Genomic DNA, 56589 nt, shown 5'->3' with positions numbered 1-56589 from the left:
AAGGTTGGGCATGATGATCGCGCGCGCAAAATGGCGGGCAGATTCAGCGGCCACGGCGCGCAGCATTGCGCCATCGCGCAGGTGCAGGTGCCAATCATCGGGTGTCTTGATGGTAAGCGTATCTGTCATGCCAGCCGACTAGCACGCAGGCCGCGTCAAAGCTAGCCTTCGACGCTTTCGGCGACGCCCTGACGTGCCTGCCGCAGCGCCTTGAGCTTGCGCCGATAACGTGGCGCTCCAAACGATTCGACAATGTAATTACAAACCGCTTCCGCCATTGCTGGACGATCCTGCGCCTCGATAACGCTGAACAGCTTTTTGCAGTAAAGAACATGCTCGCGCCGTTTGCGATACAACTCGGCGAACAACCTGTCGTCCAGCGTGCCCTCGGCAGCATGGGTGACGAGTGTTTCAAGCACACCCATCTGGTTCAGGTGAGACTGCATCCCGCCACCAAGATACCGTGCGCGGAACCGCTTTGTGCCAGCACGTTCGAAGAGGGCTGCATGCATAGCACCGAGCCGATCATCGGGATCATACATCACGTAAGCCGCCTTTGCGGCCTCAAGCATGTCGGGCGCATAGCCGTAGCGGTCCGTGAAATTGGTCTTGCGCATATGAACAAACCGGTCGTCCCATTCCGTCATACGCGGATCAAGCGTCGCCTGCGGCTCGAGCGCGATCACAGTTGCACCGGGTGCAGCCACCGAAAACGCGCAGGCGGCATAGCCACAGGGGCCCGCGCCGAAAAAGATCACGCGGTCGAAATCTTCGAAAAAACCGTCATCGGTCAACTGATCGAAAAAGCCATACACCTCGCCCGCGCGGAACCATGTGTCTCGGTTGCAGATCACCGTCAGGCAGGACCAATCCTGCGCTTTGGCCAAATCAAACCCGATCGGACGTGCATCTTCGGACAGAGCTTGGATTGCGGGCAGGGATTCGAAGCTAACCAAAAGCGTATCGCCTTTTTCAATAAAGGCGGCATTGTGATGGTTGCCCAAAGGTTCAAAGAACCCACAGGCATCCCCAAGCTCCTGCATCTCCTCCAGCCATTGCGCCGGACTTAGGTCGCTTAAAGTGAGTGTATATGGCTCGAGTCCGTCCTGCATGGTCAGCGTGTCCTCATTGTTTCATGCCTGTTGACAGGTCTTATTGGGTGCAAGGCGTATCGGAGGATCTTGGCAGAATTGAGCCAAAATACTGGGGAGTCTATGAAGTTTCCACGTCCGGCTTTGGCGCGCGTTGCGCAAACTGTGTGAGCTGTGCTGCAGCAGAAGTTGGAAGCGGGTGCGAAGGTGATGTCATCATCAGCCTCCCGAACAGGTCGCGATAGGTGTTGTCTTGCAACAGAACCTCAAATCGCGCTTTGCGCCATGAAACCGCTTCCCGGTGAAGGCCCGCCAAATCAGGATCGTCGGCCAAGGCCTGTCGGATCGGCGACGCCCGGTCCCAAAGCTGTATCGCCGAGCGGTCTTCGTCCGTATTGAGATTGCGCTCCACCCAGTAATCTAAACCCAGCCGATCCGCGCTGTGTACCGCACGGCCGCGGTCGGATTTCAGCACGTAGCTTTCCATCGCGCCAAGCGGATAATGGTTCAACTGCACCAGCCCATGCTGCGGCACCCGGTAGTCGGAAAAGATGCGGCCCGTGGTCATCTCTGGCGGCAAGACACGGCCCTCGCCATCGTACCAACGCGCCTCTGAAAGCCGATCCTCAACCGGGTTGCGTGGCCGGTGCACACCAAGGTCACGATAGGTTTTATCGTTTCTATACAGCGTTTTGAACATCGCCGCGCGCCAGGGCCACGGCATTCGGTGTGGTGCTGCGCGGCTGAATTGTAACGGCAGGGGCGTGTCCTCATAGGCCACCACACCGGCATTGCCAAAATTGCGCCAAGTCAACGTGATTGCTGTCGCATCCGGCAATGCGCCGATCAGCTCTGGCAAGGTCCGGTCGCCGACATGAACATTCACAAACTCGTCGATATCCAACGTCAGCAGCCAGTCTGCGCGCTGCACCGCGTCGGTCTTTTTAGCCAGTTTCAGACCGCTGAACTGTATCCCGCCTTTGCCGTAGGGGGCTGCGTTTCGGATGTGGGTCAACCAACCCATCGTCTCAAGCCGGTCGAGCATTATGTCCGTGCCATCGTCACAATCGTTCGACACAACGACAAAATCGGTAACGCCCACACTGTGGTGCCAGGCAAGCCAATCCAGCAAGAACGCCGCCTCGTTGCGGACACACAGAACAGCGGTCAGGATCACGCGAATAGGGCCTTGTGCACTTTGAAATTTACCAGACGAACTCTGTCAGGTCGGGCAGGGGGCGTCAATTCGAGGCCACCGCTTGCGACCTTGGCGCTATTGACCTTTGGGGCACGCACAGGGCAGCAAGGCCAGTGACAGAGGAGCGCCCCATGCAGACACCCGAAAGTATCGACGCCGTTCAATCCATGCTTGCCGACACAGGCTATGTCTGTGGACGGGCGCTTGCCACGGTTGTGTTTTTGTCGCTGAAACTGGGCCGCCCACTGTTCCTTGAGGGCGAGGCGGGTGTTGGAAAAACTGAAATTGCCAAAGCTCTGGCCGCTTCTTTGGGGCGCAAACTGATCCGGCTACAGTGTTACGAAGGTCTTGATGCCTCAAGTGCGGTCTACGAATGGAACTTTCCGGCGCAGATGATTGCCATCCGCACAGCCGAAGCGTCGGGCAATGCCGACCGCGAGATGTTGCAACGCGAACTTTTCAGCGCGGACTTCCTTGTGGAACGTCCGCTGCTTGAGGCAATGCGCCCCGATGAAAACGGCCCCCCCGTGCTATTGATCGATGAACTGGACCGTACGGACGAACCGTTCGAGGCGTTCTTGCTGGAAGCGTTGTCCGACTTTCAGGTCACGATCCCAGAGCTGGGGACAATCAAGGCGCCAGAGCCCCCCATTGTCATTCTGACCTCCAATCGCACCCGTGAAGTGCATGACGCCCTGAAACGCCGCTGTCTTTATCATTGGGTCGATTACCCGGATTTTGATCGTGAACTCGACATTCTGAACGCGCGTGCTCCTGAAGCGTCCGCCACTTTGAGCCGCGAAATCGTGGCCTTTGTGCAGCGACTGCGCACCGAGGATATCTTTAAGAAGCCGGGCGTGGCCGAAACCATCGATTGGGCAAAATGCCTGTTGGCGCTCGATGTGATCGACCTGTCGCCAGAGGTGATCTCGGACACGTTGGGCGCAGTTCTGAAGTATCAGGATGACATTCAGAAACTGCAAGGCTCCGAGGCCAAACGCCTGCTCGACGAAGCCAAGGCTTCGCTCGAACCCGCATGAATCTTCTTTGTTTTAGATATATCCCGGGGGTCCGGGGGCAGCGCCCCCGGTCGGCCATGTAATGGCCGAATACATCCCTCTCGAGCTGCCAGATAACCCCCGTCTTGCGCAGAATGTTATCCATTTCGCACGCGCCTTGCGCCGTGCAGGACTGCCCATTGGCCCGGGCCGCGTGATTGACGCCATACGCGCTGTCGAGGCAGCAGGGTTCACCGAACGGATGGATTTCTTCTGGACGCTGCACGCTTGCTTTGTGAACCGTCCCGAACACCGTGTGATCTTTGCGCAGGTCTTTCGTCTCTACTGGCGCGACCCGCGTTACCTTGAACACATGATGTCCTTCATGTTGCCCGCCATACGCGGCGTGCAGGAAGAAAAGGCCGCAGCATCTGGCGAAAAGCGCGCAGCACAGGCGTTGCTGGATGATCTGGTGCCCGAGGTGCCCGAGAACGAGCAATCCGAAGAAGGCACCGAAATCGAGATTAACTCGACCCTCACCATGAGTGCCGAGGAAAAACTGCGCACACTGGATTTCGAACAGATGAGCACCGCCGAAGTGGCCGAGGCCAAGCGCATGCTGGCGCGGCTTTCGCTACCGGTGAAACCGATCCCGTCGCGGCGTGGCAAAGCGTCGGTATTGGGCAGACAAGCGGACTACCGGCGCACGCTGATGAAATCCATGCGGCAGGGCGGCGAGATCCGCTCGATTGCGCGCAAAACGCCGCGTCCGCGCTGGCCCAATCTTGTTGTGCTTTGCGATATCTCTGGTTCGATGAGCCAGTATTCCCGCATGGTGCTGCATTTCCTGCACGCCGTGGCAAATGAAAAAGGCGCGGGCTGGGCCAAGGTTCACGCCTTTACGTTTGGAACCCGTCTGACGAACATTACCCGGCATCTGGCAACCCGCGATGTGGATGCGGCGCTCAAAGCGGCTGGCGCAGAGGCGCAGGATTGGGAAGGCGGCACACGGATTGGCCAGTGCTTGCACGACTTCAACCGCGATTGGTCACGGCGTGTCATGGGGCAGGGTGCCGTTGTGCTCTTGATCACGGACGGTCTGGATCGCGACGATGCGGGCGCGCTGGAAAAGGAAATGGAGCGGTTGCATCTGTCGTCACGCCGTCTGATCTGGCTCAATCCGCTGCTGCGCTGGGACGGGTTTGCGCCCAAGGCAACCGGTATTCGTGCAATGCTGCCCCATGTCGACAGCTTCCGTGCCGGGCATTCGATCCAATCGCTCGAAGAATTGGCGATTGCCATTTCGCGCCCTGACGACCCGGGTGAAAAGGCGCGATTGATGGGGATGCTTTGAGGCAGAAGGCGGCTTTCCGTTGACGGAAAGCCCACACGTGTAGACGCGTGTGTCGCTTAGCCCACCTGCTGGTGGACTTCGATCACATTGCCTTCGGGGTCTTGAAAGAACACCTGATGCCATTCCTTGGCAAACGCAGTGCCATAGTCTGAATACGGGATACCCTGTTCGTCGAGAATGGCCAAAAACGCATCCAGATCATCAGTTCGAAACGCGATATGGCCCCGGTCCACCGGATTGATAACGTGACCGTTCTTGAAAGCGACTGTCAAATCCCGTTCGGCAAGGTGCATTTGCATTTGACCGTCGGTGGCAAAGCGGATTTTGCCATCAAATCCGTGATCTCCGGTCGCCTCGGTGCGTGGGAAATTCTCTTGCGGGACATCGCCCAAACCCAGAACGCGGGTGTAGAAGTCGTGCATCTTGTCCACGTCTTTCGACACGTAATTCACGTGATGAAATTCGAGCTTCATAACCCCTCCAACCGCGCGCTTACGTCAGCCAAAATGATCGGCGAATGCCCCGCTGTGCACCGCTTGTAGATCCGCCAAAGACGCATCCGATCCGCCAATCTTGACCGTGTCGCCAGTAAAGCGACCCACGGTTGTGATCGGCACACCGGCTTGGCCTGCAGCAATCATAAGACCCTCGGCCTGATCAAAGTTGCAAGCTACCAGATAACGCCCCTGATCTTCACCAAACAGCATCGCCTGATCACTCTCGTCGATCACCAAGCCCACATCCGACCCGCTGGCCATTTCGAAGGCCGCCAGCGCGAGGCCGCCATCGCTGAGGTCGGTGCAAGCCTTGATCAGGTCACGGTTGTCGCGGATGAAATCGCCGTTGCGACGTTCTGCGATCAGATCGACTGCCGGCGCATCGCCGTCTTCGCGGTTGAATATTTCGTAGAGCAGCGCGGACTGACCCAGATGGCCCTGTGTGTCACCAATGACCAATGCGACATGCCCGTCGCGGGCACGGCCCAGGATTGGTTCTTCGCCCGCTTCAATGATCCCAACAGCGCCGATTGTCGGCGTTGGCAGGATGCCTTGACCGTCGGTCTCATTATAAAGCGACACGTTGCCGGACACGATGGGCATATCCAGTGCCTCGCAAGCGCGACCAATACCTTGCAGCGCGCCCACGAACTGGCCCATGATCTCCGGCTTCTCAGGGTTGCCGAAATTCAGGTTGTCTGTGGTCGCCAGCGGCTTGGCGCCAACTGCACACAGATTGCGGAACGCTTCGGCCACGGCCTGTTTGCCACCTTCGACAGGGTTCGCCTTGACGTAGCGTGGTGTGACGTCAGACGTGAAGGCCAACATCTTTTCCGTGCCATGCACGCGGATCACGCCCGCGCCCCATCCCGGGCCTTCGACCGTGTCGGCCATGACCATCGTGTCATATTGTTCAAACACCCAGTTGCGGGCGCAATAGTTCGGGCTGCCCAAAAGCGCTTTGAGCGCGTCGATCGGATCAACCGCGGGCACGTCTTCCAAAGGCGCGGGCGCTTCAGAGGGCACCCAAGGACGGTCGTATTCGGGCGCTGAGGACGACAGGCGCGACAGTGGCAAGTCGGCTTTGGTTTCGCCATTGTGCACGATCAGAAAGCGATCTTCGGAAATGGTTTCACCGACAATGGCGAAATCCAGATCCCATTTGTCGAACACGGCCCGCGCCTCGGTTTCTTTCGACGGGTCAAGAACCATCAACATGCGTTCCTGGCTTTCTGACAGCATCATCTCGTAGGCCGTCATATTCGCTTCGCGCTGCGGTACCTTTTCCAGATCGAGCCGGATGCCCAGTTTGCCCTTATCGCCCATCTCAACGGCCGAACAGGTGAGGCCAGCAGCACCCATGTCCTGAATGGAAATCACGGCACCTGTCTGCATCAGCTCGAGCGTGGCTTCCATCAGCCGCTTTTCGGTGAAAGGGTCACCGACCTGAACCGTGGGACGTTTGTCTTCGATGGTATCGTCGAATTCGGCTGACGCCATTGTCGCACCGCCAACCCCATCACGGCCTGTCTTTGCGCCAAGATAGACCACAGGGCGACCGACGCCGCTGGCGGCCGAATAGAAAATCTTGTCGGTATCCGCGAGACCGGCTGCAAAGGCATTGACCAGGCAGTTGCCATTGTAGGCTGGGTGGAACCGCACTTCGCCACCGACGGTCGGAACGCCAAAGCAATTTCCATAGCCGCCAATGCCCTCGACCACACCGTGGACCAGCTGCCGCGTCTTGGGGTGATCTTTTTCACCAAAGCTCAGCGCGTTCATCGCCGCAATAGGCCGCGCGCCCATCGTAAAGACATCGCGCAGGATGCCTCCCACGCCTGTTGCGGCGCCTTGATAGGGCTCGATATAGCTCGGGTGGTTGTGGCTCTCCATTTTGAAGACCACCGCCTGACCATCGCCGATATCAACGACACCAGCGTTTTCGCCGGGGCCACAAATCACTTGGGGGCCGGAAGTGGGCAGGGTGCGCAGCCATTTCTTGGAGGACTTGTATGAACAGTGTTCATTCCACATGGCCGAAAAGATGCCCAGTTCGGTGAACGTGGGTTCGCGGTTCATGATCCGCAGGATCTCGGCGTATTCGTCGGCATTGATGCCGTGAGCAGAGATGATCTCTTCGGTGATGGCTGGGTCTTGCATCCGGATGTCCCCGTGGGTTGCGCAGATGGCGGCGGTTTAGGCCAAAGCGCGAAGGGTGAAAAGGCCCTGCAGGGTTTTCAAAGAGGGTGTGATCCTCTGACACTCTGGGGGCGCTGGATGGCGAACGGTGGGTGTGCATGACAAATGCACTGGAAGCACCGCCCGGTTCTGGAGAAAAAAAGGCCGAGCGATGAGCTCGGCCGAAGTCCAACAGGGAGGTATGAAATGATGCCCAAATGAGCGGTTCATCTCATATGTGCTAAATATGTCAGCGATCTGTTACATGGCAATAGGCATAGCCCATTACATATGTCATTCCCGTTATGCGTGAGGCGCATGGGTCACACATTCGTCGCCTATCCGCCTTCGAGCGCCTTGCGGGTTTGGCGGTGCGTAAAAATCTCTTCCTGCACGAAATCGCGGAACGCCGCGATGCGTTTCGATTGCCTCAGCTCTTCAGGGTAGGCAAGGAAAACAGGCACTTCCACGGATTCAATGTCGACAAGCACGCGTTTGACTGTTGGGAAGTCCTCGATGATGTAATCCGGCAGAACTCCGATCCCAAGGCCAGACAGTACACTTTGAAGCACCCCGAAGTAGTTGTTCACTGTCAGAGTCGACTTGATGTCATAAGTCAGCAATTGCTGCACCAGCATCATGCCTGCACTCACCTGTGCCGCGCGTGGATTCTGACAGATCAACCTGTGATTTGCGATATCCTCAATCGTTTCCGGCGTGCCGTTCTGAGCAAGGTATTCCGGAGATGCATAAAGCCGCATCCGGATCGCCATCAGCCTTTTGCGGATCAGGTCCGCCTGACTGGGTTCTTTCATGCGCACCGCCACGTCAGCTTCGCGCATGGGCAAGTCCAAAACCCGCTCTTCCAGCATGAGATCGATATTGAGGTCCGGATATTTCTCGTAAAGCTTGGGCAAACGTGGCGCGAGCCACAGCGATCCAAAGCCAATCGTTGTGGTCACGCGCAATTCGCCGAACACTTCTTCTTCGCTGTCGCGAATGCGTGCGGTGGCCGCGTCGATGCGTTTGTTCATTGACCGTGTGGCATCGAACAGCAATTCGCCCTGCTCGGTCAGAATCAGCCCACGGGCATGGCGGTGGAAGAGAACAGTATTAAGTGATTCCTCAAGCGCTCGTATTTGTCGCGACACAGCAGACTGCGACAGGTGAAGTGCATCCCCGGCATGCGTCAGGCTGCCCGCATCAGCAACTGCGTGAAATATTCTGAGTTTGTCCCAGTCCATACCGAATACTTTCAATCGTTACAGGCGGTTTACATGACACAAAGACATATATGAACGACAACTTCACCGATCACTGAAAATTCGAAAGAATTTTGTGGTAAGGTCAGTAATTGTGACCTAAATTTGTGCTAAACTACGGGCACATTTCACGCGAGGAGTCGTCAAATGACCAAAGCCCAAATTACATTGAATGATCGCTTCGACCTCGAAAAGTCGCCCGTCCTTCTGAATGGCACGCAGGCTTTGGTGCGTTTGATGCTAATGCAGAAGGCGCGCGATACGGCAGCAGGGCTGAACACTGCGGGCTATGTTACGGGGTATCGCGGATCGCCGCTTGGTGCGGTCGATATGCAGATGCAGCGCGCTGAACGTTTCCTCAAAGCTGCGGATGTCAGCTTCAAGGAAGGGCTGAATGAAGACCTTGCCGTAACCGCGCTTTGGGGCGCACAGCAAGCTGAATTACGGGGCGAAGGCTCGCATGATGGTGTCTTTGGCCTTTGGTACGGTAAGGGGCCAGGCGTTGACCGCTCCGGCGATGCGATGAAACACGCTAATATGGCGGGCACGTCGCCAAATGGCGGTGTGCTTATGGCGATGGGCGATGACCATACCGGTGAATCCTCGACCGTTTTGCACCAATCCGAATGGGCGATGATCGACGCCTATATGCCCGTGGTGTCGCCCGCAGGCGTTCAGGAAATTCTCGACTACGGTCTCTATGGTTTTGCGCTGTCGCGGTTCTCCGGGCTTTGGGTTGGTCTCAAGACGATGAAGGACACGGTTGAGGTAACGTCGGTTGTCGATGGTCGCCCGGACCGGATGTCATTTGTGATGCCTCCTTTCGACATGCCCGCCGGCGGGTTGAACATCCGTTTGGCCGACACGCCACACGATCAAGAGGCCCGGATGATCGACCACAAACGGTTCGCAGCCGAGGCGTTCTCTCATGCCAACAAGATCGACAAGCGTGTGTGGGGCAAACCCGGCGCTAAGATCGGCTTTGTTTCGGCGGGTAAGAACTGGCTGGATCTGGTGCACGCCCTGTCGCTCTTGGGCATAGACGAATCCGAGGCAGAACGGCTTGGCATTACGACCTACAAGGTTGGCCAAACATGGCCCTTGGACATGCGCGGCTTCAGCAACTGGGCCGAAGGGTTGGACCTGATTGTCGTGGTCGAAGAAAAGCGCAAGCTGATCGAAGTGCAGATCAAGGAGGCCATCTTTGACGACCGTCGCGGTCGCCGGGTCTGGGGGTGGCACAAAGGGGGTGGCGCAGGATCAATGCATGGACCGGAACTCTTCCCGACCCGTGGCGCGCTTGACCCGATCCTGATCGCCGAGAAACTAGGCGAAATTCTGATCGATGAAGGCCGCACGACAGATCGCATCAAGGCCGGGATGCAAGCCATTGATGAAGCCAAGAAAGCTGACAACGCGGAAGAGATCGCAGCACGTTTGCCGTATTTCTGTTCGGGCTGTCCGCATAACAGCTCGACCAAGGTGCCCGAGGGCAGTCGCGCCTATGCCGGGATCGGCTGTCATTATATGGTGCAATGGATGGACCGTGAAACCTTGGGCTTTACCCATATGGGGGCTGAAGGTGCGAACTGGATCGGGGAATCGTTGTTTTCGAAAACCCCTCATGTTTTTCAAAACATAGGCGATGGAACCTACAACCACTCAGGTGTGCAAGCGATCCGTGCGGCCATCGCATCCGGCACAACCATGACCTACAAAATCCTCTACAACGACGCCGTCGCTATGACCGGAGGGCAAAAGAATGACGGTGGATTGTCCCCGCAACAAATCGCGGCAGAGCTACGCGCGATGGGGGTAAAACATCTGGCGGTTGTCTATGACGAAAAAGAGGATGTTGACCTCAAGACTTTCCCGCAAGGCATTGATTTTGCAGAACGCGCGGATTTGCAAACTGTACAAGAGAAGTTTGCAAAGACCGAAGGCGTCAGTGCCATCGTATATGTTCAGACCTGTGCCGCCGAAAAGCGCCGCCGCCGCAAGCGCGGCCAGTTTCCAGATCCGGACAAGCGCGTGTTTATCAACACCGATGTCTGCGAGGGCTGCGGTGATTGCGGTGTGCAGTCAAACTGCGTGTCCATCGTGCCAACGGAGACCGAACTGGGCCGCAAACGGGCCATCGACCAGTCATCCTGCAACAAGGATTTCTCGTGTCTCAAAGGGTTTTGCCCGTCTTTCGTAACCTTGGAAGGCGCGCAGGTGAAAAAGGCAGCCACAGCTGATGTGACCCTGCCAGACATGCCCAATCCAGATTTACCGCCCATCAACGGGACGTGGAATATGGTCGTGACAGGCGTTGGTGGAACCGGCGTCGTGACGATTGGCGCTGTACTTGCGCAGGCGGCGCAGATTGATGGCAAGGGCGCCGGTATGATGGAGATGGCCGGCCTCGCGCAAAAGGGTGGTGCGGTACATATCCATCTGCGGTTAGCCAACAAACCTGCCGATATCAGCGCCATTCGCGTCGCGTCCGGAGAGGCGGATGTTTTGATCGGTGGGGATCTTGTGGTCAGCGCTGGCGCGAAAACTCTGGGCCTGATGCGCACTGGACGCACTGGGGCGGTGGTGAATAGCCACGAAATCATTACGGGGGATTTTACCCGCGACACCGAATTCGCACTACCAACCGATCGGCTGAAAGTCTCGCTTCAAGCGCGGCTGCAGGACAAATTGGATCTTTTCGATGCGTCCGATCTGGCCAAAGCTACACTAGGGGATTCAATTTTTTCCAACATGATGATCCTTGGTGCGGCGTGGCAGCGTGGTTTTGTGCCACTGACAAAGAACGCGATTCTGCAGGCTATCGACTTGAACGGGGCAGCGGCAGAAAAGAACATCGGTGCGTTTGAAATCGGCCGCTGGGCGGTTCTGCATCCCGAGGACGCGGCAAAGATTGCAGAACCAAAGGTTATCGCGCTGCCGAGAACGCTGGATGAAAAGATCGCTTATAGATTTGACCATTTGGTAAAATATCAAAGCAAGCGCTATGCGAAACGGTTCAAAAAACTTGTTGATCAGGTAGATGATCCCCGCCTGAAAGAGGCTGTGGCAAAGGGGTATCACAAGCTGTTGGCCTACAAGGACGAATACGAGGTCGCACGTTTGCATCTTGAGACCCGCACCAAAGCGCAGGATCAGTTCGGTGGCGATTTTAAAATGTCATTTCATCTGGCCCCACCCATGCTGAGCAAAACAGGGCCGGATGGGCGGCCTGTAAAAAAGCAATATGGCGAAGGCATGCTTAAAGGATTCGGCCTTTTGGCGAAGTTGAAGATCCTGCGCGGTACGCCGTTCGACCCGTTTGGCCGGACTGAGGAACGCCGCATGGAGCGGGGCTTGATCAAGCAATATGAGACCGACATGCGCGAGTGGTTGCTGAAAGCCACACCTGACAAAATGGCTCCAATGGTGGCGCTGGCGGAATTGCCATTGCAAATCCGTGGCTTTGGACCGGTCAAACACGCGAACGCTGCAAAGGCAGAAAAACGCCGCGAGGAATTATTGGCAGCTTTGCGGGCCGGCGGTGCTGGGATGAAACAGGCCGCAGAATGATGCGTCATATGGACGTTAAGGAACTGTTACATCTATGCGGATATATCGGCTCGCGCTAGCACGGCGCGATCCTGCAATTCCGGAGGTCCATCGGTGACGTCTTCCGCCGCTCGTGATATTTCTTACGCCCATTCCGCCCGATCAAAACCGGGGCGCGCGATGATCCGTTTGATCGAAAACGCCACAGGCCGACTGAACCTGATTAAACGTGCCGCAGGCTACCAGGACGAGGTCGCAAAGGGCCGCGATTTCTGGGAGGTGATGATTGACCGCTATGGTCTTGGACTTGATGTGGTGGGCGGTTCCCTGGGAAATATCCCCAAAACTGGCCCGTTAATCGTGATTGCCAATCGCCCTTATGGCATTCTGGATGGGCTGATCCTTGGTCATATCCTTTCGGTCACACGCGGCGATTTTCGCATTCTGGCACATAGGGTTTTCCGCAAGGCGCAAGAACTCGACAAGGTCATTTTGCCGGTGAATTTCGACGAGACCAAAGCGGCCATTGCCCAAAACCTCGAAACCCGCAAAACCTCGCTGGGGTATCTGGCGCAGGGCGGCTGCATCGGAGTGTTTCCTGGTGGTACGGTGTCCACAGCAGCCACGCCCTTTGCCAAACCGATGGACCCGGGTTGGCGCAGTTTTACAGCGCGGATGATTGCCAAATCGAACGCGACAGTGGTTCCGATTTATTTCGATGGACATACCAGCCGTTTGTTTCAAATGGCTAGCCATATGCACCATACGCTTCGTATGGGATTGTTGATCAAAGAGTTCCATAAACGGGTCGATACACCTGTGCGCCTGGTGATTGGAAATCCCATTCCCGCGGAGGAAATAGCGGTTCGCAAAAAAGACACGCGAGAGCTGATGGATTTTTTGCGCAAAGCCACGTATGAGCTGTCTCCAACGCCGTTCCCGTCTTACGACTACGGCTTTGAGTTTGAAGACCGGCATCGGGTACGCGGCTGAACGCCATCCCGTTCCGATTGCGCGAGGGCGACATGGCGGTAGGCGTATTTGATAGCGGACTGGGTGGGCTGACGGTGCTGGACGCGGTGTCCAAGCGGCTGCCTGATGTGCCTTTCGTTTATCTTGGCGACAACAAACACGCGCCATACGGCGTGCGCGACGCGGATGATGTTTATACCTTGACCTGTGCTGCGACTGAGCGGCTCTGGGATGCTGGCTGTGATCTCGTCATTCTGGCGTGCAACACAGCGTCCGCGGCGGCCCTGCGGCGGATGCAAGAAAGCTGGATACCACGCGACAAACGCGTGCTCGGCGTGTTCGTACCCTTGATTGAGGCACTGACAGAACGTCAATGGGGGGACAATTCCCCACCGCGAGAAGTGGCCGTGCAGCATGTGGCGCTTTTCGCGACTCCGGCCACGGTCAGCAGCCGTGCGTTTCAGCGGGAACTCGCATTCCGCGCCATCGGTGTGGATGTCGAGGCGCAGGCCTGCGGGGGTCTGGTCGACGCCATCGAAGAAGGCGACATGATTTTGGCAGAAGCATTGGTGCGGTCTCATGTCGATGCGCTCAAGCGTAAAATGCCGACACCGCAAGCGGCCATTCTTGGCTGCACGCATTACCCGTTGATGCAGAATGTGTTCCAAGACGCGTTGGGTCAAGCCGTGGCTGTGTATAGCCAGGCCGACCTCGTGGCTGAATCATTGGCAGATTACCTTGATCGACATCCTGATATGCGCGGGGCAGGGGATGCATCGATGTTCCTGACCACGGGCGATCCAAAACGTGTGTCTGATCATGCCACACAATTCCTGCGACGACGGATCTCGTTCGAGGCTGCCTAAGCCTGACGATCCTTTGTTTTTTGTCCATTCGTCACGGGGGAGAAACCCAATGACCTGTAAAATCGCGATTATCGGCGCCAGCGGCTATACCGGAGCCGAACTGATGCGCCTCATCGCCACCCATCCCGAGATGGAGATTTCAGCGCTCGCTGCAAACTCCAAGGCCGGCCAAACCATTGCGCAGGTCTTTCCGTTTCTGCGCCATCTGGACCTGCCGCAGCTTGTGACTTGGGAAGAGATCGACTTTTCCAACGTCGATCTGTGCTTTTGCGCGCTGCCGCACAAGACCAGCCAGGAAGTGATCTCAAAGCTGCCGACGCACCTAAAGATCGTGGATCTCTCGGCGGATTTCCGTCTGAGTGATCCGGCTGCATACGAAAAGTGGTACGGCAACCCACATTCCGCAGTCGACATGCAGAAAGAGGCGGTCTACGGCCTGACCGAGTTCTACCGCCATGCCATTAAGGACGCGCGTCTGGTTGCCGGAACGGGCTGCAACGCGGCGACGGGGCAGTATATCTTGCGGCCCCTGATCTCAGACCGGGTGATCGGTTTAAGGGACATCATTCTTGATCTGAAATGCGCCGTATCAGGTGCGGGGCGGTCTCTGAAAGAGAACCTGCTGCATGCTGAAATGTCTGAAGGTGCAAACGCCTATGCTGTTGGCGGCACGCATCGTCACCTTGGAGAATTTGATCAGGAATTCACTGCATTGGCGGGCGAAGAGGTGCGTATTCAATTCACGCCGCATCTGATCCCGGCCAATCGCGGTATCCTTGGGACCTGTTATGTCAGTGGTGACGCGCAGGCGGTCTATGGCGCTTTGGCCCGTGCCTATGCAGACGAGCCTTTCATTGAGGTTCTGCCCTTTGGCGAAACGCCATCAACGCATCATGTGCGCGGGTCGAATTTTTGCCATATCGGCGTGACCGGAGACCGCATAGACGGGCGTGCCATTGTCGTGGCGGCTCTTGATAACCTGACAAAGGGATCTTCGGGGCAGGCGATGCAGAACGCCAACCTGATGCTTGGTTTGCCGGAAGTGACCGGTCTCATGCTGGCACCGTGTTTTCCATGATCCAAACGGTCCTGTGTCCCGGATTTTTCGTACGAAAAATCTCAGATGCCGACCATTAAGGTAAAATGAAATCAGACTGCGGCAAATTGAACTGCCGTGGTTTGCGCACCGCCATTCTGTGTCTATATAAGATTGGATTTAGTCGGGGAGGTTACCGTGGCTTTGAAATCGCTGAAGAAACAACGCCGGATACAGGTGATTGCCCTTGCGACGGTCGCCTTGGTCCTATCAACCGCGTTGATCGGTTATGGCATGCGCGATGGGATCAACTTTTTCCGCTCGCCCAGCCAAGTGATGGCAGAACCGCCAGCTCCGAATGAGACCTTCCGCATTGGCGGTCTGGTCGAAGAAGGCTCCATTGTGCGCGGGCAGGGATCGACAGTATCGTTCAGCGTGACGGATGGCGGTGCAACCGTTCCGGTGACCTATTCGGGTGTGCTGCCGGACCTCTTTTCAGAAAACGAAGGGATGGTCGGCACAGGGCGGTACATCAATGGTGTGTTTGAAGCGTCTGAAATCCTTGCCAAACACGACGAAGAATACATGCCTGCCGAAGTGGTCGATGCGCTGAAAGAACAGGGAATTTACAAAGATCCGAACGCGGGCAGCTAATCCGCGACCTGTTCTTCTTCTTTTTCCAAATATGCAAAAAGCCGGACGCGCAACGTCCGGCTTTTTGGATCTTCCGAAGGAAAATTCGAAATCGTTAGCCACGCAAGATAGAGCGACCCGCGTATTCGGCGGTTTCGGCCAACATTTCCTCGATGCGGATCAATTGGTTGTACTTGGCCAACCGGTCCGACCGCGCCAATGACCCGGTTTTGATTTGACCACAATTGGTGGCTACGGCGAGGTCTGCAATCGTGGTGTCCTCAGTCTCACCCGATCGGTGCGACATCACGTTGGTATACCGCGCCCGGTGCGCCAGATCGACGGCTTTGAGCGTTTCGGTCAGCGTGCCGATCTGGTTCACCTTGACCAACATGGAATTGGCGCAACCGCGCGCAATGCCATCGGCCAGACGCGCCGGGTTTGTCACGAACAGGTCGTCACCCACCAGTTGGACCTTGTCGCCCAGCACTTCGGTCAGCATCGCCCAACCATCCCAGTCATCTTCGGACATGCCGTCTTCGATGGACAGGATGGGGTAGTCGTCCACAAGTGCTTGCAAATAGGCGACGTTTTCGTCCGAGGTCAGCGTCTTACCTTCACCTGCATAGACGTAGTTGCCGTCTTTGTAATACTCGGTCGCCGCGCAATCGAGGGCGAGCATGATGTCGTCGCCCGGAGTGTAGCCAGCTTTTTCGATGGATTTCAAAATGAAATCGAGCGCTTCGCGGGTTGATCCGAGTTCGGGCGCAAAGCCGCCCTCATCGCCCAGACCCGTAGACAGGCCCTTGGCTGACAGTTCTTTCTTCAGCGTGTGGAATACTTCGGACCCCATCCTTACGGCATCGCGGATGTTCTCCGCAGCCACGGGCATGATCATGAATTCCTGAATGTCGATCGGGTTGTCGGCATGTTCGCCACCATTGATGATGTTCATCATTGGTACGGGAAGGATGCGCGCTGAGGTGCCGCCAACATATCGGAAGAGTGGCTGTGCGGTGAAATCAGCAGCCGCTCTGGCCACTGCAAGGCTGACGCCAAGAATGGCATTTGCACCAAGTCGGCCTTTGTTGTCGGTGCCGTCCAGTTCAATCATGGCCATGTCGATGCCAACCTGTTCGGTGGCGTCGAGGCCGACAATCTCGTCCGCGATTTCGCCATTCACGGCAGCAACGGCCTCCAGCACGCCCTTGCCCATATAGCGGTTCTTGTCGCCGTCGCGCTTTTCCACGGCTTCATAAGCGCCGGTGGATGCACCCGAAGGTACTGCGGCGCGGCCAATGGTGCCGTCTTCTAGGGTGACGTCGACTTCGACGGTCGGGTTGCCCCGGCTGTCGAGGATTTCGCGTGCGTGGATGTCGATGATGGTGCTCATTGCGCTTTGGTCCTGATGCAGCTGCATTCATGCGGCGGTATAGCAGGGCCGGACATAAAGTAAACTGCGCCCGGTAGCGCTAACGGGAAGCTTTTTGGCGCAGACGATCCTGCTCCATTGCCAGCTTGCGTTCGCGATAGAGAGCGTAAAGCCCTGCGGCAAGAATGATAGCTGCCCCGACGAGGGTCAGTGTGTCGGGGCGTTCTCCGAAAATCAGGATGCCAAGGCTCATGGTAAAGACCAGCCGCGTATAGCGGAACGGGGACACGATGGCCGCAGGGGCCATGCGCATGGCTTGGGTTACCGCGTAATAGCCCAATGCTGTCACCACGACCCCGGCGCTCATATGCCATACGGTCATGCCGGTCAGCGGCGCGGGTGCGTCGAACAGAAAGATCAGAACCAGTCCGATTGGGATGGTTGCTGAAAACCCCCATGTCGCCAATGAGATCGACGGGATGTGCGATGGGGCCAACCGAGTGATTAAATCGCGCAGGCCAAGACCACACACACCCATAACGGCAAACAAGGCGGCGGGTTCAAAGCCATCGGCACCCGGGCGGATCACAAGCAACATGCCAACGATTCCTGCGAAGATCGCAAGCCAACGACGTAGGCCAACAGGTTCTTTCAGGAATACTGCTGCCCCCAATGTCACCACCAGCGGGGCCATTTGCATGATCGCTGCAAATAGTGAGAGTGGGATCACACCAATTGACATGACAAGTCCGATCCCACCAAAAATCTCAAGCCCACTGCGTGCAAGCACCCAAGGGTGCAGCGCATCACGGCTGATCAGTTCGGCACCCTGAAATTTTGCAATCACGATAAAACACAAAGTGCCGCCTGTGCTGAGAAAGAACATCACATGGCCGGGCGATAGGACGCGCGATGAGAGCTTGATGAACATGTCGCTCAGCGCCAATAGCGCCATTGCGAGGATCATCAGAAGAATGGCGCGCACGATCTGCATGCTGTGGAGCTACGCCTCTTTTCGGGCAGAGACCAGACCTGTTGGCATTGCGCAGCAGGGGCAGTTTCACTTCTTGATTGGCACGCCGTATAGTTCGAGCTTGTGCCCTTTGAGCCGGTAACCCAGCTTAGCCGCGATCTTTTCCTGTAGCGCCTCGATCTCGGGATCGACGAATTCGATTACCTTGCCTGTTTGCAGGTCGATGAGGTGGTCATGATGATCCCGTTCGGCATCTTCATACCGCGCGCGGCCATCGCCGAAATCGACTTTTTCAAGGATTCCTGCCTCTTCGAAAAGTTTTACTGTTCGGTACACGGTCGCGATCGAAATGTTCGGATCTCGGTCCGAGGCACGGGCGTAAAGCTCTTCGACATCGGGGTGGTCGTCGGCGTCTTCCAGCACCTGTGCAATTGTCCGGCGCTGTTCTGTGAGGCGCAGGCCCTGCGCTTCACATCGGGAAATGATCGTATCGGACATCGCGGGGCCTCTTGTCGTGGTGCCGAGGTGTGTATCCAACTGCGCGCGCCAACGCCATAAGACGCTGACGGATTTTTCACGTGCGACGGCGCAGGTGCCAGAGATAGGTGGCAAGGGTCGTCACTACAATTGCACCTCCGGCCAGCATGGTAGACGTTGGCGCCTCGCCGATCCCGACCCAGACCCAAAGCGGGCCCAGCACGGTTTCAAGAAGCAGCACCAAGCTAACATTGACCGATGCGGTGTGACGTGACGCTTCGGACATCAAATAGAAGGATAGGGGCAGCACGACAAAGCTTGCAATACCGATCGCCCACGTGGTGCCTGTGGCCATCTCCTGCGGTGATGTGAGTGCAAATGCCGTGATGCCCGCGAGCGCCGACCCGGTGCCAACCGCTGTGAGCAGTGGCATATCCGGGTTATGCCGCAGCAGAGTGAAGCTGAGCGCAAGACTGAGCGCAACGCCCAATCCGCACAGCACGCCAATCAGCGCTGTGGCGGTGAAGGCCACATCGCTTTTGCCTGACATCGCAAGCATAATGCCGACGCTGACGACGGCGATGGTGACCCAAGTCGCTGGCCGAGTAGGTTGGCCGTACATCATTCGCGATAGGATCGCGGCCCAGATTGGGACAGTGGCAACAGAGATCAGAACCAGTGCAACCGGCGCGAGTGAAATGGCTGGTGCAAAAAGCGATGCGTTGGCCCATTGCGCCAAAACGAGTGCTGCACCCACGCTGGAGGCCAATCGCGGAAACAGACGCAATTGGCCCGTAAGTGCGGCGGCGACGAGGAACAAACTGCCCATTGCCAGTCCGCGCCATGCGACAAGCGGAGCTGCGTCCAGCCCGGATATACGGATAAGCAAAGCGTCCGGTGTCAGGATCAAGACACCGAAACAGGCCAGCAGAATGCCCTTCATAAATGTGCGTCAGATCAGCTGTAGAGCGGCTGAACCCCCATCTGCATATGCAGCCCGTTTACCGTGGGCTGGTCCAGCTCCATCGCGCGAGCAAGGGCGTCAAGATATTGCGCTTCGGGTTGAGTATCGAGCCGGATCGCCATCAGCGACGCAGAATAGACCTGCGTGCGCAGAGGCGCAGGTGTGTCTGCGGCCAGAGCAGCAACATCAACTGGTGCTGCCAACTGTTCCTGAACATACGCGATATCTTCGGCATCCGCGTCATCGCCAACGGTGTCTATGATCTTGGCGCGTTCGGCGTCGTCGATGCCGCCGTCGCATTTTGCGGCCTGGATCATCGCGCGCAGCATCAGGGCTGCGGTCTCTTCTGCCTCGGGGGCGGCTGCGCCCGAGTTGGCGAATTGGTCGAGCATGCCGCCCATGTTCTTGCCACCCATTGCTGCCATGCCACCGGCTGCGGCCAGAATACCGGCAAGCCCAGCACCACCTCCGCCGCCAAGCTGTGACAGCAATCCACCTTTGTCGCCGCTGTCCTGACTACCAGCTGCGCCACCCATCATAGACGACAGATCAAGTCCGCCGGATTGCAGTTTGTCCATCATACCGGCCAAAGGGTTTTCGCCACCGCCGCCCATCATCTTGCCCAACTGGGCTTGGATTTGCGCCATCGGGTTGTCCCCTTCGACCTGTGCGCCGCCCATCAAACCGCCAAGGCCTTTGCCGCCTGCAAGTTGATCAACTCCACGTGCTGTCGCGTATCCGATGGCCACTTTGGCCAGTGTTCCCATGAGACTCATATCACCACTCCGACTATTGGTTGGAGCCACGATGACAGATTCGCGAGCGGGTGGCGAGGTTTACACCTGTCGGGGCGCTGTCAGGTGCCGCAGAAGGTGGCCTGTACCACCTCGTTCGGACGCGGTGGATGTTGCAGGTCAGCAAGCGCTGGGTTGGGCGTGAACGGCGCGGAGTAGGCGCTGTTCAGCCGGTGAAAGAGGCTATCATCCCCTAAAACGGCGGCTTGGATCATTTCTTCGATACGATGGTTGCGTGGGATCAGGACGGGGTTCGCCGTACTCATCACGGCTTGCGAGCCGTCTTCGCTGTCGATTCGTGCTTTCCAGCCTTCGCTCCATTGGTCAAAGCCGGTGGGGTCGTCGAACTGATCGCGGGCGGTGTCGTCGACAAGACCCCGGAACGTGTTGGTGAAATCGGCATCCGATACCTGCATCAGGGTCAAAAGATCGGTGACAAGCCGTGCGTCGTCGGGCGTAGGGTTGGCGATACCGATCTTGGCGGCAAACCGAGTAAGCCATTCGGCGCGGATCATGTCTGGCATGGTGTGGATTTGTGCTGTGAAGGGTTCGACGGACGCTTCGGGGTCTGGCATCAGCGACAGCAATGCGGTGGCAAGTTGTGCCATGTTCCACACGATGATGTCGGCTTGGGCAGCGTAGCTGTAGCGCCCGTAGCGGTCGATCGAGGAATAGACGGTTTCCGGGTGATAGCTGTCCATAAATGCGCAGGGACCATAGTCGATGGTTTCGCCGGAGATGCTGCAATTGTCGGTGTTCATCACACCGTGGATGAAGCCAAAGCTCATCCAATGGGCTATCAGCGCGGCTTGCTTGCGCATCACGGCATTTAGGAAACTGGCGGGATCGGCGGCGTCGGGATAATGGCGCGCGACCGCGTAGTCGAACAGCGTCTGCAAGGCTTTGGTGTCGCCACGGGCGGAAAATACCTGAAACGTACCGACACGAAGATGACTTTGCGCCACGCGGGTCAAGACTGCACCCGGCAGGGGTTGTTCACGGACAACCCGTTCGCCGGTGCGGGCAGCGGCCAAGGCACGGGTTGTGGGTACGCCAAGCGCGTGCATTGCTTCGCTGACCACGTATTCGCGAAGCACTGGACCCAACCACGCGCGCCCATCGCCCATACGGGAAAACGGTGTGCGGCCTGATCCTTTGAGTTGGATATCGCGGCGGATGCCATCGGCCCCGACGGTTTCGCCCAAAAGCACCGCACGGCCATCGCCAAGCTGAGGATTGTATTGACCGAACTGGTGCCCTGCATATAGCTGCGCCAAAGGTGACGCGCCTTGGGGCACTGTGTTTCCTGCAAACACCTCCGCCACGTCCGGATCATCCAACCCGTCGATACCCAATTCACGGGCAAGTGGTGTGTTGATCGCAATGAGGGAGGGGGCCTTGACTGGCTCGGGGCTGACCCGTGCGTAAAAGCTGTCGGGCAGGGTAGCGTAGCTGTTGTCGAATGGTATTTGCAATGTCATGCCAAGCATATAGGGCCGCGCGCGCCTCACCACCAGTGGGTTGTCTTTGTCAGATCGGCGCTAGGGTCATTTGTGAGGATAACAAAGGAGTAATCCCGCATGGCTGCATCAGATACATACGGAATGTCGCTCAAAGATCGTCCCGAGTTTTCGTCCAAGCCGAAACCCTTGTGTTTTCCGCCGACCGCCAAAGTGTCGGAAGCGGTGGCCGAGATGAGTGCAAAGAATTTCGGGTCAGTCGTCATCGTCGACGACGATCAAAAGGTCATAGGCATCGCCACCGAACGCGATGTGATGAAAAAGCTGGTGGCAGCGAACAAAGACCCGCAGACCACCACATTGGCCGATATCATGACCAAAGACCCACGTCTTGCACGGGAAACCGACGATGTCGTCGATTGGCTGCGCATCATGTCGAACGAACGATTCCGTCGTTTGCCCGTGGTCGATGAAGAAGGCCGCATCCAAGTGATTTTCACCCAAGGTGATTTCGTCAGCTACACGTGGCCCGACCTGATCTATCAGGCCAAGGAGTTGGCAAAGGCCAGTGTTGGACGCAATTATCCCGTGTGGCTCATTGGCGGTGGCATCATGCTATACTCGTTGTTGATGATCATCGTTGTGTCATCCATCGGCTGACAGGACGTAAAAAAATCATAACTCTCGGGACATATACGCATAGCCTTCGCGGGTGACGAACTTGGCGCGTTGGTAAAACCGCTTCAAAGTTTCATCGCTTTGATTGGCTTCGAGGTGCAGGGCACGGATACCGCCGTCGCGTAGCGCCTTGGCAAGACCGTTTAGCGCTTCCGACCCCATGCCGCGCTTGCGCACGGCGTTACGGACGAACAATTCATCCACAATGGCGTCCATGCCGCCGTACTCGACTGACCAGCCGAAGGACACAACGACATATCCGACCGGTGCGCGTCGTGGGCCGATAAGCCAAATTGCGCCGTGCGGGCAGCCCTCAAGCAGAGGCAGAATGGCGTCGTGTTGATGGTCGGGCGATGTGCCGAACCCCTGGTGTTCGTGGAACGATGCCACCAACGGCAGGAGCTTTGGCAAATCCTCGGGCGTGGCCAAGTGCAAAGATCTCATAACCGGGCCAGTCTTTCGGTGAGAAGCGCAAAGAAACCGTCGGCGTCGATGTCGCCCATGAAAGTCGCATTGGCCGGCCGGTTGGTGACACCCCACCAATCGGCAACAGTCATGCCCAATGTCAGGTCGGACCCGGTTTCGATCTCGACATTGATGTGCCGCCCAGTGAACAGGTCTGGCTTGATTAGGTATGCTGTGACGCAAGGATCATGTAACGGTGCACCGGCGCTGCCGTATTTTTCCTTGTCGAAGCGTTCGAAAAAATCGGTCATGTCGGCGACGGCGATTCCAACCGGCGTGCCCAAAGTGCGGAATGCAGCATTGCGGTTGGAGGTGACCAGCGCCTTGTGTGTGACATCAAGCGGCATGACAGTGATGGGCGCGCCGCATTCAAAGACCACTTTGGCGGCCTCGGGATCGACGTAAATGTTGAACTCTGCAGCAGGGGTGATGTTGCCAACCTCGAAATACGCGCCGCCCATTAGAACGATTTCCTGAATACGCTCGGCAATGTCAGGCGCACGTTGCAACGCCACTGCGATATTGGTGAGTGGCCCAAGCGGACAAAGGGTAACCGACTTCGCAGGTTCATTTCGCAAGGTGTCGATGATGAAATCGACGGCGTGTTGATCCTGAAGCGGCATAGCCGGTTCGGGCAGGGTTGGTCCATCAAGCCCGGTTTTGCCGTGGACATGTTCAGCAGTGACGAGTTTTCGGGCAATCGGCGTGTCGCATCCGGCAAAGACGCGGGTCTCGGGTTTGCCCGCCAGTTCACAAATGATGCGTGCGTTCTTTTCTGTAAGCGGCAAAGGAACGTTGCCCGCCACTGCGGTAATGCCCAGAACATCAAGATCGTCTGGCGATGCGAGGGCCAATAGGATCGCAACCGCGTCGTCCTGACCAGGATCGGTATCGATGATAATTTTACGGGGTGCCATCCAAGACTCCTTGTTAGGCGCGGTGGTGACACGCAGGTGTCGGAGGATCAAGCATGTTGATAGGGGCGGGCGGGGCTTTGCCTGTTCTTTTTGCAAGGCGATTGCAGCCGAACATCGGGATGTTAGACTGCAGCTATTCGTTGCGAAATTAGTTTACATCTATCTCGTTAGCGCTAACAAGACGCATAACGAAGCAGAATCGGAAGGACAGCGCCATGGTGTCTCGCGTTATTCCCGTTGATCCCTTTGACCTTGTGATCTTTGGCGGCACGGGCGATTTGGCCCGACGCAAGATCCTTCCAGGCTTGTTCCGACGCTTTTGCGCGGGTCAGATGCCCGAAGGGTCACAGATCATTGGCGCGGCTCGATCCGAAATGGATGATGCCGAATATCGGGCAATGGTTTCTGACGCGGTTGCCGAGTTCGGGACGGATGGACATTGCGAAGCTGGCACGCTTGAGGCGTTTCTGGATGTTGTGTCTTACGTGACAACCGATGCCAAGGGCGATGGTGGATGGGTCGAACTTAACGGTAAGATGCGCGAAGGCCGCGTGCGGGCGTTCTACTTTTCTGTCGGCCCATCGCTTTTTGGCGATTTGGCAGAGCGGCTGCACCGATTTGGCTTGGCCACGCCCGACAGCCGGATAGTTGTTGAAAAACCATTTGGCCATGATCTCGAGACCGCGAAAGCCCTGAACGCCACACTGGCGCAGCATTTTGACGAAACTCAAATTTACCGGATCGACCATTATCTTGGTAAGGAAACGGTGCAAAATCTGATGGCGGTTCGGTTCGGCAATATGTTGTTCGAACCATTGTGGAATGCGCAATATGTCGATCACATCCAGATCACTGTCGCCGAAACTGTGGGTGTTGGTGGCCGTGGTGGCTACTACGACAAGTCTGGCGCGATGCGGGACATGGTGCAGAACCACCTCATGCAGTTGTTGTGCCTCATTGCGATGGAACCGCCAGCAAAGTTCGAGCCGGATTCGGTGCGTGACGAAAAGCTAAAGGTTATTCGAGCGCTTGAGCCTGTGGACTGGCATCACATTGTGCGTGGTCAATATGATACAGATGCCAACGGTCCAAGCTATCGCGAGGATGTGGAAGACCCGAAATCGCGCACGGAAAGCTTTATCGCCATGAAGTGTCATATCTCGAATTGGCGCTGGGCGGGCACGCCGTTTTATCTGCGCACCGGTAAGCGGCTCAAAGCGCGGACTTCGGAAATCGCAGTGGTGTTCAAAGACGCGCCGCATTCGATCTTTGGGGCTGATGCAGGACGTCACCGCAACGTGCTGGCGATCCGTTTGCAGCCGAATGAAGGCATGACTCTCGATGTGACAATCAAGGAACCCGGTCCGGGGGGAATGCGTCTGATGGATGTGCCGCTGGATATGAGCTTTGCCGAAGCGCTGGGCCCGGATGCCGAAGAAGCGCCGGACGCTTATGAGCGCCTGATCATGGACGTGATCCGGGGCAACCAGACATTGTTTATGCGCGGTGACGAGGTCGAGGCGGCATGGGCGTGGACCGATCCCTTGATCGAAGGCTGGCAAGCGCGCAATGACGTGCCCAAACTATATGACCCGGGCAGCTCTGGCCCCGAGGATTCGCTGATGCTGATGCACCGTGACGGTCGCAAATGGCGCGAGGTGAAACCATGACATATGACCTACAAACCTATCCTGACCGCGAAATGCTTGCGATGGATCTGGCCAACAAACTGGCGGGTGATCTGCGCACCATCCTGACCCACGAGGACCGCGTCGTGCTGGCAGTACCCGGCGGAACGTCGCCGGGGCCGGTGTTCGACGATTTGTGTGCTGCCAATCTGGACTGGAGCCGGGTTGACGTGATGCTTACTGATGAACGTTGGGTGCCCGAAGACAGCGACCGCTCTAACACGCGGCTGATCCGCGAACGTCTGCTTGTTGAACGCGCATCTGCCGCGCGATTGTTGCCGCTGTATGTTCCGGCACATGAACCAGAAGACGTGTTGGGCGAATTGGAATCGCAGATTGCCGACGAACTGCCCTTGGCCGTGGTTCTTTTGGGCATGGGCACTGATATGCACACCGCGTCGATCTTTCCGGGTGCGGATCAATTGGACAAAGCGCTTGATCCACATGCGCCGATCCTTGTTCCGATGCGCGCGCCCGGCGCACCTGAGCCACGGATCACGCTAAGCGCGCGGGTGTTGAACGACGCGCTGCGCAAACATGTGCTGATCTTTGGCCAAGACAAACGCGATGCGCTTGAAGCAGCCAAAGGCAAGATGCCCGAAGACGCGCCGATCAATGCCGTTCTGGATGGTGCAACAGTTCATTGGGCGGAGTAAGAACAATGTGGGACCTTTTAAAAAACGCCGCTGAGGCGGGCAGGGATCGTTCTATTCTCGGGCTGTTGGAAGACGACCCGAACCGTGCTGATGCATTTAGTGTGGCGGCGTTGGACCTGCTTTTTGACTATTCGAAAACCCAAATCGACGCGCGCACGCGCGATGTTCTGATCGACTTGGCCAAAGCTGCCGATGTTGAGGTGCGCCGCGATGCTATGTTCGCGGGTGCAAAGATCAACGACACTGAGGGGCGCGCTGTCCTGCACACTGCTGTGCGGAACCTTGATGGCGAAGCGATTGTGGTGGATGGGCAAAACGTCATGCCCGGTGTCTTGGACGCCCTTGCGCGTATGGAGGCGGTTGCCCTTGAGGTCCGTAATGCCGGCTTTACCGATGTGGTGAATATTGGCATTGGCGGATCAGACCTCGGGCCCGCAATGGCCTATCTGGCGCTGTCACCGTATTGTGATGGTCCGCGCTGCCATTTCGTTTCGAACGTGGATGCGGCTGATATTGCGGACACGCTGCGGAGCTGCGATCCGGAAAAGACGTTGTTCATCGTCGCCTCTAAAACCTTTACCACGATCGAAACGATGACGAACGCCCGTACTGCGCGCGCATGGTTGCAGGATCACGGCGTCAGCACCAATGGCCGCTTTATCGCCTTGTCCTCCAACGCCGAAGCTGCGGCAGAGTGGGGTATCCCCTCAGAACGTGTGCTTGGGTTCGAGGACTGGGTGGGTGGGCGTTATTCGATGTGGGGGCCGATTGGCCTATCGTTGATGATCGCCATCGGACCGAACGGGTTCAAGGCGTTCCTCCGAGGCGGTCAAGCAATGGACAGGCATTTTCGATCCGCCGCCCTACACGAGAACATGCCCGTGCTATTGGCGCTGGTCGGCATCTGGCACAATCAGGGTTTAGGCCATGCCACCCGCGCGGTGCTGCCGTATGATAACCGCCTGTCGCGGCTGCCAGCGTATCTCCAGCAGCTTGAGATGGAGAGCAACGGCAAGTCCGTGGCAATGGATGGATCGAACTTGTCAGTCAACTCCGGACCAGTGGTATGGGGTGAACCGGGCACCAATGGTCAACATGCCTTCTACCAGTTGATCCATCAGGGAACGCGGGTGATCCCTTGTGAATTCATGGTTGCGGCAGAAGGGCACGAGCCTGACTTGCGTCATCATCATGAGTTGCTCATCGCCAATTGTTTGGCCCAATCCGAAGCGCTTATGCGCGGGCGGTCACTTGACGAGGCACGCAGGATCATGGCCGCGAAAGGGTTGACCGGTGATGAATTGGAGCGCCAAGCGCGGCATCGGGTCTTCCCGGGCAACCGTCCGTCGACCACGCTTATGATGCCGAAGCTGACGCCAGAGGTGCTGGGCCAGATCATTGCACTATACGAGCACCGGGTGTTCGTTGAGGGCGTGATCCTCGGGATCAATTCGTTTGACCAATGGGGTGTCGAGCTAGGCAAAGAACTGGCGACGTCCCTAGGGCCGTTGGTTAGTGGCGATGCACATGCTGAGGATAAAGACGTAAGCACCCAAGCGCTTTTGGGATATGTGAAGCGATATTCGTAAGCGCGGGAAGGTTTTCAAAAACCATTCTAACGCGGTTTGGAAACGAATTGGTAAAGCGCGAGCTTATGCGAGCTATCAAGGCGTGTCGATGCGCCTTGCCACGCTGTCAACATCATGGAAATAATCAAGAATGTGCGCAGAAATTGGCATGCGACCGCTGCCATCTGGTTGTAAAAGCACGATCACACAGGTGAAGGCGGCCCGCTTGGTGCCTCCCGCCCAGATCTCTTGATGCATGGTGAAACTGGTATTACGGTAAGCGACCGCCTTTGACAGGATGACATAATCCTCATCGGCTCGCATTTCTTGCAGCCAGTCGATCTCGCCCCGGCGGATGACAATTCGCGGCTCGACCGCGTTGTCCTCATAGGTCGAGATACCGACATGCTTGAAATACGCCACTCGCGCGCTTTCGAACCAGATCAGGTAGGCCACGTTGTTGACGTGGTTGAGCGGATCAAGCTCGGCAAAGCGTACCCGGTCTGCGATGGCCATCGGCCATGGATCGGGAACGCCAAAGGCGCGTTGCTGGTCGGGTGATAGAGGTGTGAGATAGGGCAGGTCGATCATGCTAAGCCCATGTCAACCAGCACGTGGAATGTCAAACCCCGGCGGGGCAAGGGTGAAGCCTTCAAACTGAAAAGCCGGACTGACGGTGCAGCCGACCAATGTCCAGCCGCCGGTGCTGTGCGCAGCTTGCCAATGGTTCACCGGGACGATGATCTGCGGTGTCTGACCGGCAAACAGGTTCGGCCCCAGAACATGGTCGTACGCGGGTCCGGCATCCGATGTTGACAGCGACAGAATGAGTGGCGAACCCGCGTAATAATGCCAGATCTCGGTTGCATCGACCTTGTGCCAATGGCTGCTTTCGCCGTCTGCCAGAAGGAAATAAATGCAGGTGCCCGACGGGCGGCCATCTTCATCGGCAATCCATGTTTGCCGGTAGTGACCGCCTTCGGGATGAGGGGTCAAGTCTAGGTGCCGGATGATACCCTCGGCTGTTTTATGATCAATGTCAGTGGGTTGTGATGTATTCATGATGCTGCGCGCGCCGTCTTGTGACTTCGTTAACCATAGCTTTGCAATCTTTGCCGGATAGAGCAATCGGGGTGCGCAAATGAATTCGCAAACGCAAGATGTGCGCACCATTGCGCAAGAGATTGTGGCACGTGAAGGTGGATACGTGAACGATCCCGACGATCCAGGCGGGTCCACTAAACACGGTGTTACGATCCATACGATGCGGCTTCTTGGGCTTGATTTGACCGGGGATGGGCAAGTGACGACTGCCGATGTCAGGCGTTTGAGCCGGGATCAGGCAATTGCAATTTTCATCGAACACTATTTTACGCAACCGCGTATCATGGAGCTGCCAGTGCCATTACAGCCTACGGTCTTCGACATGTATGTGAATGCGGGGGCCAATGCAGTTAAGATCCTGCAACGGCTTTTGTCCAAAATGGGATTTGTTGTGGCTGTAGACGGTGTGATCGGCCCAAAGACTATCGCGGCCACGGCCCGGGCGCATGCCCTGGCCCCCGACCACCTCGTCGATGCCTACGGGATTGAACGGCGCAATTATTATTTCGATCTGGCCGACCGACGCCCAGCTAGCCGCAAATACGCGAAGACGCGCAAGGGTGGCAAAGGCGGCTGGATCACCCGCGCCGAAGCCTTCATCGCTGGGCGATATCACCTATCGGCTGAGGCATTTCAGCAAAGGATTGCAGCATGGGGTTGATTGAACAGGTGTTTTCCTTGGTCTTCGGATCAGGGCGCAACGTGCTCAAAGACACAGTCGAGGTGTTTCGGCCCAACGCAGAGGCCGATGCAAAGCGCAACCATGATCAATTCGATGCGTCACTGAACCAGTTCGCAGCTGAATTCTACGCACCCCAGCGTGGCTGGTTCGACCGGCTGATGGATGCGCTCAACCGGGTGCCGCGCCCGGCAATGGCGCTGGGGACTTTGGGGCTTTTCATAGCAGCAATGGTGGATCCGGTCTGGTTTTCCGCGCGTATGGCTGGCATCGCGTTGGTGTCCGAACCTTTGTGGTGGTTGCTGGGCGCGATCGTAAGTTTTTATTTCGGCGCGCGGCATCAGGCAAAAGGGCAGGAATTTCAACGCGATATCGTGTCTCGAATGTCGCCTGCGCCGCCGGAGATTTCGCAAGTGCCCGATGCTCCGGCGAATGCAAAGGGCACACCCAGCCAGTTCAACAATGCTGCTTTGGAGGACTGGCAAAGGCTGCGGCGCGGCAGTTAACCCGAATGGTTGCGACAATGTGAACCGCGCGAAAGGCCGAAACGGATTGGCCGCGGCGCGCGCTGCGCCTATACTCTGGCACATGGTTACAGAACTCGGTCACTTCGCCCTCATCCTCGCGTTTCTCGTCGCGATCGTGCAATCCATTGTCCCACTGGTGGGCGCGCATAAACGATGGCCTGGGTGGATGGCAGTCGCTGAGCCGGCGGCAACGGTGCAATTCCTGCTGACGGCATTTGCCTTTGCAGCACTCACTTATGCTTTTGTGACCTCTGATTTCTCGCTCAGGTTGGTGTGGCTCAACAGCCATTCGGCCAAACCGATGCTCTACAAGATTAGTGGTGTCTGGGGAAACCACGAGGGTTCGATGCTCCTTTGGGTGCTAATCCTTACCCTGTTCGGCGCGATGGCCGCATGGTTTGGTAAAGGCCTTCCGCCCACCTTGCGTGCACGCGTTTTGGCGGTGCAATCAGCTGTTGCTGTTGCTTTTTTCGCCTTTATCATCTTTACATCTAACCCGTTCCTGCGCCTTGCAGTGCCGCCCTTTGACGGGCAGGATCTCAACCCGCTCTTGCAAGATCCCGGCTTGGCGTTCCATCCACCTTTCCTCTATCTCGGTTACGTGGGCCTGAGCATCTGCTTCAGCTTTGCGGTCGCCGCCCTGATTGAAGGCCGCGTCGATGCTGCATGGGGTCGTTGGGTGCGTCCTTGGACCCTCGCTGCTTGGGTCTTTCTGACCATTGGTATCGCGCTTGGGTCTTGGTGGGCCTACTATGAGCTTGGCTGGGGCGGCTTCTGGTTCTGGGACCCGGTCGAGAACGCGTCGTTTATGCCGTGGTTGCTGGCAGCTGCGTTGCTGCACTCGGCGATCGTGGTTGAAAAACGCGAGGCTTTGAAAAGTTGGACTATCCTGTTGGCCATCCTCGCCTTCGGCTTCTCACTCATTGGAACGTTCATTGTCCGCTCTGGTCTTTTGACCTCGGTTCATGCGTTCGCCAATGATCCCGAACGGGGCGTGTTCATCTTGATGATCATGGTATTCTTCACCGGTGGGGCACTGACCTTGTTTGCGGCACGCGCCAGCACAATGGAAGCCAAGGGCGTCTTTGGTGTTGCCAGTCGCGAAAGCGCGCTGGTTGCAAACAATGTCATCCTAGCAGTTAGCTGTTTCGTAGTCTTCGTGGGCACCCTCTGGCCAGTCGTGGCCGAGATGTTCTTTGACACCAAACTCAGCGTTGGCGCGCCGTTCTTCAATATGGCGTTTACACCTTTCATGGTGGTGCTTGGTCTGCTTCTGCCCTTGGGATCGATGCTAAGCTGGAAGCGGGCCAAGGTAGGCCGTTCGCTCAAGCAGTTGCTTCCGGCGTTTATTCTGGGTGTGCTTCTGCTTGGTCTTTTCTGGACGATGCAAACAGGGAAAAGCCTGTTGGGGCCGGTTGGTGTTTTCCTTGCCGTCTGGGTCATTTCTGGCGCGGTTGTTGATCTTATCAACCGCACTGGCAAATCGCGCGACCTGTCACGATTGTTCCGCCTGCCGCGTTCCGATTGGGGTAAGGCGACGGCGCATATCGGCTTTGGTATAACAATGGTCGGCATCGCGGGTCTGATGGCGTGGCAAGAGGAAGACATCCGCGTCGCACAGATTGATGAGCCGTTCCAAGTGGGTAATTTCGAACTTGAACTGGCGGCTGTCAATCAGGTGCGTGGTCCGAACTACTTTTCGACCATGGGCGATGTGATTGTCCGGCAGGATGGTGAACAGATTGCCCTTCTGAATCCGGAAAAGCGAAACTATCCAGTGGCGCAAATGCCAACAACCGAGGCCGCCATCGATTACCGGTTTCTGCGCGACATCTACGTTGTGATTGGTGATGAACAGGACAACGGCGGCTGGGTGATGCGCACATATATCAAACCGCTGGCGAACTGGATTTGGGGTGGTGCAATTCTCATGGCGCTGGGTGGGCTGTTGTCCTTGTCAGATCGTCGCTACCGCGTTGCGGCAGGCGCGCGTCGGCAGGCGGCCCCACATCAGGGGGTTCCAGCAGAATGAATGCCTTCCGGACTCTCTGGCGCAGCTCCAAGCTATTGGCCCTGGTCCTGTGCCTATTTTTGGCAGCACCACTCGCGATGCCGGCCTATGCGGTTCAGCCTGACGAGGTGCTTGACGATCCAGTGCTTGAGGATCGTGCGCGTGAATTGTCCAAAGGCCTTCGTTGCGTCGTATGCCAGAACGAAAGCATCGACGAATCCAACGCAGACCTTGCACGTGAGTTACGGCTTGTGGTGCGCGAACGCTTGGTCGAGGGTGATAGCAACGAAGAAGTCTTGGATTACCTTGTTGCCCGCTACGGTGAGTTTGTTCTGCTTAAGCCGCGCACTGATGGCTGGAACATGATCCTGTGGCTGTCAGGCCCGGCGCTTTTCCTGCTCGCTTTGGGCGTGGGTGTTGCCTATGTTCGCGGTCGGTCCACTGCGACAACCCCAACCGAAGCCGGGCTTTCCGCCGATGAAGAGGCGCGACTAAAGGAAATTCTGAAAGATAGCTGAGCGTAGGTGTCAGTGACGCCGCGTTGACCTTTGCCAAACCGGTGTATCCCGTGTTTGATGAGGCCAACATCTTTCAGGAGTGCCCGGCGCATGAACTACGACACCATCACCTTTGACATCACTGACGACATCGCAACGGTCACCTTGAACCGTCCAGACGTGATGAACGCGCTCAACACACAGATGCGGGCCGAAATCACGGATGCCGTGCTCGAGGGCGGGAAATCGGCGCGTGTTGTGGTGCTGACTGGTGCGGGCAGGTCGTTCTGTTCGGGTCAGGACTTGGGCGATCGGGCCAACGCGGCGAACCTCGATCTCGAACGCACGCTGCGTGACGAATACGTGCCGATGCTGCGTGCAATTTATGATTGCCCGGTGCCGACCATCACCGCGGTAAACGGCGCCGCTGCGGGGGCAGGGGCCAACCTCGCGTTGGCAGCGGACGTGGTCATCGCAACCGAATCCGCGTTCTTTCTGCAGGCTTTCACGCGGATCGGACTGATCCCGGACGCGGGCGGCACATATTACCTGCCACGCCAGATGGGGCTGGCCAAGGCAATGGGCGCGGCTTTGTTCGCAGACAAGATCACAGCTCGACAAGCCGATGATTGGGGAATGATCTGGGAAGCCGTGTCAGATGCCAGCTTTGCGGATCATTGGAAATCCCGTGCGATGCATCTCGCCAAAGGGCCAACTGCGGCTTACCAGCGCGTGAAACAATCCATTCGTGGGTCGTTTGATAATGACCTCGAAGATCAATTGGCACTTGAGGCCAAACTTCAGGGTCAATGCGGTAAAACACGTGATTTCAAAGAAGGCGTGGTTGCGTTTCTCGAAAAGCGTCCGGCGCAGTACGAAGGACGCTGACCTAGGCTGCGCGGGTGTCCGGCTTAAGCGTGAAGTAGACGCTATCGGTCCACACCCCATCGACACAATAGGTGTTCTTTGCTTCGCCGGTCTGTACAAAACCGGCAGCGCGCAATGTGGCGACAGAGGCTGCGTTCATAGGATCGGCATCTGCCGTCAATTGCAGATATCGCAGGTCTTCAAAGAAATAAGGGATCAGCGCGCCAAGTGCTTCGGACATCAGCCCTTGTTGCCAGTGATCAGAACGCAACAGAAACCCAATCTCATCGCCCATATGCACGCCTGCACAGCCGACAGCACGCCCACCACATTCGATTACAAAGTAGGTCACCACCGGGTCTGACGACGCGATTAATCGGGTTAGGTTTCGGCGTGTTTGGGCGACGTCGTCATGTGGCGGTGTTGACCAATACCGCATCACCTGCGGGTCGCTGTATACGGCATGCAGATCATCGAGATCCTCGACCCGGGCCTTCCGCAACACCAACCGTTTTGTCACCAATTGAGCCATATGTAAAAAGGCCGCCCGAAGGCGACCTTTCCTTGAGTCTTAGCGTTTCTCGATATCGACGTAATCTCGCGCTGTATCACCCTGATACAGCTGGCGAGGGCGACCAATTTTCATCTGCGGATCAGCCAGCTGTTCTTTCCACTGGGAAATCCAGCCAACGGTCCGGCTCAATGCAAAGATGGGTGTGAACATGGATGTCGGAAAACCCATGGCTTCAAGAATGATGCCGGAATAGAAATCCACGTTCGGGAACAGCTTTTTTTCCGCGAAATAGGGATCGGCAAGAGCAGCCTTTTCCAGTTCCTTAGCGGTCGCAAGGATCGGATTATTTTCAACGCCCAGCAGGTCCAGCACTTCGTCTGCGGACTGTTTCATCACGGTCGCGCGGGGGTCAAAGTTTTTATACACGCGATGACCAAAGCCCATAAGGCGGAACGGATCATTCTTGTCCTTGGCGCGGGCGATGTATTCTGGAATGCGATCGGGTGTGCCGATCTCCTTGAGCATCTCGAGGCACGCCTGGTTCGCACCACCATGCGCCGGGCCCCAGAGGCAGGCGATACCGGCGGCAATACAAGCGAACGGGTTGGCACCTGACGAAGATGCCAAACGTACGGTCGATGTTGACGCGTTCTGTTCGTGATCGGCATGTAGGGTAAAAATACGGTCCATCGCGCGCGCAAGGATCGGATCAACCTGGTATTCTTCGGCTGGGACAGCAAAGCACATGTGCAGGAAGTTCGCTGCGTAATCGAGATCGTTACGCGGATAGACGAAGGGCTGCCCGACCGAATACTTATAGGCCATCGCCGCAATAGTTGGCACCTTGGCGATCAAGCGATGTGTTGCGATCTCGCGCTCGCGCTCATTGGTGATGTCGGTGCTGTCGTGGTAGAAGGCCGCCATCGCGCCAACCGCGCCCACCATGATCGCCATCGGATGCGCGTCGCGGCGGAAGCCGCGGAAGAAGTTATGCATCTGTTCGTGGATCATCGTGTGCTGTGTGATCGTTCTTTCGAAACGCTCAAGCTCTGCTGCCTCGGGCAGGTAGCCGTAGAGCAGAAGGAAACACACTTCCAGGTAATGCGATTTTTCCGCGAGCTGATCGATCGGATATCCACGGTGCAACAATTCGCCCTTGTCACCATCGATAAAGGTGATGGTGCTGTCGCAGGCGGCGGTCGACGTAAAACCGGGGTCGTAAGTGAACACGCCCGCCTGGGCATAGAGTTTGCGAATGTCGATCACGTCAGGCCCGGCAGTGGGCGTGTAGATCGGCAAATCATAGGTATTGTCACCAATGGTCAATGTCGCGTTCTTAGAGGTGTCAGACATTCGTGGTCCCTTCGTCTCAACGCCCTGAACGAAGGTCCAGAGCCAGCTATTGCAAGCCTTAGGAGGCGACACCGGAATGGCGTCAGTCGTTTCCTGCGGCGGCTGCTTCTGTCAGGCGGGCAACGGTTTCATCGCGCCCCAGAACCAGCATCATATCGAACACACTCGGCGTCACGGCCCGGCCTGCAAGCGCTGCCCGCATCGGGCCCGCCAGTTTGCCGAATTTGGTCCCTTGCTCTTCCGCAAATTGGGATGTGACGGCTTCAAGCTCGTCGCGCGTCCAGCTAGCATTTTGCAAGTGCGGCGTCAACGATTTCAGTATACCACGGGATACCGCATCCAGGTGTTTGGCCGCTTTCTCATCCGGGTCAATTGGGCGGCTTGCCATAACAAATTGTCCCTTTTCAATGAGTTCTGGGAAGGTGCGCGCGCGCTCCTTGAGGCAATACATCGCACGGCCCATCCCGTCAGCTTGCGTTTCCGTAAGGGCAGAGTGTCCAGCCGCACTCAGATATGCCTGTAATTCATGCAGCAGTGCAGCATCCTCTGCCACGGCAATGTGCTGACCGCTCAGATTGTCGAGTTTCTTGAAATCGAACCGCGCCGGTGACTTGCCAATGCCGTTCAGGTCAAACCACTCTTTTGCCTGTTCATCGGTAAAGAATTCGTCATCACCGTGGCTCCACCCCAGTCGTGCAAGGTAATTCCGCATGCCCGCCGCCGGATATCCCATAACCTGGTATTCATCGACTCCCAGCGCCCCATGGCGTTTCGACAGTTTCTTGCCATCAGGCCCATGGATCAGCGGAATATGCGCCCAGACCGGCACATCCCAGCCCATGGCGGTGTAGATGCCCATCTGCCGCGCGGCATTGTTGAGGTGGTCATCCCCCCGGATCACATGGGTCACGCCCATATCATGGTCATCGACTACAACAGCCAGCATATACACCGGTGTGCCGTCCGAGCGTAACAGAACCATGTCATCCAACTGATCGTTGCGGATGGTCACTTTGCCCTGCACCTCATCATGGATCACCGTGGTGCCCTCTTGCGCCGTTCGGAGGCGGACAACGAACGGGGTGTCAGGATGTGTGCTTGGCGCAGCATCGCGCCACGGGCTCTGGAACAGGGTTGATTTCCCCTCGGAGCGGGCGGCCTCACGAAATGTCTCAATCTCTTCTTGGGTCGAAAAGCACTTATATGCAGCGCCTTTGGCCAAAAGCTCATGCGCCACTTCGGCATGGCGGTCCGCTCCAGCCGCTTGGCTTACCACCTCGCCGTCATGGTCAAGACCCAGCCATTCCATTCCCTTGAGAATCGCCGCTGTCGCTTCTGGGGTGGACCGTGCGCGGTCTGTGTCTTCGATCCGGAGCAAGAATTTCCCGCCACGGCCTCGCGCATAAAGCCAATTGAACAGCGCCGTGCGCGCCCCGCCGATATGCAGGTAGCCGGTAGGTGAGGGGGCGAAACGGGTGACGATCTGGCCGGACATTGGGCGCATTTACCTTTCGATAACTGTCTAGGGAGTAACTTAGGGCTCTCTTAACCAGCACCATCCACGGGGGCAAGTATGGCGCGGGTCTGGTCGGTGGTCCCGAACATGTTCTTGGCACAGCGCGGAACACTTTTTCCATTTGTGCCGGTGTTCCTAGGGATCGGCATTGGCATCTATTTCATGCTGCGGTCTGAACCCGCGTGGGACGCGTTGGCAGGCTGCGCTGGGATGGGTCTTTTGCTGCTCTTTTGGCACTTGCGCAGCATCTCCGCCTTTGCACCGCTGATCTGTGCTGTGGCGATGGTGGCCCTGGGGCTGGCCCTTGCCGGGACACGGGCACATTTGGTGGCCGGACCAGTGATCGACTGGCGCTATTACGGTCCCGTGACGGGCAGGGTCGTCGCCATTGACCGCTCGGCCTCTGACGCGCTGCGCATCACGTTGGATCGCGTATGGCTCACCAATGTGCCATTACACGAAACGCCGACCCGCGTGCGACTATCACTACACATCAAAACTCGAAGTCTGACGCCAAAGCCGGGCATGACCATCATGACCACCGCCCATCTAGGCCCGCCGGGTGGCGCGGTAGAACCTGGAGGATTCGATTTCCGCCGCCACGCATGGTTCCTGCGCCTGGGCGCCGTTGGCTATACACGTGTGCCGCTGGTTCTGTGGGAAAAGGCGGGGCATGATCGCTTTGTTTTTCAAACCCGCATGGCGATCTCGGCCCGCGTTCAAGCCGCGCTGCCCGGCGATACTGGAGCCTTTGCGACCGCGATCATCACCGGTGACCGAAGTGCTATCCCGCAGCCCATTTTGCAAGCCTTGCGCGATACGAACCTTGCGCATCTGCTCGCAATTTCTGGCCTGCATATGGGGCTGGTCAGCGCGTTTGTCTTTGCCAGTCTACGCCTTGGTCTGTTGCTCACCCCGGTCGGTCTGCGCTGGCCAATCAAGAAAATAGCCGCCGGTAGCGCGTTGATCGTCGCGGCCATTTACCTTGCTCTGTCAGGGGGAAACGTTGCCACCGAACGCGCCTTTGTCATGGTGGCGGTGATGTTGATGGCGGTCATGGTCGACCGTCGTGCGATATCGTTGCGCGCCGTCGCATTAGCCGCCCTGATTGTGTTGGTGTTGCGACCCGAGGCACTGATGGGGCCGGGTTTCCAGATGTCCTTTGCTGCCACCACTGCCTTGGTCGCAATCTTCAGTGCCCTACGCGACAGCCCCCATGATCTGCCGCGCTATCGCATCTTGCGCGGGGTGGCTTCCGTGGTTCTTTCTTCCGCTGTCGCCGGGGCCGCCACCGCGCCCTTTGCCATGGCGCACTTCAACCAAATCGCCCAATTCGGCCTGATCGCGAACCTTGCCACAGTGCCGTTGATGGGCCTTCTGGTCATCCCAGCAGCCGTGTTGGGCATCCTGCTTATGCCCTTCGGCTTAGAAGCCGTAGGACTGACACTTATGGGCTTTGGGCTTGATTGGATTTTGGTGGTCGCGCAATCCATGGCCGACTGGTCAGCTGCGGTGCGCCCCGTGATGACGCCAGCCCCGGTCGTTCTTCCGCTTATCGCGCTTGGATGTCTCTTTATTGTACTATGGCAGGGCGCACTCCGATGGCTTGGCCTTGCGCCAGTTTTGATCGCAGTGGTGCTGTGGTCCATGGCCGAACGTCCGTCTATTCTCGTGGCCGAAGGCGGTGTCTTAGTCGGCGTAATGACCGATCAGGGGCGGGCCGTTTCGCGTGCCAAAGGGTCTGGATTTGTCGCAGGGGTCTGGCTTGAAAACGACGGGCAGGGTTTGGATCAACCCTCAGCCGCTGCATTGTGGGACGCCAATCCTAGCCCAATTCGCCACATCCACGGCAAACGGAACGCTGCCGCTTTTGAGGGTTGCACCAAAGGCGCGCTTGTCATCGCAGATACAGAATTGCCAGACAGCCTGAATGCTGAAAACTGCACAGTGCTTGATGCTGCTGCTCTCAAAGGTTGGGGGAGCTTGGCTGTCACGCAGGGAGAAACTGGAACTTGGCACATAGAAAAGGCGCGCGACCGGTCCGGCGCGCGCCTTTGGAACAACAAATCCGTCCGTACGGCTCAGTAAGTGCGGATCAAACCGACCAGACGACCCTGCACCTTGACCGCTCCGACAGGCAGGATGCGCGGTTCATAGGCCGGGTTAGCGGCTTCCAGTATGATGCTCTCGCCCTTACGCTTGTAGCGCTTGAGCGTTGCTTCATATCCTTCGACCTGTGCCACAACGATATCTCCATTGTCAGCCGAAGCAGTCTCTCGGATCACCACGACATCGCCGTCATTGATCCCGGCTTCGATCATCGAATCGCCTTTGACTTCAAGCGCATAGTGCTTGCCACTACCAGATAACATGGCACCCGGAACCGCAATGGTAGGTGGCACATCATTGATTGATTCAATCGGAACACCTGCCGCGATGCGCCCCATCAAGGGGAGATCCAGTGCATCAACTGTTTCAATTGGCATTGCATTGGCGGGCGCTGGCATATCAGGCAAATCGCCATCTATCACCTGCGGGGTAAAACCGGGTTGCTTGGCGGCCAAGGTGTCGGGCAGTTTCACGATCTCAATCGCGCGCGCCCGATGGGCCAAGCGCCGAATGAACCCACGTTCCTCCAAGGCAGTGATCAGGCGGTGAATTCCTGATTTGGACCGCAGATCCAATGCCTCTTTCATTTCGTCAAAGCTTGGCGGCACACCATCCCGTGCCACGCGTTTGCTGATGAAGTCCAGCAGGTCGAGTTGTTTCTTGGTCAGCATTTTATGCCTCCGCTCGCATGATCCTCACCGTTTGTTCTACTGTTGTTCTTGTTTTGTGTCAAGAATCAGTGATCGCCAGCGAATATTCAACGAATGGGCATGTACTCTACGATGTCACCAGCCGGGCGCGGGCCATCTTTGGGAGGTCGAACAATCAGTGCGTCGGCTTCGCCCAGAATGCTCAGCAATGAGCTATCCTGTGAACCGAATGCCACGAGATCACCGCCCTTGAACCGGGCACGCATGTAATGTTCGCGGGGTCCATTGGCTGGCAGGTCCTGTGCCAAGGGGGCCGTTTTGCGCGGCGCGGGCGTTGCAGGCAGCCCCAGCATCGCGCGGACAACAGGGGCGACAAAGACATGCCCGCAGACCATCGCCGACACGGGATTGCCCGGCAGGCCAATCATCATCGCCTTGCCAAAACGCCCTGCCATCAACGGCTTGCCGGGGCGCATGGCGACTTTGTAAAAACTTTGTTCAAATCCAAGCTGCGGCGCCAGATTTGCCACAACATCATGGTCCCCAACTGACGCACCGCCAATCGTCACGATCAGATCGGCTCCGCGCGCCAGATCAAACGCAGTGCGCAATGACGCTTCATTGTCGCGCGCAATCGGCAACAAACGTGGCTCTGCCCCCAAATCGCGCATCAGCGCGTGCAGGCCCATTGTGTTCGACGCGATGATCTGGTCGGGGCCGGGGGTCTCGCCCGGCATGACCAGTTCGTCCCCAGTCGAAATCAGCGCAACGATCGGGCGTCGCGAAACAGGCACGTCGCCAATGTTCATTGATGCAATCAGCGCAATGTCATTGGGCCCGATCACGCGGCCGGCACTGACAGTATCCCCAACACGAAAATCGCCACCAGCCGTGCGAATATGAGTATTGGCCTCTGGGGTGTCTCCGATAGTGATCCAATCACCGTCGCGGATGACATCCTCTTGAATAACAACGGCTTTCGCTCCATCGGGGATTGGCGCCCCGGTGAAAATCCGAACCGCTTCTCCATTTTTTACCGTTTGGTCAAATCTATGTCCGGCCGCGGCTTCACCGATCACATGCAACCGTAGGCCAGGTGCAACGTGGGTCACCGCGTACCCATCCATCGCAGACCCATCGAACGGCGGTTGGTTGCGTGTCGCGGCAACATCTCGGGCCAATACCAGCCCATGCGCCTGCAAGAGCGGCACGGTTTCCAGCCCGAGCGGACGCGCAAGGGTAAAGAGCTGATCGAGCGCCTCTGAGACCGAGATCATTCCGCCTCGTACCGCCCTGATTTCCCGCCATCTTTCAGCATGACGCGGATGCCGGTGATCTCCATCGACTTATCAACCGCCTTGGCCATGTCGTAGACGGTGAGGGCGGCTGTCGACACAGCTGTCAATGCCTCCATCTCGACGCCCGTCTGGCCCGTTGTCTTGACTGTCGCCTCGATCCGCAGGCCGGGCAGATCGGGTTCAGGTGTTAACTCGACAGCAACCTTTGTCACTGGCAGCGGATGACAGAGCGGGATCAATTCGGGTGTCTTTTTGGCGCCCATGATGCCAGCAAGCCGCGCTACACCGATCACGTCACCTTTTTTGGCGCGACCTTCGGTGATAATATCAAATGTCTCTTGTGCCATCTTGATGTGGCCCTCGGCCACGGCGATACGCGACGTGACGGCCTTGTCGGACACATCCACCATATGCGCGTCGCCTTTGGCGTCGAAATGGGACAGCCCGCTCATGCCGCCACCGGATCGGCCAATAGCGCACTGGTGGCCGCGGTCACGTCGGCCTGCCGCATCAGGCTTTCGCCAATCAGGAAACTGCGTGCGCCAAAACTGGCCATTTCAGCAAGGTCTTTTGGCGTGAAAAGCCCAGATTCGGAGATGAGCATTCGATCCTTCGGGACATGGTTGGAAAGTTCACGTGTTGTCTCAAGAGTTGTTTCAAACGTCTTGAGATTGCGATTGTTTACGCCAATCAATGGTGACTTCAATTCAAGTGCCCGGTCCAACTCTTCGCGGTCGTGCACCTCGATCAGTGCATCCATGCCCCACGCAAAAGCGGCGTCTTCCAATTCGGCGGCCTGTGCGTCTGAAACGCTTGCCATGATGATCAGAATACAATCGGCATTCAGGCTGCGCGCCTCTGCGATTTGGTAGGTGTCGTACATAAAATCCTTGCGCAGCGCGGGCAGAGATGTCGCCTGCCGTGCCGCCACCAGATACGACTTGTCTCCCTGAAAGCTCGGCGTGTCCGTCAACACCGACAAACAGGTCGCGCCGCCCGCCTCATAAGCCTGTGCCAAACTGGCCGGCTCGAAATCGGCGCGGATCAATCCCTTGGAAGGCGACGCTTTTTTGACCTCGGCAATCAAGCCATATCCGCCGGTTTGTGCTGTCCGAAGGGCGGAGCCAAACGGGCGGATTGGATCTGCGGCATGCGCTGCCGCCTCAACATCAGCCAATGGCACGCGCGCTTTGTCAGCGGCCACTTCCTCAAGCTTATAAGCTTTGATCTTGTCAAGAATGGTTGCACTCATGGGCTTGTCCAATTGATCGGGGCATGCCCTTGCTCTTTAAGCCACGCATTCACCGTCGAAAAGGGGCGCGAGCCGAAAAACCCACGCCGCGCGGATAGAGGTGAGGGATGGGCGCTTTGCACAACCAGATGCCCGTTCCCCTCAAGCCGCGGGGCATGGCTACGCGCGTCATTGCCCCAAAGCACAAAAGCACGGGGCCGGTCCGACAGCGCATCCAAGACCTGAGGCACAAGCTTTTGCCAACCCAGCCGGCGATGGCCGCGCGCCTCTCCAGCCGGAACGGTCAATACATCGTTCAATAGCAGAACGCCCTGATCCGCCCAAAATCGCAGGTCTCCAGTCGGAGGTGTGCTGCCAAGATCAGCATCCATCTCTTTAAAAATATTGCCCAAAGAGCGCGGTAAAGGACGAACGTCATGCTCTACGGAAAATGCAAAGCCATGCGCGTGACCAGGTGTTGGATAAGGGTCTTGGCCAAGAATGACGACGCGAACTTGATCCGGCGCACATGATTCAAGGGCTGCAAAAATCTGATCTGAAGGAGGCAAAACGCGGCGCGCTTCATCGGCAAGGGCCGCACGAATAGTGGGAAAGTCGTCAGCGAAAAAGGGCAAATGAGACCATGCAAGCGGTGGCGTCAGCATTTGCGCGTATTCCCGTCTTCTCTGATTCAAAAATATCTCGGGGTCTGGGGCAGCGCCCCAGGTTTTTCCGGTGACGGAAAAACGCCGATGCGTCGACGCATCGGCAACCGCCCAAACGTCTAATGTCACGCCGACTGGGTTACCCGCGCAAGCGCCTCGACCCGCGCCTTTGCGGCACCACTGTCAATGCTATCGGCAGCCATTTCAGCGCCGGTTGCAAGATCATCAACCTTGTCCGCCACCACAAGGGCAGCAGCGGCATTCAGCAAGACCGCATCACGATAGGCATTTTTGGCACCGTCTAGAAGGGCGCGGAAGGCCTGCGCATTCTCGGCGGGAGTGCCTCCCATGATCTCGCGGAAGGGGTGGACTGGCAGGCCCGCATCCTCGGGATGCACTTCGCGGCCTCTGATTTTTCCACCGTCCAGAACCGCAACCTGAGTTGGCTCTGAAATCGAAATCTCATCGGTGCCGTCGCCGCCATGCACCAGCCACGCCTTCTCGGACCCCAATTCCTTAAGCGTTTCTGCCATGGGAAAAATCAGATCAATGGCGAAAGCGCCGGTCAGTTGACGTGTGACACCCGCCGGGTTGGTCAGCGGGCCGAGGATGTTGAAGATTGTCTTTGAGCCCAGCTCTTGTCGTACAGGCATCACGTGCTTCATCGCGGGATGATGCATCGGCGCCATCATAAATCCGATCCCGGCCTCAATCAGTGCGCGTTCCACGATCTCTGGGCCGACCATTACGTTGATGCCCATCTCGGTCAGCGCATCTGCTGCACCAGATTTAGACGACAGGTTGCGGTTGCCATGTTTGGCGACAGGCACACCTGCGCCGGCCACGACAAATGCAGTCGCGGTTGAGATGTTGAGCGTTCCCATGCCGTCACCACCTGTGCCGACGATGTCTATTGCGCCGTCCGGGGCCTTAACTGGTGTGCATTTTGCCCGCATCACAGCTGCGGCCGCGGCGTATTCCGACACCGCTTCGCCACGGGCGCGCAGCGCCATCAGGAAGCCGCCGATTTGGGCTGGGGTCGCTTCGCCGTCAAAGAGAATCTCAAAGGCTTGTTCGGCCTGCGAACGGCTCAGCGGGCCTTCCGAGGCGGCATAGATCAGGGGCTTCATCGCGTCGCTCATGCGGGTACCTTCTTATCGCTCACAAAGTTCTGCAGAAGAGCGTGGCCATGTTCCGACGCGATGCTTTCGGGATGGAACTGCACGCCATGCATTGGCAATTCGCGGTGGCTAAGACCCATCACGGTGCCATCATCCAGCCATGCGGTCACCTCAAGGCAGTCTGGTATGGTGTCTTTGTCTACCACCAGAGAATGATATCGCGTCGCTTCAAACGGTGATGGCAGACCAGCGAACACGCCTTTGCCGGAGTGGTGCATCGCGCCCATCTTGCCGTGTACGATTTCGGAATGCCGCACAACGGTGCCGCCAAAGGCTTGTCCCAGGGTTTGGTGCCCAAGGCACACACCCATCAGAGGGGTTTTGGTTTCAGCCGCGGCCAGTGTAAGCGCAAGGCATATCCCCGCCTGATCCGGGTCGCAGGGCCCAGGTGAAAGCAAGATGCCCGCCGGGTTCATACCAATCGCGTCCTGCACCGTTAGCGCATCGTTGCGCACAACCTTCACATCGGTGCCCAGTTCTCCCAAATAGTGCACGAGGTTGTAGGTGAAACTGTCGTAATTGTCGATGAGCAGCAGCATAGGCGTTTCTTCTATCTCGGGGCTGGCGGGGCAGGGGGCAATCGCGGTATACATGCGCAGGCAGACCAAGGCGCGTCAAGGGCGCGGGTGGGTCAACCGGCACAACCGAGATGCCGGAGGCGCGTGAGAAGGCAAGGCGAGGGCAAAGAGCATGGCAAGAGGGTTTTTGTCTGGGGCCATCTGGGGCACGGTGCTGTCCGTTGGCAGTTTGGGTGCCGTGTCGGTGCTGAACCCGGCTTCCGACCAGATTGGGCAATCGATTCCAGAACATATGAGTGTGGCTGATCCTGTACAGGGCGACACTTCGGTCGAGCCAGATGTGTCGATGCCAGACGTCGAGACAGCGGCAACTGAGCCAGAGAACACTCCGGCGCAGGATACCTCTGAGCCTGAAATCGCTGAGGCGGAAACGGCCTCCGAGATCATGATGGACGACAATGCAGAAAGCGCAGTGCCAGCAGCGCCAGAGGCGGACTCACCGATTGAAATGGACGCCGGTGATGCCGAGGTAACGATAGAGCCCACCGATGCAACACCAGAGCCGACCATGGAAGCGGGCGATGAACCCGGTCGCAAGCCTGCGGATGTGACCGCGGTTGCGCCAGAGAATGATGCGCCGGAACTCGCGACACCAGATGAAGATGCAGAAACCACGCCTGACAACACAGCTGCCGCACCTATTCCGGCGCCCGAGACGGGTGAGGAAGTTGCCGCTCTGACTGTGCCTGCGACGCCTGAAACGGTCCAACCACAGGTTTACGCGCCGGATGACGTCACACCTGAAGCACCTGCCGCCCCGACGCTCGATGTGCCGGAGAGCGAAACGGGGTTGAACGTTTCAACAGAACCAGCGCAACCGCCTGTTCCACCCGCTCCTTCGGCCGAAACGGCACTGGTTCCTGATCCGATAGCAGAGGCTACACCGTCCGATCCGGTCAGTGACGCAAGCACGACGGCTGAAAACATGGCTGAGGATACGACCGTTGCAGAAGAAGACGCAGATGAAGCCGACCGTCCTCAGGTGCGCCGTCTTGTTCCAGATGCGCCTGAGGCTGACACCGAAGCCGAGACCGACACAACCGCAGCGTTGCGCCCCTCCATCGGTCGTCCCGCAGCGTCTTTGACCGACCGCGCTCCCGGCAATTCGGCGCGCATTCCGTCGATTGGTGCGGGTGCATCGAATGATGAGTCGCCTGAAACGGATGACGCGATGACGCTCGACCAGAGTGTTCCGCCACTGCAGCGCTTTGCCGCCTCGATCGACAGCGATCCCGCGTTGCCACAGATGTCTATCGTGATGATTGATGATGGCACTGGGCCATTGGGACCGGACACGCTTGAGGGTTTCCCTTTCCCGGTAACATTTGCCCTCGACCCGGGCCAGCCAGGTGCGACCGAGCGTATGGCCGCATACCGTACACTTGGATACGAAGTGGCCGCGTTGGTCGATCTGCCTGACGCCGCGCAGCCTACGGATGTGGAGCAAATCTTGGGCGGGGCGCTTGCAATGCTTCCCGAAACCGTCGCCTTGATCGAAGCGCCGGGTTCCGGGTTGCAAGCGGCCCGCGCAGTAATCGAACAAGCCGCTAGCTTTGCGGCTGACAGCGGTCATGGCCTAGTGTTTCTTCCGAACGGGTTGAATACCGCACAGGCCATTGCGCAGCGGGAAGACGTGCCGACGGTCAGTATCCTGCGTGATTTTGATGGCGACGGTCAGGATGCCAGAACAAAACGGCGCTTCCTCGACGGCGCGGCCTTCCGGGCGCGTCAGGATGGAAGCGTTGTGATGTTGGGTCGCCTGACACCGGATACCTTGTCGGCCTTGGTCCTGTGGAGTCTTCAGGACCGCGCGTCGAGCGTGTCTATGGTCCCGGTGTCGTCTATCTTGTTGAGCCAGTCGAATTAGGGCGCAAACGCATCGATTCGTCCGTCAGTGCCCGCCGACGGAAACCAAGTCTTAGATCGCCGCCCAACTTTTAAGATGCTGCGCCAGATCGCCGTAGCCCGTGTACCGTCGCTCGAACGTCAGCCCCAAACGATCCGCACAGTCTTTGGCGATCTTTGTGAGTTGGGGATCGTCGGTCTGCGCCTGATAGACAAGCGTTTCATAGTGACCAAAATACATGTCCCGGAGGTCTGGGTGCCGATCAAGGCCCAGAGGCTTCCAGACAAAGGCATCGAACTGGCGAACCAGAAAATCAGTTAGATAGAACGCTGTGATTTCATCCCGTGCTTCGAACGCGGCGTTGCCTTCGAAAAAGCTATAGCAATGCGGCCCCGCTATCATATTGACGCCCAACTCTGCGCAGACCGCTTCAAGCTGTCCACCTGTTCCACAGTCTCCATAGGCGACGAAGACATCGTGATACTCGGATCGATGCTTTTGAACCAAATCCTGCACTGCAGGCACGATCTTTTCAGGATGGTTGTGATAGATTGCGGGTAAACAGGTGAGATCCAGATGGTTCCAGCCATGAGCGTCGCGCAACGCCAAAATTTCGCGGGCGAGCGCGCCGCAAGCAACGATTAGCACACGGCCATCGCCGCGCGCTGCCAATCCCGCATCTGTAAGCGTTATATCGTCAGGCAGGCTCGTCATCGCCGGGCACATGGGACAGACCCCACCGTGCTAGCAGAACCACAGCGATCAGGGCTGGCAACACCTTGAGAATGCCAAACTGGGCCAAGGCCCATACGGTCAGCCCGGACGCCGCAATCACGGCCAAGATCATCGAAGCGAATGTCGTCACTGGCATGTTGATCTCCTTGTCCTGAAAATATGGGACAGTTTGATCCATAAGAAAAGGCCTCGCCGTGGAGCGAGGCCGAAAAAGCGTCATTTTGCGCCATATTACCCGGCGGCAAGCTGATTGTGCTTGCGACCGACAAAGGTTTTCGCAGTTTCAACCGCCACAGCGGCATCCCGGCAGTAGGCGTCAGCCCCGATGGCCTTGCCGAATTCTTCATTCAGCGGAGCACCACCGACGAGCACGATATAGTCGTCGCGGATGCCTTTCTCGACCATCGTATCGATCACCACCTTCATGTAGGGCATTGTCGTGGTCAGAAGGGCGGACATGCCAAGAATATCGGGATCTTCCGCAGCGATTGCATCAAGATAGGCGTCGACTGCGTTGTTGATGCCCAGATCGACCACCTCAAAGCCGGCACCTTCCATCATCATTGACACAAGGTTTTTGCCGATGTCGTGAATGTCGCCTTTGACCGTACCAATCACCATCTTGCCCACGCGCGGTGCGCCGGTTTCGGCCAAGAGCGGTTTAAGAATGGCCATGCCACCCTTCATCGCGTTGGCCGCCAAGAGCACCTCAGGCACAAAGAGGATACCATCGCGGAAGTCGTTGCCGACGATGGTCATGCCGCCCACGAGAGCTTTGGTCAGGATGTCATACGGCTGCCAGCCGCGTTCCAGCAGGATATTGACCGATTCCTCGATCTCTTCCTTGAGACCGTCGTAGAGATCGTCGAACATCTGTTCGACAAGTTCTTCGTCGTTCAGGTCCGCGAGGATGATATCGTCTTCTTCGTCAGCCATGTCTTTCACTCCAGACGCCGGCGTCGCCACCGGTGATTGTTTTATCGACTATTCGTCGTTTTACGACTCTTCAACTTGCAGAAATCCGACATGCGCGCGAACGCAACCGACGCAGGCCATCCTGCGCGGGTTCGTTTGGGCACGTGCATTGCAAATGTTCTTATTTCGTTCTATTGCTGTGTGATGACCCAATCGGACCAATACGTCCCACCAGAACAGCGACGTGGGCGCGGTGCGCAAAGCCGTGACAGCGGGCGGTTTGAACGGCTTCGCCATGTCGACGAACCGGATGGTTGGGACATTCCAGAGGAAACGCCGACGTTGCGCACGGAGGTGTCCGAGGAACACCCCAGAAGCCTGATCAACTACATCCGCTCGCCGGACTTGTCGTTTGACCGCACGATCAACCCTTACCGAGGGTGCGAGCATGGGTGCATTTATTGCTTTGCCCGACCCAGTCATGCGTGGTTGGGGCTGTCGCCGGGGCTCGACTTTGAAACGCGGCTGGTGGCGCGGCCGGATGCCGCCACCGTTCTGGACCGCGAATTGCGCGCGAAACGCTATTCGGTTGCGCCGATTGCCATTGGTACCAACACCGATCCCTATCAACCGATCGAGCGCGATAGGATGATTATGCGAGGCTGTTTGTCAGTGTTGCAGGCGTTCCGCCATCCGGTGACGATCGCAACCAAAGGCACGCTGATCGAACGTGATATCGACATCCTTTCGGGCATGGCCGCGCAAAACCTTGTGCGTGTCGGGATTACAATCACGACGCTTAACGCGGATCTCAATCGCCGGATGGAACCGCGCGTACCAAGCCCCGCGCGCCGGCTGGCGACGATCAGCCGATTGGTTGATGCTGGCATTCCGGTGCGGGTTATGGTGTCGCCCATCGTGCCTGGCCTGACCGATGCCGAGATCGAAGCCATCCTGGAGGCGGCTCGCGATGCAGGTGCGCAGGCAGCGACATGGGCGATGCTGCGCCTGCCGCTTGAGGTGGCCCCATTGTGGGAGGCGTGGATGGACGAACATTTTCCAGATCGGAAATCGCGCGTGATGTCCAAGCTGCGCGAGATGCATGCTGGCAAGATTTATGATGCAGAGTTTTTCAAACGGGTGCGCGGTGAGGGCGCCTATGCTTCTTTGATCGCGCAGCGGTTTACCAAAGCGCGCAAACGGCTTGGGTTGAAGGGCAACCTGCCGCCTTTGGACTGCGCTGCGTTCCGACCACCACCGCGTGCTGGCGACCAGCTGAGCCTCTTTTGACCCGGGGCAGAGGTCACGCAAAGACATCACTCATACCCCCTTTCTTCTCGAACGGTGGTCAATTTGGTCAAAGAAACAAGTCAATCAGGCGCGACGACGGCCACGACGCTCGCGCTTGGGGGCGCCGCTTTGGTCGCCGGTGCCATCATTGTCAGAGCTGAAGGGGCCGATCTGGGTCACGATCTCGTCCAGTGTCGGCGCGTCACCTTTGGGTGTGGTTTCAAGCGCCTCGCGCATCGCACACAGGTGTTCCGGCATCGTACCACAGCAGCCACCGATGATCTTGGCTCCGGCATTGCGCGCAAGAACAGCATAGCGCGCCATCAGCTCGGGCGTCCCATCGTAGTGGATATGCCCTTCGACATACTTTGGAATGCCCGCGTTGCCCTTGGCGATGATCGCGCGGTTTGTCCCGGTCGCGGTAAAGCCCAGTACCGTCCGCAGAAGATCCGACGCCCCTGTGCCACAATTGGCCCCGAAGGCAAGAGGTGGGTTCGGCAGGGTTTCGATCATCTCGGCCATTCCCTCAGAGGTCATGCCCATCATTGTGCGCCCGGCGGTGTCGAAGCTCATCGTGCCACACCATGGCATGTCGGCCAGCGCAAACGCCTCGGCTGCGGCGCGGTATTCTTCGGGCGCACTGATCGTTTCGACCCACATCACGTCAGCGCCGCCTTCCTTGAGGCCTTCTGCCTGTTCGTGGAACATCTCGACCGCACTGGCATGTGATAGGGTGCCCACGGGTTCCATTATTTCGCCAGTCGGCCCGACAGAGCCTGCCACGATCACCGGGCGTCCCGCTGAATCGGCGATCTCACGCGCAAGCTCGGCCCCAATGCGGGACAGCTCTCGAGCGCGATGCCCTGCGTTGTGCAGTTTAAGCCGCGACGCATTTCCGCCAAACGTGTTGGTCAGGAACAGGTCGCTCCCTGCCTCAACAGCACCTCGATAGAGTGCGCGGATGTTGTCGGGTTTGGTTTCGTTCCAAAACTCGGGCGGATCGCCACTTTCCAATCCCATGTTGAACAGGTTGGTGCCGGTTGCGCCATCGGCCAAAAGCCAATCGCGCGCGGAAAGAAGGTCGTGTAGCGGGTTTTTCATGACAGGCCTGTTGTCCGGGGATTTGACACTGACTGACATATTCAGAGTATTGAGACAAATTCATAATTCTCAAGACGATTATGAATAGAACGATGCGCACTTCGAAGGCAAAGGGTGTGACATCCATCAACGTGTTTTATGGGCTAAACCATTTCGGTCTCCACCCGGCTCGACGCTTCGAGAGTTTTGTGAACCGGGCATTTGTCCGCGATTTCGAGCAGTTTCTGGCGTTGTTCACTGTTCAGATCGCCAGTGACTGTGATGCGCCTGCGGAAGAGGTCGATATTGGCGTTTGTTGGCGTGATCGCATCTTGCGCATGAACCTTGTCATGGCTCACATCCACCGAAACATGGGCCAGAGGCCAGCCTTTGCGTCGGGCGTACATGCGCAAGGTCATCGATGTGCAGGCACCCAGCCCAGCCGCCAGTAGACCATAGGGCGATGGACCGCGATTGGTGCCGCCATAGGCCAGGGGTTCATCTGCCAGCAGGTGATGCGGTCCGGCCTGAACGTCTTGCAAGAACCCGGCGGCATCGGCCTCGGACACACGTACAATCCCTTCAGGCGCGCCGATTGGCGGGGCAGGTGGGGTGAGCTTGAGATAGCGCGCGACCCATGCCGCGATGACCTCGGCAGCATATTCGGCGTCTTTGGCCTCTGTGACCAAGTGATCAGCATCATCCAATGTGACAAAGCTTTTTGGATGTCTTGCAGCGGTAAATATATTGGTTGCGTTCTCAATTCCGACAACACTGTCGCGCGGAGCATGCATCACCAAAAGCGCCGCTTTTAAGCCCTTGATTGCGGGGGCCAGTGCCTGCGCCTTCACGTCCTCGACAAACGCTCTACCAATGGTGAACGGACGCCCGCCCAAATCAACCTGCGCTTTGCCCTGGCGTTGGATGTCTTCCAGCGCATCAGAGAAATTGTGGGTTACGTGTTCAGGATCGAAAGGCGCACCAATGGTGACAACTGCTTTGATGCCGTTCATGTCGCCAGCTGCCCGCAAGACCGCTGCCCCGCCCAGCGAGTGCCCGATCAACATTGAAGGCGCCATACCACGGCCAGTGAGATAGGCCGCAGCAGCCTCTAAATCGTCGACATTCGACGTAAAAGTCGTATTGGAAAATTCACCCTTGGAATGGCCCAGCCCAGTGAAATCAAACCGCAACACTGCGATGCCCATGGATGCCAGACGTGCGGCGATCCGCCGGGCGGCCGGAATGTCCTTGGAACATGTGAAACAATGCGCAAAAAGGGCTGTGCCCAAGTGAGGCCCGTCCGGCAGGTCAAGCCGCGCCGACAACGTGTCGCCGGAATGGCCGGGAAAAGTGATGCGTTCGGTGGTCATGATGCGTGTCCTTGGGGCTGGGGCAGAGCAGCCGTTTTGCGTTTCGTTGCCAGTTAAGGTGCGGGCAGTTGGCCCCATGCGCAAGCATTGTGTCGGGAGCGTCACAGGATGGTGAGAGCGATGCCTTGGATGGTGAGTATTGTTGCATGCGTGCTGGCCGCCGGCTTTTTCGGCAGTTTTACAGGCAGCATGCATCCTGTGGGCGATAGTCTTGCTGTGTTTCGTCTGCCGTTGGCTGTGGCCCTTGCACTATGGGTGATCTGGTCGCCTTGGCCTGCATGGGTCAGGTGGGGCGTCGCGCTTTTGTGCCTTACCGCAATGGGCCATATTGTAGCGCAGAAATATGTCTCGCACCCGGCAGGTACGATCAAGATTTACCAAAAGAACCTCCTGTTTCAGAACGATCAGGTCAGCGCGCTTGCCGCTGATATACGCGCGGCCAGCCCCGACATTGTCACGCTTCAGGAACTGACCTCACGCAATGCGCAACTTGTGCGCGACCTACGTGCTGATTATCCCTATCAGGCCAGTTGTGCGTTGGTAGAATGGGCGCGGGTCGCGGTTTTGTCCCGCTGGCCTGTCGAGGGTGAGATCTGTGTTGAAGGCGAGGCGCTCGTCGGGATTCAAGTCGCAGCTCCCCAAGGCACATTCTGGGCTTTTAGCCTGCACCTGACATGGCCTTGGCCTTACGGACAGGCAGATCACGTTGCCCGTATCATGCCGGTGCTGACCGGGATTGAAGAGCCGATCATCGTTGGTGGCGATTTCAACATGGTGCCGTGGTCGCATGTGTTGCGTTCGTTCAGAGCGGAAACCAAGACGCATCGCGCGGGACCATTGTTTTCAACCCTGACCAAACGCGGCGCGCCATTGCCCATCGACCATGTCTATGCGCCGGGAGGAGGGCAGGCGTCGGCCCGCCCATTGTTAGGATCCGACCATCGCGGTGTGCTTGCTGAGGTGTTTGTATTCGATCCTTGATGCCAAACGTCGGAACAAATTGCTTGGGGTTTTCGCGGCGGGATCGCTCGGCTAACCATACGCTATGATCTTGCAAACAAGCTTGCCCTATGATGTCCTTACGCCGCGCCCCTTGCCCGGGGTTGCACCGTTAGGCAATGATCCTTGGTTCCTTGTAGACGAGGCCTACACCGCCCAAATGGCAGAGCGTTTGCGGTTGATGTCCGAGCAAAGGCCAGACGTGATTGCGACCGATGCGCCGAGCCACGAGGCATTGAACAAGATGATGGATGCGGTTTTGGGTCAGCTGCCGCCGGAATTTGAGGTGTCAGGCGACACTGTGCGGTGTCCAGACGGGCGGCGGGTTACGATTGATCGGGATGATCCATTTGGCACGCTTGGACAGATCGTGCAGGATGACATCTGCCTGTTGGAAAAGCGCGGTGAAGAACATGTTCTGACCGGCGCTGCGCTTTGCTTTCCGGCAAGCTGGCGGTTGCGCGAAAAGATCGGGCATCCGCTGACTCATATCCATGTGCCGGTGCAAACCTATACCGACGACATTGCCCGGCGTGTTCAGCGGTTGTTCGACGGCGTGCGGCCGGGTCTTCCGATCTGGCGGTTCAACGCGCTTTGGTACGAAGACCCGAGCCTTTACCAGCCACGGTCCGAAACCGAGCCGCGTCAGATGACAGAAGCTGGCAAAACGCCGTATCTGCGCAGTGAACGCCAGGTATTGTGGCGGTTGCCCGATAGCGATGCAGTTCTGTTCACGATCCACACCTTCATGCTGGCCCGAAACGACGTTCCGGGCGCAGAAGACGGGGGTTAGCTTCCCGCGCGCTGGGCTGAATATACGATGGCGCGCAGGTAGTTGCCGCTGTCGTTCCAGACTGACAATACATTGAAATTGTGTGTTCCTTCGCCAAAAGGCTGACCTGCCTTCCAACCGTTGCGACGCAGCATGTTGGCGGCAGTCGCCAACGCATCGACCGCATTATAGGGATCGGCCCGACCGTCGCCGTTGCCATCGACCCGGTACTTGAGCCAGTTGCCCGCAAGGAACTGCATGTGGCCCAATTCGCCGGATGGACCGCCTTTGGTGCTGGGCGACAAGATTCCATCATCCACCATGTCCAGTGCTGCAATCGCGTGCGGTTCAAACCGTGGATGGCGGCGACAATAGGAGGACAGAGTCACAGCACCATCGACGACAGAGGTGCCACCCAGATAACCGCCCCAACTGGTCTCAAGGCCCCAGATGGTTGCCAGAATGCCGGCAGGCACACCGTAGTTGCGTTCGATTGACGAAAAGGTGTTGGGATTGCGCGCAATCTTGGCGCGCGTCTGGTTGATAAAGCTTTCGGCGGTGCTGCCTGATCGTTTGGCCAAAAATCGTGCCGGATCGCCTTGAAGTGTCCCTGTCTGGTTACTGGGGTTGGATTCAAAGCGCCACGTAATCCCCGAAAGACTTGCATTTTGCAGGGCGGTCAGACCGCGCTGGCCGACCCCGGCTGCTGCGGCTTGCCGGGCAAGCGTTTGTTTGTATTGATTGAATGCGCCTTTGCTCGTGATACACTCGGCTGAATAGGCGGGTAGGGCTGCGCTTAGGCTCAAGCAGGCAGCGGCAATCAAACGACGCATTTATAGTCACTCCAACAATCACGTTTGCGGAGACGTTAACAAATGGTGTGCAATCGGCAAGAGAGAACGCGCCGCCAAGTCTTTCTGGCGCGCGCCATTTCAGTTGGATCAGAGAATTTCCGCCAGAGCCGGGGCTGCGCCGTTATGAGCAAGAAGCGCATACATTCCGGCGATGGCTAAGGATGAGATGCTCAAACGAACATCTTCACCCCGTACCAGGTTGTGAATGATCACAGGGATCGCAAGTGGAGCTGAGATCACAACTGCCATGAACGAAAACACCCAGGCCAAAAGACGCATTGGTATGGTCTTTGCACGACGTTGTTCAACCTCGAGCAACTCGCCATCAGAAAGGTCAAGCTTTTGGAAGTAGTAGCGCAATGCACGCATAGCCACTTGATCGATCCGGGCTTCGGCGCTTGGGCGCTTGGTTTTGGATGGGTGAAGTGCGCGCACTCTGCGAGGCACGATACGCTTGCGTTGCGGCAGCTCTACGATGTCCGGGTCTCCGGAGGACTTAAACGTCTCGGCGTCGACAGAACTGGCAGCATCGGCCAAAACCATATGCGCGTCGTAATCGGTGCAAAGCGCAGCAGCCACATTGTGACAAATGACAGGGGCAATGTTTCGGGTCGCTATAAGCACCAAGCAAGAGTCGCCGGCCTCATCCAAGACCACTGTCAGGGTTCCGGTGTCGTTCACTTCCCAGTCCAAGTACTCGCGCGTTACAGGAAGCCGCCGGTAACAAGTCCCGCTGAGAGACAAAGCCTGGTTTACAAAAGGAATCAAAGACCGAACGACATCTTTACGCGTCAGTTTTGTGACCAAAGTTAATACAATAAGGTCCGAATTAGACATCCCCATGTCCTCCTTAGGTGGAAACACACTGTTTATGTTTCCAACGCTCGGAGTCAAATACGACTGAAATATGGCGCGAGTCTCCAAAGAGACTGCGATTGCAAAGTCGTATCTTTAGACACAATTCATCTACTTTCGCAGCTACATTAGGGTGGTTTTTGCTATCGGATTTGCGCGCTAAGGTTGTTTTTCGCCGCTAGCAGGATTCGAGAAATCTCGGTGGGATTTGTGTTAGCGCAAACTGATTCCTGCGATCTCTTGGGGTGTTAGTCGCAAGAACCGAGCAGCCCGCTGCTACGAATGTTCCGACCGACGCATTCCTTTATGCTGAATTGGGCAGATCACTTGCCGTAGTGTTCCTTTGCCTGTTCGGTGAGCTTATCCAAATTATAGGCTTTGCGTGTCTTCTCAGCCAATTCCAACTGTCCTTCCGGGCTGGCCCGATAGGCTGTCTCTTCTTCCGACATGGTGCCCATGGTCAACCCAATTCCGATTGAATCCAGCGTACGGCGCATTATTGGTCACTCCAAAAATCACATTTGTATCGACGTTAACAAATAAGCGACGATCAGCAAGTGGGAACGCGCCGACGGTTCTCCCCATCGACGCGCTTCACCAGAACTGTGTCTTTGTCTTTACAGCATTTCGGTAAGGCCCGCGGCCATGCCCGATTGCGCCAGTACCGCATAAAGCCCGGCCACACCCAGCGCCATCGCGCCAGAGCGTACGTCCTCGCCGCGCACAAGGTTGTGAACGATCAGCGGGATCGCCAAAGGTGCCGCAATGATGGCAGTGGTAAAAGAAATCGCCCAGGCCGAAAGACGCATCGGGGCCGTCTTTGCGCGACGTTCTTCCAGCTCCATCTGCTCGATCTCTTCAAGCGTGACGCCGTTCATCTGTGCGCGCATGGCGCTCACCACCCAATTGTCCATCTGGGCCGCCTTTTTGCGCTGTGCCGCGCGGATGCGGCTGGTGGCCTTGACCTTGCGAGGAACAATTCGATTCGCAGCGATTGATGTCTCGGGCATTGCGTCCGCAGTCTCGGGTTCACCGGCGGCAAGGAAATCGGCAACCGAAATCGGGTCTTGCCCGCCATTGCAGAAAACTGTGTGCGCGTCGAAATCGCGGCACAGATCGGCTGCGATGTTGGCAAGCCGGCCGGCGGAGGCTTGGGCATCGCGGCCACGGCTGGCAACCACGACCACGCTTGTAGACCCGACTGCGTCGATTGCGAGGGTGAGTGTGTCGGTCTCGTTGACGATCCAGTCGATGTAATCACGGGTGATCGGCAAGCGCTTGTGCGACACGTGTTGATTGGACAAGGCGCGATCAATGGACGGGACGACGGTTTCGCAGATCGCGTCGCGGGATTTGTTTGTGACCAGACTGATCTGAACCAGACCGGGTTTACCGGAGAGCCAAAAGCTCGGAAGGTAAGCTATGGAAAAGGGAAACCCTGGGA

The 56589-nt window shown here is 57.4% G+C and carries 55 protein-coding genes and 1 pseudogene (1 of these 56 only partly in view); 21 read left to right on the top strand and 35 right to left on the bottom strand.

Features of this window, described 5'->3' with window-relative positions; genetic code table 11:
* The 3 genes from pyrC to ACTG4M_RS06050 form a co-directional block, all read right to left on the bottom strand.
* Positions 1–129: the 5' end (the start) of a dihydroorotase gene (gene pyrC / locus ACTG4M_RS06060; RefSeq protein WP_439122744.1), read on the bottom strand. It extends 912 nt beyond the left edge of the window; the window shows 129 of its 1041 coding nt (coding positions 1–129); the start codon lies at positions 127–129; its stop codon lies beyond the left edge, outside the window.
* A gap of 32 nt (positions 130–161) precedes the next feature.
* A complete protein-coding gene (locus ACTG4M_RS06055) occupies positions 162–1112 on the bottom strand; it encodes a phosphoadenosine phosphosulfate reductase (protein ID WP_439122743.1) in 951 nt (316 codons plus the stop codon).
* Between the two features lie 100 nt (positions 1113–1212).
* Positions 1213–2268, bottom strand: a complete 1056-nt coding sequence (locus tag ACTG4M_RS06050; RefSeq protein WP_439122742.1) for a glycosyltransferase family 2 protein — start codon at positions 2266–2268, stop codon at positions 1213–1215.
* A gap of 152 nt (positions 2269–2420) precedes the next feature.
* Between ACTG4M_RS06050 and ACTG4M_RS06045 the strand changes: the two genes are divergently transcribed.
* Together ACTG4M_RS06045 and ACTG4M_RS06040 are read left to right on the top strand one after the other, a co-directional pair.
* Positions 2421–3329 (top strand): AAA family ATPase, encoded by a 909-nt coding sequence (locus tag ACTG4M_RS06045; protein ID WP_439122741.1) that lies wholly within the window; start codon positions 2421–2423, stop codon positions 3327–3329.
* A gap of 61 nt (positions 3330–3390) precedes the next feature.
* On the top strand, positions 3391–4641 hold the full coding sequence (locus ACTG4M_RS06040; RefSeq protein ID WP_439122740.1) for a vWA domain-containing protein: 1251 nt from the start codon (positions 3391–3393) through the stop codon (positions 4639–4641).
* Between the two features lie 56 nt (positions 4642–4697).
* Here the strand turns inward: ACTG4M_RS06040 and ACTG4M_RS06035 are convergent, their stop codons facing one another.
* The 3 genes from ACTG4M_RS06035 to ACTG4M_RS06025 all read right to left on the bottom strand — a co-directional run bounded on the left by ACTG4M_RS06035 (position 4698) and on the right by ACTG4M_RS06025 (position 8560).
* On the bottom strand, positions 4698–5114 hold the full coding sequence (locus ACTG4M_RS06035; protein ID WP_439122739.1) for a VOC family protein: 417 nt from the start codon (positions 5112–5114) through the stop codon (positions 4698–4700).
* 24 nt (positions 5115–5138) lie between these two features.
* A complete protein-coding gene (gene purL, locus ACTG4M_RS06030) occupies positions 5139–7298 on the bottom strand; it encodes a phosphoribosylformylglycinamidine synthase subunit PurL (RefSeq protein WP_439122738.1) in 2160 nt (719 codons plus the stop codon).
* A gap of 356 nt (positions 7299–7654) precedes the next feature.
* Entirely contained in the window at positions 7655–8560 is a 906-nt protein-coding gene (locus tag ACTG4M_RS06025) for a LysR family transcriptional regulator (RefSeq protein ID WP_439122737.1), read from the bottom strand.
* 165 nt (positions 8561–8725) lie between these two features.
* Between ACTG4M_RS06025 and ACTG4M_RS06020 the strand changes: the two genes are divergently transcribed.
* The 5 genes from ACTG4M_RS06020 to ccmE all read left to right on the top strand — a co-directional run bounded on the left by ACTG4M_RS06020 (position 8726) and on the right by ccmE (position 15655).
* Positions 8726–12148, top strand: coding sequence for an indolepyruvate ferredoxin oxidoreductase family protein (locus ACTG4M_RS06020; protein WP_439122736.1), 3423 nt, complete (start codon positions 8726–8728; stop codon positions 12146–12148).
* A 93-nt stretch (positions 12149–12241) separates the two neighbouring features.
* Positions 12242–13120: a lysophospholipid acyltransferase family protein gene (locus ACTG4M_RS06015; RefSeq protein ID WP_439122735.1), complete on the top strand. Its 879-nt coding sequence runs from the start codon at positions 12242–12244 to the stop codon at positions 13118–13120.
* Positions 13121–13152: 32 nt separating this feature from the next.
* Positions 13153–13965, top strand: coding sequence for a glutamate racemase (gene murI, locus ACTG4M_RS06010; RefSeq protein ID WP_439122734.1), 813 nt, complete (start codon positions 13153–13155; stop codon positions 13963–13965).
* A gap of 49 nt (positions 13966–14014) precedes the next feature.
* The gene (argC, locus tag ACTG4M_RS06005) at positions 14015–15043 is read left to right on the top strand and encodes an N-acetyl-gamma-glutamyl-phosphate reductase (protein WP_439122733.1); all 1029 of its coding nucleotides are present in this window, start codon (positions 14015–14017) and stop codon (positions 15041–15043) included.
* A 162-nt stretch (positions 15044–15205) separates the two neighbouring features.
* Positions 15206–15655: a cytochrome c maturation protein CcmE gene (gene ccmE, locus ACTG4M_RS06000; protein WP_439122754.1), complete on the top strand. Its 450-nt coding sequence runs from the start codon at positions 15206–15208 to the stop codon at positions 15653–15655.
* A gap of 94 nt (positions 15656–15749) precedes the next feature.
* Here ccmE and eno read toward each other — a convergent pair whose 3' ends face one another.
* The 6 genes from eno to ACTG4M_RS05970 all read right to left on the bottom strand — a co-directional run bounded on the left by eno (position 15750) and on the right by ACTG4M_RS05970 (position 21695).
* A complete protein-coding gene (gene eno, locus ACTG4M_RS05995; RefSeq protein WP_439122732.1) occupies positions 15750–17027 on the bottom strand; it encodes a phosphopyruvate hydratase in 1278 nt (425 codons plus the stop codon).
* 79 nt (positions 17028–17106) lie between these two features.
* Positions 17107–18000 (bottom strand): DMT family transporter, encoded by an 894-nt coding sequence (locus tag ACTG4M_RS05990; RefSeq protein WP_439122731.1) that lies wholly within the window; start codon positions 17998–18000, stop codon positions 17107–17109.
* A gap of 66 nt (positions 18001–18066) precedes the next feature.
* Entirely contained in the window at positions 18067–18477 is a 411-nt protein-coding gene (locus ACTG4M_RS05985; protein ID WP_439122730.1) for a Fur family transcriptional regulator, read from the bottom strand.
* Positions 18478–18553: 76 nt separating this feature from the next.
* Positions 18554–19399, bottom strand: a complete 846-nt coding sequence (locus ACTG4M_RS05980; protein WP_439122729.1) for a DMT family transporter — start codon at positions 19397–19399, stop codon at positions 18554–18556.
* A gap of 14 nt (positions 19400–19413) precedes the next feature.
* A complete protein-coding gene (locus tag ACTG4M_RS05975) occupies positions 19414–20196 on the bottom strand; it encodes a tellurite resistance TerB family protein (protein WP_439122728.1) in 783 nt (260 codons plus the stop codon).
* An 80-nt stretch (positions 20197–20276) separates the two neighbouring features.
* On the bottom strand, positions 20277–21695 hold the full coding sequence (locus tag ACTG4M_RS05970; RefSeq protein ID WP_439122727.1) for a protein adenylyltransferase SelO: 1419 nt from the start codon (positions 21693–21695) through the stop codon (positions 20277–20279).
* A gap of 99 nt (positions 21696–21794) precedes the next feature.
* Between ACTG4M_RS05970 and ACTG4M_RS05965 the strand changes: the two genes are divergently transcribed.
* A complete protein-coding gene (locus ACTG4M_RS05965) occupies positions 21795–22334 on the top strand; it encodes a CBS domain-containing protein (RefSeq protein WP_439122726.1) in 540 nt (179 codons plus the stop codon).
* 15 nt (positions 22335–22349) lie between these two features.
* On the opposite strand, the gene ACTG4M_RS05960 is transcribed toward ACTG4M_RS05965, so the two are convergent.
* Complete coding sequence (locus tag ACTG4M_RS05960; RefSeq protein WP_439122725.1) at positions 22350–22796, bottom strand: GNAT family N-acetyltransferase; 447 nt, start codon at positions 22794–22796, stop codon at positions 22350–22352.
* On the bottom strand, positions 22793–23734 hold the full coding sequence (locus ACTG4M_RS05955) for a nucleoside hydrolase (RefSeq protein WP_439122724.1): 942 nt from the start codon (positions 23732–23734) through the stop codon (positions 22793–22795). The genes ACTG4M_RS05960 and ACTG4M_RS05955 overlap by 4 nt, the downstream gene beginning before the upstream one ends.
* A 215-nt stretch (positions 23735–23949) precedes the next feature.
* Here ACTG4M_RS05955 and zwf point away from each other — a divergent pair, with 215 nt between their 5' ends.
* Genes zwf through pgi form a run of 3 tightly spaced genes read left to right on the top strand, consistent with a single transcriptional unit; the run spans position 23950 to position 27667 of the window.
* Complete coding sequence (zwf, locus tag ACTG4M_RS05950; protein ID WP_439122723.1) at positions 23950–25404, top strand: glucose-6-phosphate dehydrogenase; 1455 nt, start codon at positions 23950–23952, stop codon at positions 25402–25404.
* Entirely contained in the window at positions 25401–26078 is a 678-nt protein-coding gene (gene pgl / locus ACTG4M_RS05945) for a 6-phosphogluconolactonase (protein ID WP_439122722.1), read from the top strand. Before zwf ends, pgl begins: the two co-directional genes overlap by 4 nt.
* A 5-nt stretch (positions 26079–26083) precedes the next feature.
* Entirely contained in the window at positions 26084–27667 is a 1584-nt protein-coding gene (pgi, locus tag ACTG4M_RS05940) for a glucose-6-phosphate isomerase (RefSeq protein ID WP_439122721.1), read from the top strand.
* Positions 27668–27742: 75 nt separating this feature from the next.
* Here pgi and ACTG4M_RS05935 read toward each other — a convergent pair whose 3' ends face one another.
* Positions 27743–28237: an acyl-CoA thioesterase gene (locus ACTG4M_RS05935; RefSeq protein ID WP_439122720.1), complete on the bottom strand. Its 495-nt coding sequence runs from the start codon at positions 28235–28237 to the stop codon at positions 27743–27745.
* Positions 28238–28249: 12 nt separating this feature from the next.
* Positions 28250–28708: a cupin domain-containing protein gene (locus ACTG4M_RS05930; RefSeq protein WP_439122719.1), complete on the bottom strand. Its 459-nt coding sequence runs from the start codon at positions 28706–28708 to the stop codon at positions 28250–28252.
* 79 nt (positions 28709–28787) lie between these two features.
* Here ACTG4M_RS05930 and ACTG4M_RS05925 point away from each other — a divergent pair, with 79 nt between their 5' ends.
* From ACTG4M_RS05925 to ACTG4M_RS05905, 5 genes are all read left to right on the top strand, one after another.
* Positions 28788–29411 (top strand): holin-associated N-acetylmuramidase, encoded by a 624-nt coding sequence (locus ACTG4M_RS05925; protein ID WP_439122718.1) that lies wholly within the window; start codon positions 28788–28790, stop codon positions 29409–29411.
* Positions 29402–29935: a holin family protein gene (locus ACTG4M_RS05920; protein WP_439122717.1), complete on the top strand. Its 534-nt coding sequence runs from the start codon at positions 29402–29404 to the stop codon at positions 29933–29935. Before ACTG4M_RS05925 ends, ACTG4M_RS05920 begins: the two co-directional genes overlap by 10 nt.
* An 82-nt stretch (positions 29936–30017) precedes the next feature.
* Entirely contained in the window at positions 30018–31988 is a 1971-nt protein-coding gene (locus ACTG4M_RS05915; protein WP_439122716.1) for a heme lyase CcmF/NrfE family subunit, read from the top strand.
* On the top strand, positions 31985–32485 hold the full coding sequence (locus ACTG4M_RS05910) for a cytochrome c-type biogenesis protein (protein WP_439122715.1): 501 nt from the start codon (positions 31985–31987) through the stop codon (positions 32483–32485). The genes ACTG4M_RS05915 and ACTG4M_RS05910 overlap by 4 nt, the downstream gene beginning before the upstream one ends.
* 90 nt (positions 32486–32575) lie before the next feature.
* On the top strand, positions 32576–33352 hold the full coding sequence (locus ACTG4M_RS05905; protein WP_439122714.1) for an enoyl-CoA hydratase-related protein: 777 nt from the start codon (positions 32576–32578) through the stop codon (positions 33350–33352).
* A 1-nt stretch (position 33353) separates the two neighbouring features.
* Here the strand turns inward: ACTG4M_RS05905 and ACTG4M_RS05900 are convergent, their stop codons facing one another.
* The 3 genes from ACTG4M_RS05900 to gltX form a co-directional block, all read right to left on the bottom strand.
* Positions 33354–33851, bottom strand: coding sequence for a GNAT family N-acetyltransferase (locus tag ACTG4M_RS05900; RefSeq protein WP_439122713.1), 498 nt, complete (start codon positions 33849–33851; stop codon positions 33354–33356).
* 51 nt (positions 33852–33902) lie between these two features.
* Positions 33903–35198 (bottom strand): citrate synthase, encoded by a 1296-nt coding sequence (locus ACTG4M_RS05895; RefSeq protein WP_439122712.1) that lies wholly within the window; start codon positions 35196–35198, stop codon positions 33903–33905.
* An 82-nt stretch (positions 35199–35280) separates the two neighbouring features.
* Positions 35281–36693, bottom strand: a complete 1413-nt coding sequence (gene gltX / locus ACTG4M_RS05890) for a glutamate--tRNA ligase (protein WP_439122711.1) — start codon at positions 36691–36693, stop codon at positions 35281–35283.
* 78 nt (positions 36694–36771) lie between these two features.
* Here gltX and ACTG4M_RS05885 point away from each other — a divergent pair, with 78 nt between their 5' ends.
* A complete protein-coding gene (locus ACTG4M_RS05885) occupies positions 36772–38802 on the top strand; it encodes a ComEC/Rec2 family competence protein (RefSeq protein ID WP_439122710.1) in 2031 nt (676 codons plus the stop codon).
* Here the strand turns inward: ACTG4M_RS05885 and lexA are convergent.
* From lexA to ACTG4M_RS05850, 7 genes are all read right to left on the bottom strand, one after another.
* Entirely contained in the window at positions 38796–39494 is a 699-nt protein-coding gene (lexA, locus tag ACTG4M_RS05880; protein ID WP_439122709.1) for a transcriptional repressor LexA, read from the bottom strand. The two genes, ACTG4M_RS05885 and lexA, sit on opposite strands and share 7 nt — an antisense overlap.
* 86 nt (positions 39495–39580) lie before the next feature.
* Complete coding sequence (locus tag ACTG4M_RS05875; protein WP_439122708.1) at positions 39581–40750, bottom strand: molybdopterin molybdotransferase MoeA; 1170 nt, start codon at positions 40748–40750, stop codon at positions 39581–39583.
* Complete coding sequence (gene moaC / locus ACTG4M_RS05870) at positions 40747–41223, bottom strand: cyclic pyranopterin monophosphate synthase MoaC (protein ID WP_439122707.1); 477 nt, start codon at positions 41221–41223, stop codon at positions 40747–40749. The genes ACTG4M_RS05875 and moaC overlap by 4 nt, the downstream gene beginning before the upstream one ends.
* The gene (gene trpC / locus ACTG4M_RS05865) at positions 41220–42023 is read right to left on the bottom strand and encodes an indole-3-glycerol phosphate synthase TrpC (protein ID WP_439122706.1); all 804 of its coding nucleotides are present in this window, start codon (positions 42021–42023) and stop codon (positions 41220–41222) included. Before trpC ends, moaC begins: the two co-directional genes overlap by 4 nt.
* On the bottom strand, positions 42020–42667 hold the full coding sequence (locus tag ACTG4M_RS05860; protein WP_439122705.1) for a uracil-DNA glycosylase: 648 nt from the start codon (positions 42665–42667) through the stop codon (positions 42020–42022). The genes trpC and ACTG4M_RS05860 overlap by 4 nt, the downstream gene beginning before the upstream one ends.
* Before the next feature lie 125 nt (positions 42668–42792).
* The gene (gene trpD / locus ACTG4M_RS05855) at positions 42793–43809 is read right to left on the bottom strand and encodes an anthranilate phosphoribosyltransferase (RefSeq protein WP_439122704.1); all 1017 of its coding nucleotides are present in this window, start codon (positions 43807–43809) and stop codon (positions 42793–42795) included.
* Positions 43806–44387, bottom strand: a complete 582-nt coding sequence (locus tag ACTG4M_RS05850; RefSeq protein ID WP_439122753.1) for an anthranilate synthase component II — start codon at positions 44385–44387, stop codon at positions 43806–43808. Before ACTG4M_RS05850 ends, trpD begins: the two co-directional genes overlap by 4 nt.
* A 151-nt stretch (positions 44388–44538) precedes the next feature.
* Between ACTG4M_RS05850 and ACTG4M_RS05845 the strand changes: the two genes are divergently transcribed.
* Positions 44539–46293: a divergent polysaccharide deacetylase family protein gene (locus tag ACTG4M_RS05845; RefSeq protein ID WP_439122703.1), complete on the top strand. Its 1755-nt coding sequence runs from the start codon at positions 44539–44541 to the stop codon at positions 46291–46293.
* Between the two features lie 51 nt (positions 46294–46344).
* Here the strand turns inward: ACTG4M_RS05845 and ACTG4M_RS05840 are convergent, their stop codons facing one another.
* The 3 genes from ACTG4M_RS05840 to ACTG4M_RS05830 all read right to left on the bottom strand — a co-directional run bounded on the left by ACTG4M_RS05840 (position 46345) and on the right by ACTG4M_RS05830 (position 47943).
* Complete coding sequence (locus ACTG4M_RS05840) at positions 46345–46986, bottom strand: DUF1638 domain-containing protein (protein WP_439122702.1); 642 nt, start codon at positions 46984–46986, stop codon at positions 46345–46347.
* Positions 46970–47143 carry a hypothetical protein gene (locus tag ACTG4M_RS05835; protein WP_439122701.1) on the bottom strand — a complete coding sequence of 58 codons (174 nt, stop codon included), beginning with the start codon at positions 47141–47143 and terminating at the stop codon, positions 46970–46972. The genes ACTG4M_RS05840 and ACTG4M_RS05835 overlap by 17 nt, the downstream gene beginning before the upstream one ends.
* A gap of 95 nt (positions 47144–47238) precedes the next feature.
* Positions 47239–47943, bottom strand: coding sequence for a corrinoid protein (locus ACTG4M_RS05830; protein WP_439122700.1), 705 nt, complete (start codon positions 47941–47943; stop codon positions 47239–47241).
* Between the two features lie 183 nt (positions 47944–48126).
* Between ACTG4M_RS05830 and ACTG4M_RS05825 the strand changes: the two genes are divergently transcribed.
* Positions 48127–49212: a PA0069 family radical SAM protein gene (locus ACTG4M_RS05825; RefSeq protein WP_439122699.1), complete on the top strand. Its 1086-nt coding sequence runs from the start codon at positions 48127–48129 to the stop codon at positions 49210–49212.
* Positions 49213–49296: 84 nt separating this feature from the next.
* Here ACTG4M_RS05825 and bmt read toward each other — a convergent pair whose 3' ends face one another.
* A complete protein-coding gene (gene bmt / locus ACTG4M_RS05820; RefSeq protein ID WP_439122752.1) occupies positions 49297–50313 on the bottom strand; it encodes a betaine--homocysteine S-methyltransferase in 1017 nt (338 codons plus the stop codon).
* Between the two features lie 143 nt (positions 50314–50456).
* On the bottom strand, positions 50457–51665 hold the full coding sequence (locus tag ACTG4M_RS05815) for a bifunctional alpha/beta hydrolase/OsmC family protein (protein WP_439122698.1): 1209 nt from the start codon (positions 51663–51665) through the stop codon (positions 50457–50459).
* Between the two features lie 129 nt (positions 51666–51794).
* Between ACTG4M_RS05815 and ACTG4M_RS05810 the strand changes: the two genes are divergently transcribed.
* Positions 51795–52646 (top strand): endonuclease/exonuclease/phosphatase family protein, encoded by an 852-nt coding sequence (locus tag ACTG4M_RS05810; RefSeq protein WP_439122697.1) that lies wholly within the window; start codon positions 51795–51797, stop codon positions 52644–52646.
* Positions 52647–52710: 64 nt separating this feature from the next.
* A complete protein-coding gene (locus ACTG4M_RS05805; protein ID WP_439122696.1) occupies positions 52711–53457 on the top strand; it encodes a heme-dependent oxidative N-demethylase family protein in 747 nt (248 codons plus the stop codon).
* Here the strand turns inward: ACTG4M_RS05805 and ACTG4M_RS05800 are convergent.
* The 4 genes and pseudogenes from ACTG4M_RS05800 to ACTG4M_RS05785 all read right to left on the bottom strand — a co-directional run.
* Positions 53454–54269 (bottom strand): lytic murein transglycosylase, encoded by an 816-nt coding sequence (locus tag ACTG4M_RS05800; RefSeq protein ID WP_439122695.1) that lies wholly within the window; start codon positions 54267–54269, stop codon positions 53454–53456. The genes ACTG4M_RS05805 and ACTG4M_RS05800 overlap by 4 nt on opposite strands.
* Before the next feature lie 108 nt (positions 54270–54377).
* Entirely contained in the window at positions 54378–54983 is a 606-nt protein-coding gene (locus ACTG4M_RS05795; protein ID WP_439122694.1) for a hypothetical protein, read from the bottom strand.
* Between the two features lie 485 nt (positions 54984–55468).
* Positions 55469–55642 carry a hypothetical protein gene (locus ACTG4M_RS05790; RefSeq protein ID WP_439122693.1) on the bottom strand — a complete coding sequence of 58 codons (174 nt, stop codon included), beginning with the start codon at positions 55640–55642 and terminating at the stop codon, positions 55469–55471.
* Positions 55643–55762: 120 nt separating this feature from the next.
* A pseudogene (locus ACTG4M_RS05785) lies at positions 55763–56589 on the bottom strand (hypothetical protein); the annotation flags it as partial.

The sequence above is a fragment of the Marivita sp. genome (genome assembly GCF_965656765.1).
Classification (GTDB): domain Bacteria; phylum Pseudomonadota; class Alphaproteobacteria; order Rhodobacterales; family Rhodobacteraceae; genus Marivita.
This window is presented reverse-complemented; position numbering and strand designations above follow the sequence as displayed.

Coding starts and splice junctions, on each gene's coding strand:
- moaC (WP_439122707.1), bottom strand. CDS start 41,223: ATGAGCGGGCTGTCCCATTTCGACGCCAAAGGCGACGCGCATATGGTG.
- argC (WP_439122733.1), top strand. CDS start 14,015: ATGACCTGTAAAATCGCGATTATCGGCGCCAGCGGCTATACCGGAGCC.
- ACTG4M_RS05915 (WP_439122716.1), top strand. CDS start 30,018: ATGGTTACAGAACTCGGTCACTTCGCCCTCATCCTCGCGTTTCTCGTC.
- ACTG4M_RS05815 (WP_439122698.1), bottom strand. CDS start 51,665: ATGACCACCGAACGCATCACTTTTCCCGGCCATTCCGGCGACACGTTG.
- ACTG4M_RS05805 (WP_439122696.1), top strand. CDS start 52,711: ATGATCTTGCAAACAAGCTTGCCCTATGATGTCCTTACGCCGCGCCCC.
- ACTG4M_RS05835 (WP_439122701.1), bottom strand. CDS start 47,143: ATGCCAGTGACGACATTCGCTTCGATGATCTTGGCCGTGATTGCGGCG.
- ACTG4M_RS05935 (WP_439122720.1), bottom strand. CDS start 28,237: ATGATCGACCTGCCCTATCTCACACCTCTATCACCCGACCAGCAACGC.
- ACTG4M_RS05790 (WP_439122693.1), bottom strand. CDS start 55,642: ATGCGCCGTACGCTGGATTCAATCGGAATTGGGTTGACCATGGGCACC.
- ACTG4M_RS05970 (WP_439122727.1), bottom strand. CDS start 21,695: ATGACATTGCAAATACCATTCGACAACAGCTACGCTACCCTGCCCGAC.
- gltX (WP_439122711.1), bottom strand. CDS start 36,693: ATGTCCGGCCAGATCGTCACCCGTTTCGCCCCCTCACCTACCGGCTAC.
- ACTG4M_RS06045 (WP_439122741.1), top strand. CDS start 2,421: ATGCAGACACCCGAAAGTATCGACGCCGTTCAATCCATGCTTGCCGAC.
- ACTG4M_RS05955 (WP_439122724.1), bottom strand. CDS start 23,734: ATGGCACCCCGTAAAATTATCATCGATACCGATCCTGGTCAGGACGAC.
- ACTG4M_RS06035 (WP_439122739.1), bottom strand. CDS start 5,114: ATGAAGCTCGAATTTCATCACGTGAATTACGTGTCGAAAGACGTGGAC.
- ACTG4M_RS06025 (WP_439122737.1), bottom strand. CDS start 8,560: ATGGACTGGGACAAACTCAGAATATTTCACGCAGTTGCTGATGCGGGC.
- ACTG4M_RS05990 (WP_439122731.1), bottom strand. CDS start 18,000: ATGCAGATCGTGCGCGCCATTCTTCTGATGATCCTCGCAATGGCGCTA.
- ACTG4M_RS05985 (WP_439122730.1), bottom strand. CDS start 18,477: ATGTCCGATACGATCATTTCCCGATGTGAAGCGCAGGGCCTGCGCCTC.
- trpC (WP_439122706.1), bottom strand. CDS start 42,023: ATGAGTGCAACCATTCTTGACAAGATCAAAGCTTATAAGCTTGAGGAA.
- trpD (WP_439122704.1), bottom strand. CDS start 43,809: ATGAGCGACGCGATGAAGCCCCTGATCTATGCCGCCTCGGAAGGCCCG.
- ACTG4M_RS05800 (WP_439122695.1), bottom strand. CDS start 54,269: ATGCGTCGTTTGATTGCCGCTGCCTGCTTGAGCCTAAGCGCAGCCCTA.
- pgl (WP_439122722.1), top strand. CDS start 25,401: ATGACATATGACCTACAAACCTATCCTGACCGCGAAATGCTTGCGATG.
- ACTG4M_RS06020 (WP_439122736.1), top strand. CDS start 8,726: ATGACCAAAGCCCAAATTACATTGAATGATCGCTTCGACCTCGAAAAG.
- purL (WP_439122738.1), bottom strand. CDS start 7,298: ATGCAAGACCCAGCCATCACCGAAGAGATCATCTCTGCTCACGGCATC.
- ACTG4M_RS06055 (WP_439122743.1), bottom strand. CDS start 1,112: ATGCAGGACGGACTCGAGCCATATACACTCACTTTAAGCGACCTAAGT.
- murI (WP_439122734.1), top strand. CDS start 13,153: ATGGCGGTAGGCGTATTTGATAGCGGACTGGGTGGGCTGACGGTGCTG.
- eno (WP_439122732.1), bottom strand. CDS start 17,027: ATGAGCACCATCATCGACATCCACGCACGCGAAATCCTCGACAGCCGG.
- ACTG4M_RS05875 (WP_439122708.1), bottom strand. CDS start 40,750: ATGATCTCGGTCTCAGAGGCGCTCGATCAGCTCTTTACCCTTGCGCGT.
- ACTG4M_RS05860 (WP_439122705.1), bottom strand. CDS start 42,667: ATGCTGACGCCACCGCTTGCATGGTCTCATTTGCCCTTTTTCGCTGAC.
- ACTG4M_RS05840 (WP_439122702.1), bottom strand. CDS start 46,986: ATGACGAGCCTGCCTGACGATATAACGCTTACAGATGCGGGATTGGCA.
- lexA (WP_439122709.1), bottom strand. CDS start 39,494: ATGCTGACCAAGAAACAACTCGACCTGCTGGACTTCATCAGCAAACGC.
- ACTG4M_RS05975 (WP_439122728.1), bottom strand. CDS start 20,196: ATGAGTCTCATGGGAACACTGGCCAAAGTGGCCATCGGATACGCGACA.
- ACTG4M_RS05885 (WP_439122710.1), top strand. CDS start 36,772: ATGGCGCGGGTCTGGTCGGTGGTCCCGAACATGTTCTTGGCACAGCGC.
- ACTG4M_RS05910 (WP_439122715.1), top strand. CDS start 31,985: ATGAATGCCTTCCGGACTCTCTGGCGCAGCTCCAAGCTATTGGCCCTG.
- ACTG4M_RS05905 (WP_439122714.1), top strand. CDS start 32,576: ATGAACTACGACACCATCACCTTTGACATCACTGACGACATCGCAACG.
- ACTG4M_RS05830 (WP_439122700.1), bottom strand. CDS start 47,943: ATGGCTGACGAAGAAGACGATATCATCCTCGCGGACCTGAACGACGAA.
- ACTG4M_RS05930 (WP_439122719.1), bottom strand. CDS start 28,708: ATGAATACATCACAACCCACTGACATTGATCATAAAACAGCCGAGGGT.
- ACTG4M_RS05825 (WP_439122699.1), top strand. CDS start 48,127: ATGACCCAATCGGACCAATACGTCCCACCAGAACAGCGACGTGGGCGC.
- pgi (WP_439122721.1), top strand. CDS start 26,084: ATGTGGGACCTTTTAAAAAACGCCGCTGAGGCGGGCAGGGATCGTTCT.
- ACTG4M_RS05920 (WP_439122717.1), top strand. CDS start 29,402: ATGGGGTTGATTGAACAGGTGTTTTCCTTGGTCTTCGGATCAGGGCGC.
- ACTG4M_RS05980 (WP_439122729.1), bottom strand. CDS start 19,399: ATGAAGGGCATTCTGCTGGCCTGTTTCGGTGTCTTGATCCTGACACCG.
- zwf (WP_439122723.1), top strand. CDS start 23,950: ATGGTGTCTCGCGTTATTCCCGTTGATCCCTTTGACCTTGTGATCTTT.
- ACTG4M_RS05965 (WP_439122726.1), top strand. CDS start 21,795: ATGGCTGCATCAGATACATACGGAATGTCGCTCAAAGATCGTCCCGAG.
- ACTG4M_RS05925 (WP_439122718.1), top strand. CDS start 28,788: ATGAATTCGCAAACGCAAGATGTGCGCACCATTGCGCAAGAGATTGTG.
- bmt (WP_439122752.1), bottom strand. CDS start 50,313: ATGAAAAACCCGCTACACGACCTTCTTTCCGCGCGCGATTGGCTTTTG.
- ACTG4M_RS05850 (WP_439122753.1), bottom strand. CDS start 44,387: ATGCTGCTGCTCATCGACAATTACGACAGTTTCACCTACAACCTCGTG.
- ACTG4M_RS05810 (WP_439122697.1), top strand. CDS start 51,795: ATGGTGAGTATTGTTGCATGCGTGCTGGCCGCCGGCTTTTTCGGCAGT.
- ACTG4M_RS05895 (WP_439122712.1), bottom strand. CDS start 35,198: ATGTCTGACACCTCTAAGAACGCGACATTGACCATTGGTGACAATACC.
- ACTG4M_RS05845 (WP_439122703.1), top strand. CDS start 44,539: ATGGCAAGAGGGTTTTTGTCTGGGGCCATCTGGGGCACGGTGCTGTCC.
- ACTG4M_RS05960 (WP_439122725.1), bottom strand. CDS start 22,796: ATGAGATCTTTGCACTTGGCCACGCCCGAGGATTTGCCAAAGCTCCTG.
- ACTG4M_RS06040 (WP_439122740.1), top strand. CDS start 3,391: ATGGCCGAATACATCCCTCTCGAGCTGCCAGATAACCCCCGTCTTGCG.